Source organism: Saccharopolyspora sp. NPDC050389, assembly GCF_040655595.1.
Taxonomy (GTDB): domain Bacteria; phylum Actinomycetota; class Actinomycetes; order Mycobacteriales; family Pseudonocardiaceae; genus Saccharopolyspora.
In genome coordinates this window covers 1-54,204 of sequence record NZ_JBFAKG010000059.1, presented here as the reverse complement: position 1 = coordinate 54,204, position 54,204 = coordinate 1, and the positions used below count along the sequence as shown (strand labels likewise).

Genomic DNA, 54,204 nt, shown 5'->3' with positions numbered 1-54,204 from the left:
TTGCCATCGCCCACCTTGGCGACCGGCATCGGCCCACTCACGCCTCGGGTAAGCGGCCCATCCCCCTGACCACCACCAGACGAACCACCAGAACCACCACCGCTGCCCTTGCCGTCACCCACCTTGGCCTTCGGCGCTTCCACAGCCACGCCTCGGGTAAGCGGCCCATCCCCCTGACCACCACCAGACGAACCACCAGAACCACCACCGCTGCCCTTGCCATCGCCCACCTTGGCGACCGGCATCGGCCCACTCACGCCTCGGGTAAGCGGCCCATCCCCCTGACCACCACCAGACGAACCACCAGAACCGCCGTTGCCGCCACCATCGCCTTTGCCGTCACCTTCCCGGCCCCCAGAACCGCCCTTGCCGTGACTCCCCTGACCACCAGACGAACCACCGGAACCGCCGCCGTCCCCAGTCCTTTCCTCGCGCGGCGTGTGAGGCTTGACGCCCTGCCGGCCTTCGCTGGGGAGCGAACCGTAGGTCGGGAGGCCGTGGAATCCTGGCGGCGGCCCGTCCGAGTTCGGATCCTGGATCACCAGGGGATGCTGAGTGCCTTCGGTGCGAGCCGTTCCGTCCGACGCGCATTTCGGTCCGCCGAACTCGATCTTGCCGTCTTTGCCGAGAACGACTTTGCCGTCGTCGAGCAAGGGCGCCTTGTTCCGCGGACCAACCCAGCGCAGGTCGCCGTTGGGCATCACAAGCAGTCCGGCGGTTCCGTCGTCTGGATTGCCCGATCCTGGCTTGCCGGACGCGAAAACCTTGGTCGGGTCGCCCTCGTCGTGCCCGTTGTAGAGCGTCTGGACGTCGCCGTTTTTTCCGATGCGGGCCTCGTACGGGCCGTTGTCCAGCAGCGGGGCGTCCTTCGGGTCACCAACCCACTTGAGCTTCCAGTTGCCGTCGCCGTTGACCCAGGCCAGGCCCGACTCCTCAGGTGAGCCAGACGTGCCGTTCTCCGGCTGGACCGAGTGGACCGGCTTCACCAGCGTCGTCGGCTCCGCCGATGGGAGCGCATCCCCCTGACCACCAGACCGGTCGCCGAAATCCGACCGCTCATCACCGACAAACGGCTCCCGCTCGCGATAACCGGACGGCTCCGCCGATGGGAGCGCATCCCCCTGACCACCAGACCGGTCGCCGAAATCCGACCGCTCATCACCGGTGAACGGCTCCTGCTTGTGATAACCAGCCGGCTCCGCTGACGGGAGCGCGTCCCCCTGACCACCAGACCGGTCGCCGAAATCCGCCCTCTCACCAGTAAACGGCTCCTGCCTATGATGACCAGCCGGCTCTAGCCGATCCCCATGACCAGACCGATCGCCGAACTCCGACCTCTCACCAGCAAACGGCTCCCGCTCGCGATAATCGGCCCGAAAGACCTCCGGAGGGGGGTCGACGACGATTTCGCCTTTGTCCCCGAGGCTCACGTGGCCGTCTGGCGTCAGAGGAACGTCGTCTCTCGATCCGACCCACCGCAACTCACCGTTGGGCATGGCCATGAACCCGGATTCATCGGGGTGGCCGCCAATGTGCAGATCCCGGCTGTCAGCAGAGGATGGCTCATAGTACGTCGCGTTGGAAGCATCGTCGCGGTCCGCTGGGTTGTAGGACTGCTCAAGCTCGCCGGATACATTGAGATGCACTTCGTATGGGCCGTTGTCGAGAAACGGCGCATCCTTCGGGTCACCGAGCCACTTGAGTTTTTCTTCTCCGCCCTCATTGACCCAAGTCAAGCCTTCGTCGTGCGGTGTCCGGTGCGGGGTGTCATCCGGCCGGGGAACCGACCGATACGGCTCCTCCACGTCGGGATCGTGCTGCGCGACATGGTGCGCCGGCGTGCCGTCCACACTCCTTCGAAAGAACACGGGAGTCATCGCCGGCCCGGGCATCGCCGGACTCGCGTCGGGAAGGTTCTGCCCGACAAAGTGCGTCGGCGTCCCGTCCACATGCCCTGGCTGAGACAAGGGAAACTGCGGGTGCGAATTCGAATCCGGCGTGAAATGCGGGTCCGGGGTGTCATCCGGCAATTCCGCCCGGGTCGTCTCGTCCGGATCCGGCTGCTGCGGCGCGTTGGGACCGTGCTGCCCGGGAGCCAGCACCATCCCCCTGTTCGGCCCCAGACCATCCAGCCGCGAATCCGGCTGCGGTTCGCCGGTCGGCCGGTTCAGGCGATGGTTGTTGCCACGCCCCGGAAACTTGCCGCCCGCGGGGTCGTCAGTCATGGCGGAGGGTCCTTTCTGCACGCGAGTCACTGGAGGGGCGTGGAATTGATGAGGAGGATGACCGCGGGCCCACCGAAGCGGGCCCGCGGCCGAGTGGAAACAAAACTACATGGACATGATTTTGGCGCCCATGTTGTCGCCGTCCTTGAAAATATCGTGCACCTTGAACGACTTGGTCACATTGTCGTTGAAGGCTTCCGACATCTTGGCGTACTGCTGGTTCCACTCCCTCTGGAGCGGACCCCACAACTCCTCGGCCTGACCCTGCATACCTTCCGGAACCTTTCGCAGGCCCTGGTTGAGTTCCTCGATGATGACCCCGGCCGCGACGTGGCACTGCCGGAGTTGCTCGTTGAGATCCATGTAGCCGTCATGGTTGATGTCAAATCGCGACATGGCTATTCCCCTTCCTTGAACGAGATCAGCGGGCGGCGGCGTCGGCGTCGCCGCTGGCCTGCGTGTTGGTCTTGCCGGTCTCGACGACCTTCATGTTGAGGTCGTCCAGCGCCTTCACCAATTTCTCGAAGTGGCTGTTCCACTCGGAGAACCTGGTGGTCAGCATTCCACCGGAGGTGGAGTTGTTGACCAGTTTAATCTGGTCGGTCATCTGCCAGACCTTCTGCTTGACGGTCGTCATGTTGGTGACCGCTTGGTTGGCGGCATTGATACCCACCGCCAGTACGCCGGAGTCGTAGCCGTATTTAGGCGCCACGGGAACCTCTCCTATCCTTGTTGAGCACCATTGATTTTTTCGAGCACTGGCCCGGTTGGCAGCAGTGCCAGCAGATCGGCTGGAACCAGCCGAGCCGTCTCGACAGGGAGGCCAAGAGCGCTGGCCGCATCGGCGTCGACCACCGGGAACTTGGCTCCCGCTTCGGTGATGAGGTAAATACCCGCACCAGGAACATCCGGCGCCGGGCGAGTGCGCGCCAGGAAGCCGGCGCCGGGGATGACCTCCACCCGGTCAGCCACGCGGCCGTCGCGCACCACCCCCGCCGTCTGATTGCTTTGCGCATCGCCCTGCGGCGGCGGTGCCGTCACCAACCGCGCCTGCGACTGCTCCCACCGCACGCACGGCACGCGCCCCGCCAGATCCGGTGGTTTCGGCGGCTGCGACGGCAGCGCGGACTGCCACACCGGCGCGGGCAGCACGTTCTGCGTCGCCAGCTCCGAGGGCGTAATGCGCACGGCCTCTCGCGCGGGCGATGCCGGGTCGGCGCTGAGCAACGCGGACACGGTCGAGGTCACCGGGACCAGGCCGTTGCCCGCGGTCACGAAGTAGTTGTTTCCCACCGCCTCGGGCACGACGATCAGCTGCCCGACCACGGTTGGCGTCCCGTTGAAGCTGGGCCCCGCCTTGCTCCCGTCCCGTTCCACCGGCGGCGAGCCGATGTCCGGACCGGACGGCAACGTGTTGAGCCACGACGAATCCACCGCGAGAGCCTTAGCCGGGTCGAGCCCGAGCGCGCGCGGCACCCATTCGGCCGCGATCCGCAACCGCGTGCCCTGCCACGCCAGGTACATGTCACCGCCCGCGGTGACCAACAGCGCCTGGTCGTCGCGCATGCCGGAGACAGCTGATCCCGCGCCGACCGTCACCGACAGCTTGGTGCTTTCGTCGGCCCCCGCGCACACGGTCCACGGACTGTCGGACGACCCGGTGGGGATCGCGTCCGGTGCACCGAGGATCCCGATCGGCGCACCGCGCGGCACGTCCGCGAGGTCGGCCGTCTTGACCGTGACGATCTTGGGATTGCTGCCGACGAGCAACCGCGCGGACGCCTGGTTCAGCACCGGCCGCAGCCGGCCGTTGACCATCATGAACCGGTTTCCGGTGTCCTCGGCGACAATCAGCGTTCCCGGCTCTCGCCACCCGTCGTTGCCGCCACCGATGTTGGTGAACAGGTTGACCACCGCAACGATCGCGGTCACCAGGATCCCGATGACGATGCCGACGGCGAGCCCGACTCCGGTGCGCCGCAGCGGGCGCTCCGGCCCGTCCGGGTCAGTACGCAAGATCGCCGAGGACAGCCTGCCCGCGACAAAAGAATAGGCGTCCACTTGGTCTCGCCTGGTGTACATCCCTCACCTCCCAATCCCGGCACGGCCGTAGGTATGAAAATGGTTCAGAGCAGGGAAGCAACCCAGCCATAAACTCCAATCACGGAGAGAAGAATGGGCAGCACGGCCAGCGCGCAGATCCACTGGAGGATGTCGCCCCACCGGCCCCAGCGCGGAATCAAGCGCTTACCGGGCAACGTGTGCGCGGCGGCCACGGCGAGACCGGAAAGCGACAGCAGCCCGAGCAGCACGCCCATCCGGCCGACCACCGGCATGCTCGCGCTCCAGCCGAGCATCAGCACTGTCAGCCCCATCCCGGCAGGCACCAGGGCGGATACTCGATGCCAGATTCCGACGACCTCACGGGCCTGCAACAACAGCAGCACGCTGATCAGCGCCGTCAGCAGAATCGTGTCCCACTGCACGACCGACCCCAGTGCGATCAGTCCCCCGGTGCACAGCCCACCGAGCACACCGAGGATCGAGGTCAGGTGAGTGTCGGACAACGATGCGCGGTCGAGGACGCCCTCGCCCGGCAGCGGGTCGAGGCCCTCCTGGAACTCGTCCTGCGTGGTGGGTACCGGCTCCACCGACAGCCCGCCCAGCCATGCCGATATGTTCGGGGCTGCCCTGGTCAGCGCGACCGCGAGGATCGTGACGATCGCGGCCGTGGACGCGCCGTCCAAGCCGACGAGCACGGTCAGCACGCCGCCCAACGCGGTGAGCACACCACCAGCGGCCACCGCCTGGAACGCCGGCTTGGCCGTCTTCAGCGACACCCGGGCCAGCACGGCAGAGACAGCGATGGCCACCCCGGCGGACAGAACCCCCGGCCCGTCGATCCACGCCGGCGGTGCATCAGCACCGGGGAAGGCCAGCCCAGCCACGGCCGCCGCGAAGACTCCGACTCCGGCCAGGGTCACCGCCTGCCCGCCACTGTCGCGGACGTACAGCGACATGCCGGCGGCTCCGGCCAGAAGCAGCAGGCTGACCGTGGCCGCACCGATGGCGATCCCCGTCCCCGTCGCCGCGAAGGTGCAGACGAAGATGGCCAGCAGCGCGCACACCGCAGCGGTTGTCATGCTGGTGTAGTAGGTGAACGCCGGGCGCCAAGTGTCGCCGCGACCAGAAAGTCCAGTGTGGACACCATCGACCAGGTCGTCGAAGTCGGCTACCGGTAGCTGGTCGTCGCGCGGTCGCAGGTAGAGCATGTCGCCGTCGTACAGCCCGGCCTCGGCGGTGCCCTTGTCCTCGTCAAGCGGCTCCTCACCGAGCCGTTGCAGCACCCAGCCGCCATGCTCCATGCCCGAGGTGGCCAGCGTGGGATCGAGATGGCCGAGCACCGTCGGCATGAGGTCTGCTATTGCCACGTGCGCAGGAACGGCCAGTTCCACGCGCGAGGACGGGCCGATGATGATCAGCCGGCACATCTCGCTGGACCCACCCGAACCCGGGGCTGTGGTTGCCGTGCTCGTCGCCTCCATGACAAGCACACGTTTCGCCGGACGTGCCTGGTTCAGGAGAACCACGATGACCGCGCGCGACCGGGCAAGCGATGAAGCCGCCACGCGCCACGCGGCCGCCAGCAGTGCGGAGCCGGCGCTCAAAAATCTCTACGACGACCACTGCTCAAGGCTGTTGCCGTACGTCACGCGAATCACCACCGACCAGCACGACACCGCGAACTCGGCAGCGGAAACCCTGCACGAACGGGCAACCGGCCGCAGCCCAGATTCCCGCGACCGTGCTTCCAACTAGCACAAGAGCGGGAGCGGTCCGTGACCGCTCCCGCTCTTCGTGCACCAACGCACGAAATTTTCAACCGTTACATAGTCGCCGATGGTCTACTGTGGATGGTCATTCCTCTGGTGCGATGTGTGCGATGTAGTTGTAATGAGCGTTTTTCATCCTGATCGGCCCGCAGCCGCGGGCCGCAAAGGTGCACGTCGATAAGCTGTCGCATGCGCCGCAGGCGCATGGCCCACCTACGCAGCCGGCACCGCCGCGGGTTCACGGAGCCCACCCCGCTGGGGTTCCTCCCGGCGAGGACGGCCCTGACGCCGTGTATTGGACATACATCAGTCAGGGCACCCACAGCCAGGCGGGCGCTGTAACTCCCGCAGGGGGGCCGCCACCCGCACCGCCACGCAAAACGAGGATGGAAAAACCGCAATTCGTCCCGTTAGAAGACCGACCATCCGGTCAGCGTGGTGAAGTGATCGAGCGCGGCCACACCGGCCACGGAGTTGCCGCGCTTGTCCAGCCCCGGGCTCCACACCGCGATCGCGCACCGGCCCGGCACGATCGCGAGGATCCCGCCGCCGACCCCGCTCTTGCCCGGGACGCCGACCCGGTAGGCGAAATCCCCGGCGGCGTCGTAGGTCCCGCAGGTGAGCATGATCGCGTTGATCCGCTTGGCCTGCCTGCACGTGAGCAGCTGCGAACCGTCGCGGCGGACACCGTGCGCGGCGAGGAACAGCCCCGCCAGGACCAGGTCACGGCAGCTCATCTCGATCGAGCACTGCCGGACGTAGTGGTCGAGCACGGTCGCCACCGGGTTACGCATGTTGCCGTAGGACGCCATGAAATGGGTCAGGGCCAGATTGCGGTCCGCGTGGGCGGCTTCGGAGGCGGCGACCTCCTCGTCGACCCGCAGAGCCGCGTTACCGCTCTCGGCCCGCAGGAACGCGAGCAGCTCCCCGGTGGCGTCGCCGACCAGGGATATCAGCTCATCGGTGACCGTCAGCGCGCCCGCGTTGATGAAGGGGTTCCGCGGAATCCCGCGTTCGTGCTCCAACTGGACCAGCGAGTTGAAGGCGTTTCCCGACGGCTCCCGGCCAACGCGCCGCCAGAGCGCCTCATCGCTTCCGGCGAGCAGGAGCGCGAGGGTGAAGACCTTCGAGATGCTCTGCATCGAGAACGGCGTCTCCCAGTCGCCGGCCCCGTGGACGCCGCCGTCGAGATCGGCGACCGCGATGCCGAAGCGACCCGGATCGACTCGCGCGAGCGCCGGGATGTAATCCGCGACCGTCCCGGCCCCGCGCAGCGGGGCAACCTCGTCCGCGATCCGTTCGAGCAGCTGACTCAACTGCCCAGCGATCTGCTCGGCCATATCCTCATTGGACTGGCGCAGGTTCGTGCGAACGCACGCACTGGCCACATCTCGCACTAAACTCTCCTCGCGTGCCGGATGTAGCGCGCCAACACGGATCGAAGGTCACGCGAGTGTTGATCGTTGACGTCGATATCGAATCAGGAACGTACCACCAGACAATCCTTCCGCAAACCTTACCAGGCACATGATCTCAAGATCACTCTCAGGGACCGCTCCCCTGGCTCCCGCACGCACCAGGCCGGCTAACAGGGCGGATTTGAGCGGAATCCGGCGAGGACGTCAGGTGATCCGCAGCCACGCAGCCCGGCCGATCCTGCCCAATGAGCGCTATCGCGGCACGCGAATACGTCATCTGCCTGAACAGGCACACTTGCCGGAGAAGGAAGTGCACTGTCGTGACGTTTCCGTTCCGGCCCGGAAGAACGTGGTGTTTAATCCGGAGATCCCAAACGCGTCCAGGTCACAAAGGTGACCCGAGTACGCCATGCAGACCTTCTCGCCAAGGCCGCAGAAACCACGATGTCAACGATGACCTGGGATGTGCTCACAGCGATGTCACGTATCAACGAAGGAGCTTCTTCGAGCCGGGAGATCGGGTCGGCACTCCGACGATGGGGCGGGCATCTGGCCAGCATCGTGATGCCCAACATCGGGGCGTTCATCGCATGGGGCCTCGCGACCGCACTGTTCATCCCCGAGGGATGGCTGCCCAACCCGACGCTGGCCGTGATCATCCAACCGATGATCACAACGCTGCTGCCAATCCTGATCGGTTACACCGGGGGCAGGGTGGTCCACGGGCAACGCGGCGGTGTCGTCGGCGCGGTCGCCACACTTGGCCTCGCGGTCGGGGCGAATACCCCCATGCTCCTTGGCGCCATGATGATCGGCCCCGCTACAGCACTGCTGATGAAATGGTTCGATCAAGCCGTGGGCGCACGCGTGGGTCCGGCCTTCAAGATGCTCGTGGACAACTTCAGCGCGGGCATCATCGGTGGCAGCGTGGCGATTCTGGGCATGGTCGGGATCGGGCCCGCGATCAGCGGGCTGGTCAGAACGCTGGCCGACGGGGTGCAGGCGCTGATCGACCTCGGCCTGCTACCACTGGCAGCCCTGATCATCGAACCCGGCAAGGTGCTGTTCCTCAACAACGCAATCAACCACGGCGTCCTGGGCCCGCTGGGCGTCACCGCACAGGCGGAGAACGGCAAGGCGATCGAGTTCCTGTTGGAGACCAACCCCGGCCCTGGGCTCGGTATTCTGCTCGCCTGCACGTTCTTCGGATCTGCTCCGGAACGGGCCAGCGCGCCAGGCGCGTTGGCAATCCACTTCCTCGGTGGCATTCATGAGATCTACTTCCCCTACGTCCTCGCCAAGCCGCAGTTGATTCTGGCGGCCATCGCAGGCGGTGCGGCGGGGATTTTCACCTTCATCGCCACCGGAGCGGGACTGTTCGCGACTCCTTCTCCCGGAAGCATCATCGCGCTGATGGCAGTCACACCGCGGGGTGGCCACCTGAGCGTGATCACGGGTGTGGCGGTGTCGGCCGCCGTCTCGTTCGTCCTCGCAGCTTTCCTGGTGAAGGCCGGACGGAGGAAGACCACCGAATCACCCCGGACCGACTGCGTCACGCCAGCTTGAGCAACCCTTCGTACACCCGCTGCAGAGTCTCGAGGGATGGGCCTGCACCGCGATTCGACGCGCCGCCGTGGATGACGACCAGTCCGGCCTTGATGGCGTCGCCGATGAGAACGCGGGCGACGGTCAGGGGAATCCCGAGGCGGGATGAGATCTCGGCAACCGAATGCGGTGACGCGCACATCGAACGGATCTCGTCCAGATCAGGGTTGATCGACGTGCCAGCAAGCCGTTGCGAGGTTGCGGACACCAGCGTTTCCACCCGGAACTCGTATTCGGGCTCGGCGCGGCCACCGGTGCGGACGTACGGGCGCAGCGTCGCCACGCTGAGCCCCGATTCCTCGGCCTCGGCGAAAACGGTTGCTCCGGTCTGCTCCGCTGGGTCGCGTTCGGGTCGATCGGTAGCAGCGGCCTGGTCCGGTTCGCGAGTACCGGGTGCCGCGTCGATCGGCTCGGCCGGTTGGTCGTGCATTTCCTGGTCGGGCTCGGACGCATCTCCGTCGCCGGCCTCCGGCACGGCGGGCCGTGGCTGGAACTGGTGGTCGGCCCAATCCTGGTAGTTCCCCCAGCCGCCGAAGGCGAGCGGGTGAAACGAGGGGCCGGTGTTCTTCTTGTGCGAGCTCATGACAACTCCGGGATCATGAGGCTCGAATGTCGTCGAGCAGCGAATGGGAGCGCACCGGTCAGGTGGGTGCCGGAAGAGCGTTGCCCGCCAGTGGCAGTGCGGCTGCGTCGATCACCACAACATCTGATGCCGCTGAGGACGGTACGTGCGAAATCTGCCGATCACAAGCCGATCAGCCACTGCCGTGGCAGAATCGTTCCCTAGCGGGCTTTCTCGTTCGCAGCGAACAGACTGTCCGACATCAGTGAACGGATGTCAGCAGTTCTTGCCCATCCGTACTCCGCCGCGGCGACCGAACAGGCAAGAGACCATGAGCACTCGCGTTTCAGATCATGCCGGCACGCATCGCGTAGGCGACGGCATGCGGCCGGTTGCGCAAATTGAGCCTGTTGGTCATCCCGTAGATGACGTTCTTCACGGTGCGCTCCGAGTAGGCCAGCTTCTCGGCGATATCAACGGTATCCAAGCCATCGGCCAGCAATCGGACGACATCAAGCTCGCGAGGCGTCAGCCCGGAAACGCTGATTCCTCGCGGCGCCAGAACGTCCCGCTTCAGCCGAGCGAACTCGCGGAGCAGCTCTCCGATCAATTCCGGCGGCAGCACTCCACCTCCGGTCGCGGCGACCTGGATGACCTTTGTCAAGTGCTCCGCGGTGGCGGCACTGCGCGGGACCACCGCCGCCGCACCACATTCCACCGCCGCAAGCAGACCAGCCGGATCCAGCTGGTCGATCACCAGGACTGCACGACGCTCGAACTCAGCGCCCAAGGCGCGCAAGGCGGTCACGCCATCAGTCAGCCGCGCGGCGGCCAGAACGACGACGTCCACCTCGGCCAGGTCTCGATCCGGCACCACCAACACCTCGGCGCAAGAGTCGAGATGGCTTGCAAGACCAGCATGCGTGATGGCATCTGAGGCAAGCACAGCCACGCGAACTCGTTCCATCGCACACTCCCGTGGTTTCTATCTCTGCACCGAACAATCTGCCGGCGCCGACTCCACAACGTCTCTACGTATTCTCTAGATCAGCTGGGCAGAAGTAAATTCGCACACCCCGCGGTGCCGCCTCGAACCGCCCCGCGGCATAAGGCATCGAAACTGGCACCACACGATTTGGTTTATGCCGATCAGTGCATATCATTCTGCAGTAGTCGGCTCAGTTCCTCATCGAAGCTCATCCAGTGGTTCTCGCCACCGGGAGCGACGACGTCGTAGGTCTCGTTCAGGAACTCCGCCAGTTCGGCAGCGGGCGCTTCGAAGGTGGCCTGCCCGTACGGCGAGCTCAACGCGATGACGACGAGATCGTGGTTGCCGGGTTGGGGGATGATCTGCACGTCACCCTCGCCACTCGCAATGACCAGCCCGTCCGCCAGCAAGTCTCGGGCGATCAACCAGTCGACCTGACCACTCATCCCCGCGCGGAAGCTGATGTTCACCGCGTACGGCTCACGGCTGTCGTACCGCAGCTCCACCCCAACCGGCGTCCTCACGTCTGCCGGGGCCGTCAGGTCGAAAACCGCGGTAGAGCGGATCGTCTTGTGGTTCTGGCTGCTCATCATGCCTGCGCTCCTCAATGTCGGATCCTGCACGACACACAGCATGGCCGCCCTGGATCTACAGCTTCTTCACGACGTCTTCAGCTCGTCGCAAGCCACCGACGACCGCCCGCCGCAAGCCGCGGAACAGCTCAGCAGGCCAGCCCGCCGACTGCTGCCGGCGGAGTCCGGGTGGCAGTAACTCCCGGACTCCGCCGGCCAAACCGCACGCTCGGCGTGCCGTTCCGAATCAGGCGAAGGCGCACTTCACAGTCGGCGCGGCAGCGGTCCCTCCCGCATTGCAGACCAGCGTGCGACCAGCCTCGAGCGGGCCATAGGCGTTCACGACCTTGCCGTTCACGGAGAACCGCACCGTCGTGAAGCCCTCGGCCTGCCTCTCGCGGGTGGAGTTCGGCTCCACGACGGAGGAGAAGCCGTCACCATTGCCGTTCACCACGGTGTACTCCAGCGCGTAGCCGGCCGAGCTGATCCGCAGTTCCGGCACGTTCTCCGCTGGCGCGGCGGCAGCGATGCCGCCAGTGCCGGCCAGTGCTCCCGCAGCCAGCAGTCCAACGATCATTTCGCGCTTGCCAAAGGTGATGCCCATGTTCACTACCCTTCTGAGTCATTCCACTAGTTATCTAGTGGAATGACTGAAGGCTAGCAGTGGTGCGGATCGCGGACAAGGCCGGGTCTGGGAAAGCGGGACGAAAGGGCACCGACTGGATGGATCACGTTGGATCACGCCAGCAGACGCCTCACCAGGAGCAGAACGAGCCGATCGCGTCAGCAGCACGGAAGAGGGCTGCCGCAGGGGGCGAGCGAACGCGGCAACACGCAACCAATCCCCCGCCGGAGTCCCGAAAACGACGAAGCCCCGCCAACCCCCGGTTCGGCGACGGGGATCAGCGGGGCTGGCGAACGGTTCTCAGGCTCCCGCGCGCTCGCGGCCCGCGCGCAGGTAATCGGTCACGAGCGATTCCAGGTCCGGTTGCCGAGACTCCCAGCCCGGGGCGAGTACCCCGGGGGCGCGCACCAGCATCCGCTGCTGCCGCCCGGATTTCCTCGCGTGTACGACCGTCCCGATCTCCGAAGGCCCCGCATCGGCGGGCCCCACCAGTTCGCGGTGCTGCTCCAGGAGTTCGTCGACGTCGCCGTCCAATCCCACCCGTCCCCCCTGCAGCAACAGGAGGTGGTCGCATACCTCCCGCAATTCGCCGAGCAGGTGCGAGGAGATCACCACCGTCATCCCGCGGTCCGCGACGTCGGCCATCACCAACCTGATGGTCTCGTCCCGGGCAAGCGGGTCGAGGTCCGCAAGCGGTTCGTCCAGCAGCAGCAACCTCGGCAACCGGCCCAGGCAGAGCGCCAGTGCTAGCCGGGAGCGCACGCCCGGCGACAGCGATTCCACCCGGGCGCCGACGTCCAAGCCGTCGATCGCGGCCAGCGCCTCCTCGACTCGCTGCCGCGACCAGCGGCGGTCCATCTTCGCCACCGCGCGGACCATCTCCGCGACCGTGAAGTCGCCGTACAACGGGCGGCGCTGCGACAAGTAGGCCGCGTCAGGGTGGATGCGGCCGCGGACCTCGTCGCCGAACACCCGCACGGCACCCGACGACGGCTCGACCAGGCCGGCCGCCAACGCCAAGAACGTGCTCTTGCCCGCACCGTTGGCACCTACCAGCGCGACCACCTTGCCTTCGGGGAGCTCGACCGTGCAGTCCTCGATCCCCCGGCGGCCGCCGTAGCGCTTGGACAAACCGATGGTGCTCAGCGCGCTCATGATGAGTGTTCCGGTCCTCCGGTCGGGAAGTACTCGTCACGGACGGCAGCGAGCAGCGCATCGACCTCCTCGACCGTGAGCCCGCTGCTCCTGGCACGGCTCATCCAGTCCGCCAGGTCGCGTCGCATCGGGGCTTCGACCGAGGTGCGGTCGCTCGCCAGCGATCGAGTTACGAAGGTACCGACCCCGCGCCGAGCCTCCACCAGGCCGTCCCGCTCCAGCTCTCGATACGCCTTCAACACGGTATTCGGATTGACCGCCGTGGCCTCCACCACCTCGCGCGCAGTGGGCAACCGGTCACCGGGCCCCAGCAGGCCCAACCGCATGGCCTGCGTGACCTGCTGGACGATCTGCATGTACGTGGAGACCCCGGAGCGACGGTCGATCCGGAACTCGATCATATCGCCCAGCATAAGGGGCGGCCGTCGCCGAAGGCGCGCGCTCCACGCAGCGTCATCAATGCTGTTTGCGCAGCGCCCACGCGGTTCCTCCCAACAGCAGGACCGCAACCACGCCGAGGACGCCGAACTCGATCAGCTGCAGTATCGGGACGTACGAGGCCGGGACCACCTCGGCATACTGGCCGACCACCCCGTGCTGCGCAAAGCACTGAGCCGGGTCGAAGGTCGAGACTGGAACATCGCCCCGCGAACCGCACACGGCGGCGTTGAAACCGCCTTTCGGTATGGTCTGCCCGTCGGCACCCAGGTAACCCACCTGGACCACCTTGTCCATACCGGACTCGGGACCACTCATCGGGTCGGCCGAGGTCCGCAGCTGCGACGGCAGCAGAGCCGGTCCCGCCAATCCGACGGCACCGCGCACCGCCACCAGCCCGGCCAGGGTGCTGATCATCGCCGGCAACGACCGCCCCAGCACCGTCCCCAGCAGCGCGCCCACCGCGTAGCCGAAAAGCAGGTGGACGGCCGGCATCCACCCCGTGCTCTCGAAGTTCAGGAACGAGAACGGGCCGTTCACCAGCGGCCCCATCAGCCCGGCATCCGCGACCCAGGAACTCACCAGCAACTGCAGGACCACCAGTACGACCAGCGAGGGCACCACCAGCATCACCAGCTTGGCCGCCATCCAGCCGACCCGGCTCACCGATTGCGCGAACACCAGCACGTGGGTGCCGTGCTCGATCTCGCGGGCGAACAGCGGCGCCCCGCTGAACACCCCCAGCAGCACCGGGAGGACCACGATCACGAGTTGGCCGACTCTGAGCAGATCGAACCACTCGTCGCGGAAATCACTCACTCCGGTCGCGCAGCCCGCGCCTTGGACCCCCACCGCGAGGCACCGCTCCAGCCCCTGCGCCTGAATCTGCTGCGACATGCTCGTATGCAGCACCAGGACCGCGACCACGCCGAGCAGCAATACCGCTGCCATCAGCAACAACTGCGCGCGGTGCTGCCGCCACGCCACCCAGGTCATGCTGCTACCTCCACGTTGTCCCTGCGCATGTATGCGAGCGCGACGTCTTCCTTAAAAAGACTTTCACTAGTTATATAGTTCTTTGCGGAAGAAGTCCAGCCCAGGAGAAGCAAGGCCCCTAAACACCGCGCCGCCTGGCGGCGAGAAGATCGCGGAGAGCACCGGATGCTGGACGGGTTCTGACGGGTCGCCTCGGTGCCTCTGTGCCGAATCACTATTGCTGCGGTCGCATGGAAATTGTGACGCCGTGTATTGGGCATACATAAGTCAGGGCACCCACAGTCCAGGGAGCCTCTGTAACTCCCGCAGGGGGGCCGCCACCCGCACCGCCACGCAGAACGAGGATGGAAAACCTCAATAGGGTAGAAACGGATCTACCCGTGTGGGCGTGAACGCATTCCCTTCCAGATCTGCTGTCAGAAATCCTCGATTCCTCGCTGCACGGTCCGTGAGCGCTGCTCCGCGCCGTAGTGCTTGGCGCCGGTCTCCCCAAGGTCCCGACCCACCGCGGTCCTTCAGCGGGCGGCAGGGAGGGGCTGGAGGGTTCCCGTGGCGTCGAAGTCCCAGTCGTGCGGCTCGCCGAGCGTGACCATGTCCGGGTGGTCAGCGACCTCCTGGGCGTAGGCCTCGGAGACCTCGATGCGGGGCATCGACAGGGTGTTTCGGATGCGCACCACCTTCGCCGGTCGTTCCACGGGGCCGCGGGACATGTGCAGGGCGGCAACGATGGCGTCCCGGTCGTTGGCCAGGGCCATCGGGATCCGGGCGCTGTCGGGCAGGCCTGCGGTCAGCGAGTTGGTGTAGAACGAGCCGAACTCGATCTGGTCCACGCAGCGCTGAGTGGTCACGTCCGCCAAGCCCAGGCCACAGGCGTTGCCGTTGGTGTGCTCGGTCAGGCCCAGCACCACCAGCCGCTTGATCGGCACCGCCTTGAACTTGTCCGCGTTGACCTGGGCGCGGCCGGTGATGTTGGGGTCCATCCCGGTGCCGCTGATGTCCTTGCCGATCTCGTCGACGACCAGCACGTCGATGTCGGACATCAACAGCCTCGGCATCAGCTGCTTGGCTTCGACCAGCAGTTCCGCCTCGCGTTCCAGCAGTTTCGCGGTCGGGACCAACTCGATGCGGGCGACGTGCTCGTAGGCGTTCTCCACCACGGCCATCCCGAACTCGATCGGGACCACGCCGAGCATCGCCTCGGCCACCGCCGGGATGAGCGTGTCGAACGCAGCCATGCCGTGGGCGTGCAGGGTTGTCGCGCCGCGGTGCTTGCCCAGGCCGATGGCGAGCATCTTCGCCAGACCGCTCTCGTGCGTGCCCCGGAAGTCGGTGTGCGGCTTGACCCGGCCGAGCACGATGACGCTGTCGGCCTTGGCGGCCTCGGCGTCGAAGTGCACCGGGGTGCCGTCGTCCAGCTCGGCGACCACGACCGTCTCCATGGACGAGACGATCGGGGCGCCGATGCTCTCCTCGGTGATCCCGTACTCGGCCAGCACCTGCCGCTGGCCCTCCGCGGTGCCGCCACCGTGGCTGCCCATCGTGGGCACCACGAACGGCTTGGCGCCACAGCCGATCAACGCGTCCACCAGGGTGGCGACGATGCGATCGATCCGCGCCACTCCGCGGCTACCCGCGGTGATGGCGATCCGCTTGCCGCTGACCGGCTGGTTGCGGTCGTGCTCGGCGACCTGGCAGCGGATCGCGGCTTCGAGGTCCTCGACCGCGTCGGCGGCGAACCGCTGCTCGATCGGGATCATCCTGGGGAGTTCGATGTCGGCTCCGGCCAACCGGACCTTCTCGACGTTGAACATGCGTCCCATCCTTACTAATCAGTCACGGCCCGCATCGTGTTCTTAGAACCCGCCGGTGGTTGCGCTGCTTGGGCGGGTGCAAGCGGTTGGCGCCGCTTCACAAGGCGTGGACGGCATTCGCCGACAGACTCACAGTCACCCGGTGATTCCTCTTCCTGGCAAGTCAGCCCGGCCAACCGGCCATATCCGGGCGATCCACTTAATTGATCAGGCATTCCCTTGGCCGGCATCACTCGGATCACCTCACCTGCACCCTGCAACGCATCGCCGCCGACCGCACCAGAATCCCGCCCACAGGGCTGCCGGGACCAGCCCGGACCGACTTCGACGATCTCGCCTGCCCGAATGGACACGTATCGGGTGTCCATAAGGGCACGGTCATAACTGAACGGTATCGCCCTTGTCGGCAAAAGAGTCAGAATTCGCCACGAAATTTGTGATCAACAACATTTGGTCCGGTTGGCGGCAGAATTAATACCCAGACGCAACACCCAGGGTAGACCGATTTCCGCAGGCCGAAAACGGAGCATGTGACCGGACGCGGAGGCCGAGGAGCACCTAAAAACAATTCTCTGGATGCCGCCAGACCTTCCTGGCGGTCCCGTTGCTTGCACGCGAATCGGCGATCAATGGCACCCATTTTCTCTGAACAATACTTGCGCGAAGCGGCGTGATCCGCAACGAAAGAAGAACACCATGCTCTGGAACGACATATTCGTCAGCGGCACCGGCCGGTACCTGCCGCCCCGCGCCAGCGCCACCGACCTCGTTGGTGACGGCACGATCGACCGCCAAGCACTCGAGATGTCCGACTTCGAGTCCTTTACCGCCTCGCACGGGTTCACCGCTGCAGAGATGGCCGCGAGCGCAGCGACCGACGCCCTCCGCCGCTCCGGGCACCAGGGTGCCGACATCGCCACGGTGATCCACGCCGCCTTCGATGACCAGGAGCACTACGCGCCCGCCTGTTACGTACAGCGGGTTGTGGGTGCCTCCCGGGCGCTTGCGGTCGAGACGGGCGCGGGCAGCTGCGGTGGCGCTGCGGGACTCGTGCTGGCCGCCTCGCACCTCGCCGCCGATCCCTCCGCCACCTCCGCGCTGGTGACGGCGGCGGGCCGGTTCGTCGCGCCGCGCTGGCCGAGGTGGCTGCCCGGGCTGGGGCACTTCCTGTCCGATGGCGCCGCTGCCGCCGTGCTGAGCCGGGGAGCCGGGCGGGCCCGGCTGGTCGCCACCTCCTGCACTGCGGTGCCCGAACTCGAAGACCTGGCCACGCCCACCGTCCCCGCGGAAGACGGAAGCCGCATGATGACACAGGCGGAGACTGTCGGCGTCCTGCCCCACGTCGGCACTCTCCAGACAGCCGCCCGCACCGCGGTCGAGCAGGTCCTCCAGGAAGCCGGCGTGTCGCTCGACAAGGTTTCCCGGTTCGCGGTCACCGGATTGGGGTTGGCGCAGCTGACCGTTCTCCTCCTCGAGCCCCTGGGCATACCCAGCGACCGGACCAGTTGGCCGCTGCACCGGACACTGGGCCATGTCGGCCCGTGCGACCAGCTCCTCGGCCTGGACCACTTCCTCCGGGAAGAGCCCCTCGAGCCTTCGGACACCGTCCTCGTGATCGGGATCGGTGCCGGCTTCCGCTTCATCTGCGCGCTCCTGGAGATCACGGAATGACGGACGTCTTCGCCGACGAACGGGGACACGTGATGCTGGAACCGGATCTCACCGAACTGGTCGACTTCGCCCGCCGCAATTCTCCCTATTACCGGGACCTGTACGCCGGTGTTGCCGCCGACGGACCGATCCGGGCGGAGGACTTGCCGATCGTCGACCACATCGGCTTCTGGAAGGCCAACACGGTGCAGGACAACCGGGTGCTGACGGCTGGCCACAATGACGGTGTCGTGTTCAAAACCGGTGGGACAACGAACAGCCCCAAACTGACCGTGTACACCAGGGCGGAACTGCACGCCATGGCCCGGCTGCAGGGCGACGGGTACGCGGCGGCGGGACTGAGGACCGGTGACCGGGTTGCCAACCTCTTTTACGCCGGGGAGTTGTACGCCAGTTTCCTGTTCAACGTCCTGTGCCTGCAGGAGACGTGCGTCCCCGTGGTGCACCTGCCGATCGCGGGAAGCCCGTCGCCTGAGGTCATGGCGGACCTGATCATCGAGCAGGAGGCGACCGTGCTGCTGGCCACGCCCACCACGGTAAGCCAGGTCGCGTCGCGGCTGACCGCGCGAGGTGACTCGGCGCCCGCGGTCCACCTCTTCCTCTTCGGTGGGGAGGCGTTCTACGAGGATCAGCGCCGACTGATCACCGACGCGTTCCCCAACGCCGTTGTCCGCTCGCTGGGGTACGCGTCCGTGGACGCGGGGGTGCTGGCCGCGCCCGTCCAGGACGAGCCGGACGCGCGCGTGCATCGCGTCCACCGGCTCCACAAACTGGTGGAGATCGTCGACGACGAAACCGGTGATCCGATCAGGGAACCAGGCCGCCCCGGCAGGCTGCCCGCCACGGACCTCGTCCGGCGGCTGATGCCGCTCATCCGGTATCCGGTCGGTGACCGCGCCGCGTGGGTTGACTACAACGATCGCCGGTTCCGCGTGCTGGGCCGTTCTGACGACGGAGCCAGGGTCGGTCCGGTCACCGTCTACCTGGAGGACCTGCGTGTGGTGATCGAGGAACTGGCCGGCGATCAGCCCATCGCGGGATTCCAGGCGGTGCAACGTCGACGGGACTCCAAGGACGAACTCGTGCTGCGGATCGGTGGACAGGTCGACGATCCGCAGCCGCTTGCCGAGGCGATATCCGCGCGGTTCGACGAGTTGCGCCCGATGTTCGGCGAACACGTGCGCGCCGGGCTGATCAACCCTCTGGTGGTCGAGTTCGTCCCGGCCGACATGATCAAGGTGAACCGCCGCAGCGGCAAGATCGTCCGGCTGCTCGACGAGCGCGTGGCTCCATAGGACGAGGCCCTGGACGGGCAGTTTCCTGCTCCTCGGCGAAGAAAAACTCGCCACGGTGAAAATGAATAAGACAAGGAAAAAAATGGCCAGGACGACCCTCTTCGACTGCGGCGAGGACCAGTACTACCTTCCCGACCTCAAGACACGGATTCCCCTGCGGCAGCACTCAGACGTTGCGCGCACCCTGGGCGAGACTAGGGCATGGATCAAAGGGTTCCCGGAAATCCGGAATTGGGCCCCTTTCTGTGCGCCGCGAGGGGATATCGACTTGTGGCTGGCGCAGGGCTTCGCAGATGTGTGGATTTCTCACCAATTCACGCGCGGAAACGTAGATACATTCAGAATCATCTGTGACCTGGGCGGCTGGATGGTGATGACCGACGATGTTCACAGCGCGCCAGGGCCGTTCCGGGACGCCGATGAGGCCACGCGTAATCGGGCATTGGACCGGGCCATTGAAATCCTGAACGGAGACGGGCAGGAGTTCGACAGGAACCAGCCATCGTCCGACACAGCCGATGTGCTTGTCCTGGGACGCTGCCTGTCAGACGTCTGGTACCGCCTGTGCCGTTTGGCACCGCCCTCGATCCGCGCGCGCATCGCCCGTGCACTGCAAGGGACCATGGAATCTTGGAAGGCCGAGGCGTCTGACAGGGGCAGCGGCAGATGTCTGACTCTGGATGAGTTTCTCGAGCGCAGGGATGTCTACGTAGGGATCGACGTCGACTTCCCCGTCCTTGAGTTCATGCTGGGAATAGATCTCCACAGTGAACTCGAAGCCCACGCCGATGCCTTCTCCAAAATATGGCGAATCCTTCGCCGATATACCTCCCTCGTGAATGACTTGTACTCCTTCCGGAAGGAGTACATGGCAGGCAAGGATCTCACCAACTCCATCGCGGCGCAGTGCAACATGGGGCATGTGGGGATCAGTGACGCGGTCCGCAAGGTAGTGGGTCTGGCGGAATCGGCAGAAGAAGAGTTCATCGCCTGCCGCGAACAGTTCATCGCAACACATCCGGAGCTCACGAGTGGCCTGCTGCGCTACCTGGAGTGCCTGGGAGACATCGCGTCCGGAACCGCTTTCTATACGCGATGCTCCCCGCGGTACCACGGCGTTGACCACGACTGGTCAGAGATCGGTGGTGGCCTGGTCACCATTGACACGGAACGCACGATCATCCATCCGTGGGTGGAAGAGGCCACCCGATGAACACCGAGCATGTACTGCGTTACCCGTTCGAGCCACCCCCCGCGCTCGCAGTCCCACCCCAGTACGCGTCGCTGCGATCCACGCAGCCCGTGGTCGAGGTGCAGATGCCTTACGGAGGAAGGGGATGGCTGGTCACCCGCTATGAGGACGCGAAACTGGTCTTCTGTGATCCCCGGTTCAGTCGTGCGGCCGCCGCAGGCAAAGACGTACCCCGCATGCGACCGCGGCCTGCCAAAGAGACCTCGATCATGGCTATGGACCCGCCCGAGCACACTCGGCTGAGGCGACTGATCGCCCCCAGTCTCACCAAGCGACGTACCGAGCAACTCCGCCCGTATACGAAGAAAATCGCTCAAGAACTCGTAGCCGCCATGGTGGCCAACGGCCCGCCCTGCGACATCGTCGCAGACTTCGCTGTCCCCCTCCCCATCAACGTCCTGCTGAAACTACTCGGTGTCACCACCGAAGACACCCACCGCCTGGTAGCCGCTGCCGACGTGGTGATGACCAGCACCTCCCATACAGCCGAGGACGTAACCCGGGCGCGTCAGGACCTGGCTCAAGTCATCAATCAGCACATCGCCGCCCGCCGCGAAAACCCAACCGACGATCTCCTGGGCACGCTCGTCAGCGCGCACGAAGCCGGCGAGCGGCTCACCGACGCCGAGCTACTCGACATCACAACGGCCCTCCTGGTCGTGGGCTGGGAGACGACGACGTGCCAGATCGCCAACTTCGTCTACCTCCTCATTACCTACCCCGAGCACATGCACTGGCTTTTGGCACACCCAGAAGCCACCCCGAAAGCGGTCGAAGAACTACTGCGATACACCCCCCTCAATAACGGAGCCGATTTCGCCCGCGTCGCCACGGAAGACGTCTCGCTGGGCGGCGTGCTCATCCGCAAGGGCGACGCCGTGCTGGTCTCCATTCCGTCGGCCAACCGCGACGAAGCGGTTTTCGCCGCCCCGGAGACCCTCAAGCTCACGAGGCCAGACAACCACCATCTCGCGTTTGGCCACGGGCCACACCATTGCGTCGGTGCCAACCTGGCACGCATGGAAATCCAGGTCGCTCTCAAAACGCTCATCGAGGGCATACCGGGCCTCCAAAAGGCAGTCCCGGATCAAGAAGTGACCTGGCGCTCCGGATCGATCCTACGCGCCCCCACCTCACTACCCGTCACCTGGTAACACCACGCCCACTCTCAAGGAGCCCATATAGCACGCTGTGGCGTCATCTCCCCTATCCCATGCTGCCATGACGGAGTGAACAACCGATGCTGCAACACCCATCCGACAAGCCTCCACAATCCGAGCACAGAAACCTTTTTCCTGCAGGGTTCCCCCAGGGCCTCACACAACTCCGTGACCTCCACCAGTTGCTGTCCGAAATACGCAGCACAGGCGCTGTGAACCGGATCTCCGACAGCACCTGGTTTGTAGCCCGGTATCGAGAAACCGTACAGGCCCTCACAGACACTCGGCTCAGCAGCGACCCCTCCAAGGGCAGGTGCCCAGCCGACCCCGACCTACAGCAGCACATTTCGCGCGCCGCGTTCCCCCAGAGTCTGTTCACAACGGATCCGCCCAAGCACACTCGCCTGCGCAAGAGCGTCGCCCGCTACTTGACCCACCGCCAAGCCGAACTCATGCGCCCGTTCATCGACCACACAACGCGCTCACTGATCAGCACCGTCACGAAGCGCGGGGTGGTCGATGCCGTAGCGGAGATCGCGGAACCGATCTCCGCCTTGACTATCGGCAAACTTCTCGGCGTGCCCAAGGCCGATCTAGACAAGATCGTGCGTTGGTCCCATGATCTCTGGACCGAGCAACTGGACGATAACGCGCGCTGCGTCAGCGCCAATGGCCATAAAGCGCTGCGCGAATACACCGCCTGGCTCCTGCAGAACCCCGAACAAGCAACGACCGACGGACTAATCGGCAAACTCCTGGCCGCCGATACCAACCGACTACACGCGACCGAGATCCTGACCATGGTGATGCTGCTTCTTGTTGCAGGCCTTGATACCAGCATCAGCCTGATCTCCAGCACCCTCCTGCATCTTCTGTGTCACGCAGACCGCCGCCGACTCCTCTACCAATCTCCGGGCACGATACCCACAGCGATAGAGGAAATACTGCGCTACGAGGGCCCGGCCCTGGCCCCCGTCCACCGTGTGGCAACCGAAGAACTCACCTTGGGAGACAACACCATCAAAGAGGGCGATCAAGTCTTTCTGTGCCTGGCCAGCGCCAACCGGGACGAGCGACGCTTCACACAACCCGACACTGTCCTTATAGACAGACACCCCAACCACCACCTCGGGTTCGGCCATGGAATCCACCGGTGTCCCGGCGCCCCGCTCGCCACATTGTTGACACAGACCGTCGTGACTGCGCTGCTACACGCACCGATCAACATCGAACTTGCAGTCCACCCCCGCGAGTTGCAATGGCGTCAGGGGAAAGTGCGCTGCCTCAGGAGCCTCCCGGTGCGCTTCAAGAGCGCGACCCACAGCGGGTAGCGGACTCCGTCCGTAACTGCCTGCTGTCGTACCGATCTTGGGACAATTTGCAGAAACTGATGCCACACCCCTCGGCCTGGCGAACCTGACGATCCTCGTCCTCGGCGCGCTCGGATAACCGAAGCCACCGCAGCTCAAGCCACCCCCATCCTATTCAACTACCGCCGCAACCCGCTGCCGTTCCACGGGAAGGCGACCGCGGAAGCGCACCGGGACAACCGTCTGTGGGACTCCGTGCGCTGGTTCGGCAGGACCCACTTCCCCAGCGACTATCTCCCGGTCATGTCCGACCGGCTGGCCAACGGCGGTACCTGGCCGCAGATTTCCTACTGCGTGATGGGTCTCGGTGCGCTCGGCAGCAGGGTGATGCTCAACTTGCTGATGAACCGACGGGTGAAACCCGTCGTGACGGTGGACCTCCATGCCGCGGCCATGCCGAGAGCCGCGGCGTTGGCACACCGGGTGCGCATGCCGTTGGAACTCGCCCGAACTCTGTGGACCGTTCACCAGGTGACGCGAAAAGGCGGTTCTAGGCCCGTGCGGAGCGGGCAACGGGAGCGCGAACTGCCCCCGGAACTCGCCGCTGTCCTGGACGGCGCCCGTCTCGCTCCCTCCACGTACAACTCCCAGCCGTGGCGTTTCGAAATCGTCGACCACCACACCGTCCGGCTCGCGCGCAACGGGGAACGCTGGCCGGCAGTGCATCCGGACGAGCTGGGCTGGGCCGAGAACCTCGGATGCGCGCTGGGAGCTCTTTCTTATCTCTCGCACGGCGAGTGGGAGGCGCACGACGGTGCGCTCACGGACCAGAGCTGGTTCGCAGGCCGATTCCGCCTCGATCGCCTGCGTGATGACTTCTTGACCCGCCAGGGTGTTCTGGGGGCACGTTCGACGCACCGAGGCGACATGCTGTCGACCCCGATCGACTGCACGACCCTGAAGCAGGTCGAAAAACTGTGTGCCGACCGAAATGTCGAGCTGGAGACGATGAGCAGCTCGGAAGCCCGAAGCAGGCGCCTCGGCCGGACCGAACGCGATAAGTCCACGTTGATCTGCAACGTGGACGAACTGTGGGCGTGGGTGCGCAAGCGGGCCGATGCCGAGTTCGGCCTCAGTTCGTTCGGCACACCTCACGACCTGCTCGGAATCTCCGGTGTCGCCGGACGTCTTGCATCGGCTCTGGCGGGGCCGGCGATACCGGACGTGGTCAGACGCCGCGTGCTGGCCGGGGTCGTCGAGCACAGACGTGCCCGACAGCTGCGCAATTGCGGCGCGCTACTCGTGCTGCGCGGCCCACGTCAGAGCGTAGCTGACCGCATCAACGCGGGTGAGACGTTGATGCGACTGTGGCTTGCCCTGGTTGAGCAGGGATACGCGGCTCAACCGTTGCTGGGAGAATTCGGCGGACTCGGGATCCCTTCGACCAAAGACACCTCCGGCGACAGTGCCGTGCTGGCGGTCCTGCGTGTCGGCAAGGGAACCAGACCACCGACCACGAGAGTGGCGCGCTGTCCGCTGGCGACGTCGGTGAAGTGGGTCGAATAGCAAACTCACGCTGAACTCAGGCCCCGGTAGTCCGCGAATCAGCGACTCAACCTCGGCCGAGGTCTGCCACGGGTGCCCATGCGGCCGGTGCGAACGATCCGACAACCCGGCCAGCCCCGATTCCCGGTACCGGCGCAGCCAGGAATGCACCGATTTCCGCGACACCCCATACCGCTGGGCCACTTCGGTCACCGGATTTCCTGCCAGAACTTCCATCAGGAGAAGCCTCGGCTGGCCACGTCGATCACCAGGTCCCGGACGGCGCGCAAAGCGGGGTTGTCGTCGTTCGCCCGCCAGGCTGCGACGAGTTCGACCGGCTCGCCGTCGATCCCGACCACCGGGCGCAGCGCGACGCCGCCCAGCCCGAGCGCCTCGGCTGCTTGTGGTACGAGCGCCAAGCCGAGCCCGGCCCGCACCAGGGCCAGGATCGTGTGCACCTGGGTTAGGTGGTGAACGTACCGGGGCGCGATTCCTGCGCTGCGGAACACGCCGACCAGCACCTCGTGGAAGTAGCGGGCCTCGGTCGGCGAGTACATGACGAACGGTTGGCCGTCGAGGTCGCGCACGTGCAGCACCCGGCCCGGCGCGGCCAGCGGATGTCCGGCCGGGATCGCGGCCAGCAGGGCCTCGCGGTGCAGCGGGAGGTGCTCCAGCTCCCGACCGGAGACCGGCGGACGGACCAGGCCCAGGTCGAGCTCCCCGGACCGCAGCTCCTCCAGCTGTATTCCGGACACTCGCTCGCGCAGCACCAGGTCGACGCCCGGCAGTCGGGTGCGAATGGCGCCGACGACGGCGTCGAGCACCGAGTGCGCCGACGACGCCGTGAAACCCAGCGCCACCGTCCCGATCTCGCCCGCGGGTACCCGACGCACCGACAGCGCCGCCTGCTCGGACAGCCCGAGGATGCGCCGGGCGTCGCCCAGGAACGCCCGGCCGGCCGCGGTGAGCCGGACGGCCCGGCCGGTCCGGTCGAACAGCTCGACGTCCAGCTCGCGCTCCAACAGCTGGATCCGCCGGGACAGCGGAGGCTGGGTCATCGACAGTCGTTCCGCCGCGCGGCCGTAGTGCAGTGTCTCGGCGACGGCGACGAAGCTCTCCAGCTGGCTCAGCGTAAACACGGATTCATTATAGGTATCAGTTAATGCTGAAACAGTGTTGGACGTGCATCGTTTTGGTTCTTACGGTGGAGCCCAATCGCCGTCGCGCAGGAATGCAATTCCCCCCAGGAGGAAACGCTGATGTCCGTCTTCACCCCGACCGAGCTTGCCGAGCGCCTCGGCTCCGGGCTGCTGTCGTTCCCGGTCACCCACTTCACCCGGGACCTGGCGTTCGACGAGCCCGCCTACCGGGAGAACATCATCCGCCTCGGCAAGTACGAGGTCGCCGGCCTGTTCGCCGCTGGCGGGACGGGGGAGTTCTTCTCCCTGACCCCGAAGGAGGTCGGCAACGTCGTCCGGGCGGCCGTCGGAAGCGCGCCGGAGGGCACCCCGATCCTTGCTCCGGCCGGGCACGGCACCGCGCAGGCGGTCGAGATGGCCCGCGACGCCGAGGCGGCCGGCGCCGACGGCCTGCTGCTGTTCCCGCCCTACCTCACCGAGGCCTCCGCCGACGGCCTCGCCGCTCATGTGCGCGCGGTCTGCGAATCCACGTCGCTGGGCGTGGTGCTCTATAGCCGGGCGAACGCTGTGTACACATCGGAGACGGTGGCCGCGCTTGCTGACGCCTGCCCGAACTTGGTCGGGTTCAAGGACGGTGTCGGTGACCTGGAGGCGATCACCCGGATTCACTCGCGTCTCGGCGACCGTTTGGTGTACATCGGTGGGCTGCCGACGGCGGAGACGTTCGCGCTGCCGTACCTGGAGTTGGGTGTCACGACCTACAGCTCGGCGATCTTCAACTTCCTGCCCGAGTTCGCCCTGACCTTCTACCGCGCGGTGCGGGCAGGAGACCGAACGAAGGTGCGTCGACTGCTCGACGACGTCGTGCTGCCCTATACCGCGATTCGTGACCGCAAGGCGGGCTACGCGGTCAGCATCGTCAAGGCCGGCATGAATCTCGTCGGGCACCCGGCAGGTCCGGTCCGGCCTCCGCTGACTGACCTGGATGACGCCGAAAACGCACTGTTGGTCGACGTCGTCGAAACCTCGCGCACCGCCACCATCTGAGCGCAGCGATGAAGCTGAAGGAGACACTCGTGTCCGCTCCCCCACAGACCTGCCCGACCGGCGCCATGATGATCGGAGCCGAACCCGTCATCGGCACGGGCGAGGAAGTCCGGTCCGCCGATCCCCGTACTGGCGCGGCTCTCGGCCCCGCCTACCCGGCGGCGTCGGTCGAGCAGGTCGAGCGAGCCTGCGCGCTAGCAGCGCAGGCGTTTCCGGTGTTTCGGGCGACCACCGCCCAGCGACGTGCCGAGTTCCTCGAGTGCATCGCCGATCTGCTCGACGAGCGCCGGGAGGCACTGGTCGAGCGCGCTCACCTCGAGACCGCGCTGCCCCGTCCGCGGCTCACCGGCGAAGTCGGTCGCACCAGCGGTCAGCTGCGCCTGTTCGCCGCGGAGCTGCGGGCCGGGACCTGGCAGGGCGCCCGGATCGATCCGGCACGGCCCGGCCGCGCCCCGCTGCCACGCCCCGATATCCGGCAGCGCCGGATCGCGCTCGGCCCGGTCGCGGTGTTCGGCGCGAGCAATTTTCCGTTGGCCTTCTCCACCGCTGGGGGCGACACGGCGTCGGCGCTGGCCGCGGGGTGCCCGGTCGTTGTCAAGGCGCATCCGGCACATCTGGGTACCGCAGAGCTGGCGGCACGGGCGATCGCCGACGCAGCGGCCGAGACGGGGATGCCCGAGGGCGTGTTCTCCCAGCTCGTCGGCAGCGGGACCGAAATCGGTGCCCGGCTCGTCAGCGATCCGCGGATTCGTGCCGTGGGCTTCACCGGGTCCCGCAGCGGCGGGCTTGCGATCGCGGCCGCAGCTGCGGCGCGGCCAGTGCCGATCCCGGTGTACGCCGAGATGAGCAGCATCAATCCGGTGCTGCTGCTACCCGCAGCGCTCGGATCCCGCGGCGCCGAACTGGGCGACGCGTTCGCCGGATCCCTGACGCTCGGCGCCGGGCAGTTCTGCACCAACCCTGGCTTGGTGCTTGCCGTCGACGGACCGGGCCTCGACGCGTTCACCAGGGCCGCGGCCGACGCCGTAGCCACCAACGCCGGAGCCACCATGCTCACCACCGGTATCGCCGACCACTACGCCACCGCCGGTGACGCCCTTACCGCCCGGGACGGCGTCGATGAGCTCGCACGCGGCAGCCGACCCGGCGATGCGGCCGGGGGCTGCGCCAGGCTGCTGACCGTAGCTGGCGCCCGTTTCGTCGCCGATCCGGAGCTGCAGGCCGAGGTTTTCGGTGCGACGTCGCTGCTCGTTCGATGCGCGGACACCACCGAGTTGACCGCAGCCGTATGCGCGCTGGAAGGTCAGCTCACCGCCACCGTGCACGCAGATGAGGCCGATCATCCACTCGCCGCGAAGCTGCTACCGCTCTTGGAGGAGCGGGCCGGTCGCATCCTGTTCGATGGCTGGCCCACCGGAGTCGAGGTGGGACACGCGATGGTGCACGGCGGCCCGTTCCCGGCCACGACAGACCCGCGCAGCACCTCGGTCGGGACGCTCGCGATCGAGCGCTTCCTGCGACCCATCGCCTATCAGGACGTTCCGGCGGGTCTGTTGCCGGCCGAGGTTCGCGACGACAATCCGGTTGGCGTGTGGCGCCGACTCGACGGTGAACCCGGCCGAGACGCGCTCGCCGCCGACAGCGCCGACTGACCAGCGTCGACCATGCGTGAGGGGTTACCCCCGGCCAGATCCGGCCCTCGCCGACCATTCCCGCGACCGCCCGGTCGCAACCCTTCCAATGTTGTGAGGACCTAATGACACCGCGATCGTTCACGTCGTCACTGCCACCTCTCCCCGCCACGGGCCCCCACTGGCGTCCACATCCGCAGTCGGAAGTCGTCGATGCTCGTCCCGCGGCGCTGTCCGCGCACGGCACGCCTTTCGATGGGAGCTCCCGCCATGGCCACTCCTGAAATCCGTTCGGACCGCATGCGCCAGTCCTCACCCGAGGCCACGCTCGGTGGACAGGCAGCACCCCGGCCGAGAAGACCCAGCCGTGACTCGATCGCGGCCGGTGTGAAGGCAGTCGCGGGAATCTTCGGGCTCTTCGCCGTCTGGCAGCTGCTGGTGATCATCTTCAATCCGCCGGAATACCTGCTCGTCGGGCCGATCTCGGCCTTCGCCGAGCTGATCGAACGGCCCGGGTACTTCGCGAGCAACACCTTCGTCACGCTGCAGGAGGCGCTTGCCGGTTTTGCGCTCGGCACCGCGCTTGGGGTTCTGTGCGGCGCGGCGCTGCACTACTCGACGACCGTGCGCAGTTTCCTCTACCCCGCGCTCATCGCGATCGACACCATCCCCAAGGTCGCGCTCGCACCGCTGTTCATCGTGTGGTTCGGGTTCGGCTTCGAGTCCAAGGCGTTCGTCGCGATGGCCATCGCGTTCTTCCCGCTGGTGATCAACACCTATGACGGCCTGAGCTCGGTACCCCACGAACTGCAGGAGCTGGCGCGGATCAACAGGGCGTCGCAGTGGAAGAAGATGACGAAGATCGAGTTCATCTACGCGATCCCATCGATCTTCTCCGGAGCGAAGATCTCCATCTCGCTCGCGGTGGGTGGCGCGGTCGTCGGTGAGTTCATCGCCGGCTCGAAGGGGTTGGGGTATGTCATCCTCCTCGCCAACAGCCAGGTCGACCTCCCGTCGATGTTCGCGGCCTTCATCGTGCTCGCCGCCATCGCCCTGGCGTTGTTCTTCATCGTCGACTTCGCGGGACGAAAGCTGGTCCCGTGGAAGAACCACGCGAAGTGACCGCGGGGATCGGAGACTCGAATGCGGAACTCCACTCGTAAGATCGCGGCGATCGTCGGGGCGGTGCTGCTCGTGGCCCTGTCGGGCTGCACGAGCGGCAGCGGAAAGAACTCGATGACCCTCATGCTCGACGTGGCGTACCTGCCAAAGCACGCTCCGTTCATCTCGGCTGTCGAGCGGGGCTTCTTCAAAGCGGAAGGCATCGACCTCACGGTCATGCCGGGGTCGGGTTCGACCAACACCGTCACCTCCGTCGACACCGGCAAGGTCGACGCCGGCTGGGCGGACTTCGGCGCCACGGTCACGAGCCAGGGCAGGGGCGCCGAAGTCAAACAGGTCAACCTCCTGCAGGCCAGGTCCGCCTATGCGGTCGTCGCCCTCGCCGGCACCGGAATCAACGGATGGGCCGATCTCCCGGGCAAGACAGTCGCCACCGAGGGCGCGGGTGCGATGACCGCGATGTGGCCGTACGCGATGAGCAAGCTGGGACTCAAGGAAGGCGATGTCAACGTCGTCCACGCCTCGAGCGGATCGAAGATCCCCGGACTGCTGGCCGGTCAGTGGGACGCCAACCTCGCCCTGTACGTCTCTGACGAGCCCGCCATCGACGCGCTCGACCGGCAGGCCGTGGTGCTGAAGTGGTCCGACCTCGGCATCGACCTCTACGGCAACGGGATCGTCGTCTCCGACGAGAAGCTCAGAACCGATCCCGAGCAGGTGCGGCGGTTCAACCGGGCGATGCAGAAGGGCTTCCTGTGGGCGTGCCAGCACCCGGCCGAGGCCGCGCAGGACTTCCAGAAAGAGGTCTCGGGCTACGAAACCAAGACCATCACCCTCGCCATCGGCGAGCAATGCGCCCTCAACTGGGGCACCGGCGAGTCGGCGAACCAATTCGGCGTCATGGACGACACCGGCGCCCAGAAAATGATCGACGTCGCCCGCCAGTTCCTCGGCCTGAACCCGGCGAGCAACCTCACCCCAGTCGACGTGTACAGCAACGCCTACCTCGAGCCGCTGCACCACAACGAGACCATCCAGGCGCCGTGACGGCCGGACGGAGAGTCACATGAACAACGAGTACGCCATCTCGGTCAACAACGTGGGGAAGACCTACCGATCCCGGGACGGCCAGCACAACACGGTGCTCAAAGGGCTGGACTTCCACGTGAAGCCGGGACAGTTCGTCTCGATCGTCGGCCAGTCGGGAAGCGGGAAAACCACGCTGCTCAAGACGATCTCCGGCCTGCAGGAGCCCACCGAGGGCGAAATCCTGGTCAAGGGGCGGCCGATCCACGACGGGATCGAGGACATCGCGATGGTGTTCCAGAGCCCCGTGCTCCTGCCGTGGCGCAACAACATCGACAACGTGCTCCTGCCGCTGGAGTTCCGCGGCACCCGCACCGACGAGTCACGCCGCTACGCCCAGGAACTGCTCGAAATGGTCGGGCTGGGCGGCAAAACCGAGCACTACTCCTACGAGCTCAGCGGCGGGATGCAGCAGCGGGTGGCCATCTGCCGTGCGCTGGTCTCCCACCCTGAGCTGCTGCTCATGGACGAGCCCTTCGGTGCACTCGACGCCATGACCCGCGACTCGATGAACTTCGAGATCCAGCGCATCTGGCAGACCACGGGGTGCAGCGTCCTGTTCGTGACACACAGCATCTCCGAGGCGGTCTGGCTCGGGGACCGAGTGGTCGTCGTCGGCGGCCGCCCCGGCCGGATCGTCGCCGACATCGCGATCGACCTCCCTCGGCCCCGGGGCAAAGAGCACCGGTACTCCGCAGCCTTCTCCGACTACACAACGGAAATCGAATCCCACATCGGAGTCATGACCGGAATCAGCTGACCGCCGCCAGCCCGGCCTCCGACCCGAAATCGACATCAGGGAATACCAATGCTGAGCCTCACCGCAGACGCCTCGCAGGTCGAACGAACCTACGGTCTCAATGCACGCAAGAGCTTGCTGTTCTCCGCGATCCGCCTCGACTCCTACCCGCTCGTCGCACCACTGATCGCACAGACCGACAACGGCCAGTACCTGCTCGTGCGCCAACAAGAGCAGGGCAACGCCCTCTCAGCCGGAGTCCCGAAGGACCAGATCAAGTTCTACGCACCCTGGGTCACGATCGACCCCCGAATCGTCGCCGACACCCCCGCCTCGGCGTCGCTGACCAGCCTGGTGCGGGAACTCGCCGACGGCGCTGCGGTGAGCCTCGCGGCCGACGTCGTCTACAGCCACTACCGCACGCTCTCCGGCTCCGTCGAACTCGTCGTCTCCGACCAGGACCCCACCCCGGTCACCGCATACGAACTCGACCTCGAGGAGGTCCTGACGAGGTTCGCGGCCTGGCGCGAGACGGGCGTCCACACCGCGCGGCGGCTGATCGAGGACGTCGCACACCTTTCGGGCCTGGCGGAGGAGTTCACCGCCGGCGAGGACAGCCGGTTCTCGGCGCTGAAGACGCTCGTCGCCGACCGCTCCCTCGACGCGCTGCTCCTCGCTGCACCGCCCAACTTCACCGAGGCGACCGGGTTCGCGCAGCCGGACGGAACAGTCGCCCTGTGGCTTGCCGGTTCGGACAGGCTGGTCGTGCTGGCACCCGACGGAGCCTCCGGGGTCTCCGCGTCTCCCGTCGGCCGGTTCCCGTCCATCGGCGCCGCCGTCCAAGCGCTGGCCCGCGGCATGCGGACCGGCGTCGAGGACGAGTGGATCAGCGTCGGTCTTGCCCGCGAGCTCGAGCGCGAGGGAGCGGAACTGATTCCGGTCTCGACAGACCTCGGCCACTGGCGGGACGTCCGCGACCACGAGGACCTCGCGTTCCAGGTCGTCGCCGCCCGGGCGAGCGTGTTCGCCATTGAGGAGGCCCTGGCCTGGGCGGAGAAGGGCCTCAACGCCGGCCGCTCGTTCTCCGAACTCGACATCAACGCCGTGTACCTCGACAAGATCGCCGAATTCCGCACGGTGAACGAGATCCCCTTCGGCATCGAGCCCTACTTCACCAACCTGCACTCGTCCAACCGGATGCTCTTCCCCGGCCCGCCCGTCGACTACCCGATCAACGACGAGACGACCTGCATCCAGCTCGACGCCGGGGTGCGCATCGTCGTCGACGGGGTCACCGTCGCCACCTCCGACATGGCCCGCTCCCTGCCCCGCACCGCGGCGGCGAAGGAGGCGTACCGCTTCTTCTTCGACGTGGTGCGCGAGGGCATCATCGGGCAGCTCAAGCCCGGCGTGGTGTGCGAGGACGTGCACGAGGGAACCTTGCGCTACCTGGCACCCCACCTGGACCGGATGATCGCGATCGGGATGCTCGGAACGGACGTCGACTTCAACGGCGAATACCGCAAGCGCAACGTCGGCCACCTCATGGGCAAGCAGGAGTCGTTCGCCAACGAACTCCGGCCTGGCTACAAGCACGTCCTTGAAGTCGGCTCGTATGGTGCCGCCGAAATCCCGTGGCGCTACGAGAACGCGGCAATCGGCACCGAGGACCTCTGGTACATCGGACGCGACCGGACCTACATCGTGAGCAAACGATGACGCCCGAACAGCCAGATCGTGCGTGCGGAGCGGGTGCAACGCGAGGCCGAGACGCGCGATCCAACCCGCATCGCTTGCCCGGCATATCGAATTGGGATGCAACATGACTGACGTGCAAGAGCGTCTCAAAGCTCTGTCCATCGAGCTCCCTGTGCTCGGTGCGCCCCGCTACGCGTATGAGGCGACCGTACGATGCGGCGATCTCCTCTATGTGTCCGGTCAAATCTCACGGACCGCCTCGGGCGAGATCCTGCAAGGCTGTCTGGGAGACGATGCGACCGTGGCTGACGGAGTGACCGCCGCGAGAACCTCCGCGCTCAATCTACTGGCGCGCATACATGACGCAGTCGGCCTCGGCAACGTACAGCAGGTACTGAAGCTCAATGCCTGGGCCACGAGTTCACGAGACTTCGTGGACCAGCCGACGGTGATCGATGGGGCTTCGCAGCTGTTGCTCGACGTTCTGGGCGACGCGGGTCGCCACGCCCGAACCGCCCTGCCGGCCCACGTGCTCCCCCAAGGCGCGCTCGTGGAACTCGACGCCACGATCGCCCTTCGCGGCTAGACCGTAAGAGGTGAGCGTCTCGACGTCTTAGTTGACGAGTGATCGCACACGAATCAGTGCTGGTCAGCACCCAATATGTTGCTCACCGCGAAAAGTCCGGGTTACCACGTGCGAGCTCAACTGGCACGCTTACATTCAAAAGTATTCAACTTGCGCCTTTGGGCAACATTCACGGGTCGCGCACGCCCTATCGCCTCGGATGACCTGGTCACGACTTGATGCCGCTGCTTAGGCTCACAGGCACTGCGTCGAATCTCCCCTTTTCGACGTCACCTCCGTCTCGATGCGAATGGAGCTCGATGATGATGATTCGAAAGCTGGCCGCGGCCGCCCTGCTCACCCTGGGGGTCGCCGCCGCCACCCAGGGCGTGGCGTCCGCAGCCACGTGGGTCCCGGCCGGGGTCTACCCGTCGAGCAGTGCCTGCGCCAGCGCGGGCAACGCGGGCTTCCCGCAGGGCCGCTGGGTCGGCTGGCGCTGCGAGAACCTGCACGACGGCCAGTACCAGCTGTGGGTGCAGCCGAAGTACTGATCCGATGCGTGGTGCGGGGGCGCGTCCGTTGTGGACGCGCCCCCGTTTCGCTGCGGTTTCCAGGGTTCTGAAGGAATCCCGCGGGGAACGCAACGCATGGTGCTGCCATGAGATCAGCGCGTTTTCTCCGCACGGCCGCGATGCTGCCCGTCGTGGTCATGCCGCCACTGGCCGCCGTGGGCCTCGCGGTGGCGAGGAGCCATCTGCAGGCCCACCCAGCCTCACGTTCCCAACGAGGAACCGCCGCACCACGGGATGCCGCACATTCGTTCGCGTCCCGCTGCGCGACACCCATACGAGGTCTTCGACAGCCCAGAGACTTCGTGGGACGTCTCACCAGGACACAATCCCGGCGTCGTCGAACAGCCCTCCGGTCGGGCCGTCGTCCGGCAGCGTGGCGAGCCGAATGGCGATCTTGGCGCCTTCTGCGGGCGTGCTGGTTCCGTGGAAGCCGTTGAGATCGGTCGCGACGTAGCCGGGGCAGGCGTTGTTGATTTTGATGTTGGTGCCGCTCAGCTCCTTGGCGTACTGGATGGTGACCGCGTTGAGGAACGTCTTCGACGGTGAGTAGGCCCCGCTGACCCCGCCGAGGTCGACGCCCGGCGTGGTCTGCAAGGTCAGGGAAGCGACGTGGCTGGACTGGTTCACGATCCGCGGGCGCTCGGAACGACGCAGGAGCGGCAGCATCGCGTTGATGACCCGGACGACGCCGATCACGTTGGTCTCCACCACCGCCCGCATGCTCTCCGGCGTGACGGTCGAGGGCTCCTCCGGCCATGCCCCAGCGATACCGGCGTTGTTGACCAGCACGTCGAGCCGCCCAGCGCGCTCCTCGATCAGTGCGGCGGCGGCCGAAACGCTCGCGTCGTCGGTCACGTCGAGAAGCACACCGAACGCGTCGACGCCGGCCGCGCGGAGCTTCGCCACGGCATCCTCCCGGCGCTGCTCGTCCCGTGCCCCGATTCCGACGCTCCAGCCCAGCGCGCCGAGCCCGGCCGCGATCTCGTATCCGATTCCCTTGTTCGCGCCGGTGACCAGCGCAATCGTCTGTTCGCTCATGCCTTTGATCGTGGCCGGGCACTGGCGGGGAACCAACACCGTCTGAGTCATGCGACGATACCCAGCTGATATGGATCGGGCGGTAGCCTGAACGGGTGGAGACGCGGGAGTTGCGGTACTTCGTTGCGGTCGCCGAGGAGTTGCACTTCGGCCGGGCCGCCCAGCGCCTGGGCATCGCCCAGCCTCCGCTGTCGCGGACGATCACTCAGCTTGAGCGACGGCTCGGAATCGCGTTGCTGGAACGCACCAGCCGCAAAGTCTCGCTCACCGAAGCCGGATCAGTGCTGCTGGCCGAAGGCCGGGCGATCCTCGGCGCGCTGGCCGCAGCCGAGCGGCGCACCCAGCGTGCCGCGACGAGTAAGCCCTCGCTCGTCCTGGCCACCAAGGCCGGCGCCTCCGGCGAACTGCTGGCAAAGTTGCTCGACGCGTACGCCGCCGAACCGGGTGCCGTCGCCGTCGACCTGCTGCTCCGCGAATCCCAGCCCCAGCAAACGCTGCATGACGGCCAGGCCGACGTGGCGCTGTTGCATCAACCCTTCGACTCGACGGCCGAACTCGACACCGAAATTCTGAACACCGAGGGACAGGTCGCCATTCTTCCCACCTCGCATCCGCTCGCTGGCAGATCCCACGTCCGGATGGCGGATGTCAGTTCACTGCCGGACCTCCCGCTTGCCCGCTGGCCCGGCCCCGACGGCGCCTATCCCGAGGGCCCCGGCGCGGAAGTACGCAACCAAACGCAGCTCTTCCAGCTGATCGCGCTCGGCCGCACCACCGTGGTCATGCCCGAATCCTGCCGCGCCAACCTGCTCGAAGACCTGGCCGCCGTGCCGGTTCTAGACGCGCCGACCGTGACGACAGTCATCGCCTGGCCTCCACACAGCCGCTCCCGAGCACTCGCCGGTCTAGTCCGCGTAGCCACACGCCTCTGAGCCTTCGCCCCCGCAGCCCCGTCCCTCCGTTCGTGGAGTTCCTGTTGTGGCACCGCAATCGCCCGCGGGGTCAGCCCGCGGTTGTGCACTCAAGCCGTGCCAGTGAGGACCTGCTCCAAGTAGGGGTTGATCAGGATGCCGTCCGGATCAAGAGATCGGCGGATCCGTTGTACGTCATGCCAGCGTGGATAGCGGGGTGCGAGGCTGCGCGCGGTCTGGGAATGCAGCTTCGCCCAGTGCGGGCGACCATCAAAGTCGCCGAGAACCCTTTCGGCGCAATGAAATATCTTGTCGTGCGGGCTGTGCGCATCGGTCGCCAAGTTGACGTAACCGGTTGGGCGCCCGTAAGCCGGACTGAGCGGGATGTCATTTCCGGGCGCTACCCGTATCTCCAGGGGCAGCGAAACCACCTCGCCGGCCGACGGCAGTGCTCGACGCAATTCTTGCAACGCCTGCCCTAACGCCTCGAGTGGCACGGCGTACTCCATCGCCACCACCCGGACGCGTTGTGGAAACGTGAAAACCCGATGGCTCACGTCGACGAACGACCGAAGCGGGCGGCGCATCAGGACTTTGGAAGCAAATGGCACGAGCGCGGCATTGCGCCGGTGGGTCCGGAGCACGCCATGCAGCCCGACATGTCCCGCCAGATAGTGATCTCGCCAGGCCTGCCACCGCGACGGGGGCCTGCGCGGCGCCGTCGTGCGCGACATGGCCCGGATGTGTACCGAGTCGCTCCACATCGGCCAGAAGAAGATCGGGTGATCAACGTTCGCGATGAGTTCGGGCAGGTGCCCGATCAGCCGGGCGAAGGGCTCCGTTCTCTCCTCAAGGCCGAGCGAAAATGCCGGTACGCAACGAAATGTGATCGTGGAGATAACCCCCAGTGCGCCCAAGCCCAGACGAGCGGCCGAGAACACGTCTGGTTCGGACGTCGCCGAGCACTCCACGAGTTCCCCGTGTCCTGTGATGAGCCGCATACTCGCGATCTGACTCGACAGGCAGCCATACCGGGTGCCCGAACCGTGCGTCCCCGTCGAGACCAGGCCGGCCGCGGTTTGAACGTTGATGGTCCCCATGTTCTCGAGCGCGAGTCCGTACCGGTCCAACTCGGCGTTGATGCGCCAGAGCGGTGCGCCGGCTTGGACCGTGACCGTCATGCCGACGGGGTCCACCGCGATGACATCGGCGTACTCGTGCAGATCAACGAGGGTGCTATCCGTGCTGACCAGCGGCGCGAAGGAGTGCCCGGATCCGGCGAGGCGCAGCGGCTGACCGGTGGCACATGCGTCTCGCACGTACTGGGCCAACTCGTCCTCACTACGCGGACTGACGCGACGGGCCGGAGTGCATCGGGCGGACCCAGCCCAGTTTGTCCACATCGATCGGGCGTCGGAGCGCTCCGCGATGCCAGTCATGGCAGGAACCTGTGCGAGGCGTAGCCGACCTGCTTGTAAATCCAACTGTAAGTCTCGGCCATTCCCTCCCGCAGCGAGACTGATGGTGCCCAGCCGAGCTGTTCGCGGATCAGCGTGTTGTCGCTGTTTCGTCCCCGCACACCTTGGGCAGCGGAAAGGTTGTAGCGCCGTTTCAGTGAGCTGCCAGCGATTTCCTGGACCAGATCGACGAGTTCGTTGATGGTGACGAGCTCGTCGCTACCCAGGTTGAGCGGCTGGTCGCAGTCGCTGCGCATGATGCGGCGAATGCCCTCGACGCAGTCGTCTATGTAGGTGAAACTCCTGGACTGCTCCCCGTCGCCCCAGATCTCGATCTTGTCGTCGTTGTTGATGACCGCAGCGGCAACTTTCCGGCAGATCGCGGCCGGGGCTTTCTCGCGTCCGCCGTCCCACGTTCCGTGCGGGCCGTAGATGTTGTGGAAGCGAGCTACCCGGGTGCGCAGGCCGAAGTCCTCAGCGAAGTGCCGGCACATGCGCTCGTCGAAGAGCTTCTCCCACCCGTAACCGTCTTCGGGCATCGCCGGATAAGCCATCTCTTCCCGCAATGGTTCGAGATCCGGGGCGACCTGGTGGGCAGCGGCGTAGACGCAGGCGGAGGAGGAGAAGAAGAATCGGTCCACGCCGGCATCGCGGCTGGCCATGAGCAGGTGCGTGTTGATCAGCACGGACAACATGCAGCGCGCCTTGTTGCCTTCGATGAAGCCGATGCCGCCCATATCGGCGGCTAGGTTGTAAACCTCGTCCATCCCGTCGACCGCCGCATGTGCCGCGTCGAGAAGCGATAAGTCGGCCACGACGTTTTCCGCGTCGGGATGCACCTGGAACCACTCGTCAACCGGTTTGCAGTCGACCACTCGTACGCGGTAGCCCTCGCTCAGCAGTCGAGCGGCCAAGTGCCCGCCGATGAAACCTCCCCCGCCAGCTACGAGGGCTGAACTCCTGTGATCACTCATGGCAACCAACTCCCTGGTCAGGATGAACATGTGTAATCGATCTGGACAAGGGCGACTGCTTCGACAGTTCGACCGGCCATCCGCAGGCCTGCCTGGCGAGTTTCGCTGGGCCGTCAGGGCACGAGAACCTCCTCGAAGCGGGTGGCTATAGGTTCGATCGCAAAAGCGCGGCGGGCGTACTGCTGTCCCGCCTCACCCATGCGCTGACGACGCGCGGAGTCAGCGAGCAGGGCGAACGCTGCCGCCACGTACTCATCCGGGTCATCTGGGTTGACTACGAGCCCCGCTCCGGTTTCCTCCAGCAGCTGCGCGGCACGATTCGTCGAAGGAATGGCAGCGAGCACCGGGCGCCCGGCGCAAAGGTAGGCCAGCACCTTCGAGGGAACCGACATCTGACCCGCTTCTGTGCTGAGCCCAGCGAGCAGCACGTCAGCTGCTGCGAACATGGACGGGACCCGGTCGTAGGGCTGGAAGTCGTACAGCCGCAGCCGACGTATTCCCAGTTGGCGCGCCCTTTCCAAGGCAAGGCGGCCAGTTCCCTCGCTGACGACGTACAAGACGCCGCTGTTCCGGGCGTCGCAGGCCTTCGCCAGCCGCACCAGCAGGTCTGCGCCGTGGCGATCGTCCAGCGTGCCGGAGTAGAGGAAGATGTGCTCTCCGGAGCTGCGGTCGGACCTCGCCGGTGCCCAGTCGTCGCTGTCGCATTCCATTTCTGAAAGCGGCGCCCAGTTCTCGATCACCGTGATGTTCTCCGACGGCACCCCGCACTGGCGAACGAAAACCGCGAACTGCTCTGCGATGGCGACAACCGCATCGCTGCTCAGCAAAGTGGCTTTCTCGCACCGTGCGGTGCGTTCCCACTCGTCGTGGTGGCCGGTCTCGCCGCTGGGTGCACGCGCGGAGTAGACATCCTGCAACCAGTACACGAACCGGATCCCCCGCTCAGCGCAGGTTTGCTGGATGTGCCGCTGAACCGGGACCGGGCTATTCCCCGAAATCACCACGTGGGGCGCGAAGTCTCTGATGAGTCCGCCGACGTCCTGCCCGTACGCGCCGGGACCCGAACCGCGGTGTCCTCGCCGAGGCATGCCGGTGATCGACAGGCGGTCGGAATCCGTTTCGCCGACCCGCAACTTCCCTTGTCCGACTGCGATCGTCGAGCAGTACACGTGGCGGACACAATGCCCTCGCCGGGCCAGTTCGCGGCTGAGTTCGGCTTGGAAGGGATGTCCCAGGTAATCGTGCACAACTATGCGTGCGGCGCGTTGACTGGTGATGATGACCTCCGGATGCCGTGCGGCCCAGGAGCGCTGCGGTCGGCGTCCTCACTTCCTACTCGGGAGCAGCGCATTGAGCCCAGTGGGTCAGGCAAAAAGTGCACGATTCTTTGCCCTTTTCCACCGGATCTCTGTCGTGCCCGACTCGCGCCGTGTTGTCTGTCTCCCCGACAGGGTCGGCCAGTGTGATGTCACGGTCAGCACCGAGGCTCGTGAGCGGATCGAGGCGCGGTGCGCGTTCGCCATCCCACGAAAATGCACGCCTGAGGACTCGGACAGCCATGATCGACGCCCGCCACCGGAATACCGCATTCCTGGTTGCCGGCTGCTTCTTCATGGAGAACCTGGACGGCACGATCGTCACCACGGCCGCCCCGAGCATCGGCGAGTCGCTCGGTGTCCCACCGACCGCAGTCGGCCTGGTGATGACGGCCTATCTGCTCACCCTCTCCGTGCTGATCCCGCTGAGCGCCTGGCTGACCAGCAGATTGGGTGTCCGGCCGGTATTCCTGGCCGCCATAGCGATCTTCACCCTGGCCTCGCTCGGTTGTGCGGCGAGCGGCAGCCTTCCGGTGCTGGTGGCCATGCGGGTGGTGCAGGGCGTCGGCGGCGCGATGATGGTGCCGGTCGGGCGAATGGTGGTGCTGTCCAGGACGGATAAATCGGACCTGTTGCGGGTGATGGCCTACATCGTGTGGCCCGGTCTGCTGGCACCGGTCGTCGCACCGCTGGCCGGCGCACTGATCACCACGTATGCGTCCTGGCAGTGGCTGTTCCTGATCAACGTGCCACTAGGTGTGTTCGCCTTTGCCGTGGCCTGGAAGCTGATCGGGGAAGCCGACAGCGGCACCGCCCGGAGGCCGCTGGACTGGCTCGGCCTGCTGCTCACCTGCGGCGGGCTCGGCGGGATCACTTATGCCGCGCACCTGATTTCGGACACGGACGCGGGCTGGCCGGTGACCGCCACTCTGACCGCGCTGTGCCTCGCCGTGCTCGCCGTTGCAGGCTGGCACCTGCTGCGCACCCCGAGCCCGTTGGTCACCCTGCACACGCTGCGCGTGCCGACCTTCCGGCTCTCCCAGTCCAGTGGGTTCCTGTTCTGGATCGTGGTCGGAGCCGCACCGTTCTTGTTTTCGCTGATGTGCCAGGAGGTGTTCGACTACAGCGCGACCAGCTCGGGCGCATTGGTGCTGTTCATCTTCGTCGGTAATCTGGCGATCAAACCGGCGACCACTCCGCTGCTCAACCGCTTCGGCTTCCGGCCGGTGCTGCTCGCCGCCACGATCACCCTCGCTCTGTGCATGACCGGTCTCGGTTTCACCACCTCGTCCACCCCGTGGCCGATGCTCGCCGGGCTGGCCCTGCTGTCCGGGGTCGCCCGCTCGGTAGGGCTGACCGCTTACGCCACGATCGGGCTCAGCGATGTCCCGCCCGAGCAGATGCGCGATGCCAACACGCTGGCCGCCACCACGCAGCAGCTGTCTACCGGGCTGGCTATCGCGGTGGCCACGGTGACCCTGCGGCTCGGCGAGCCCTTGGGTGAGCTGCTGTTCGGTGCCCGCGGCGGAGCCGCCTACACCGTGGCCTTCACCCTGCTCGGGCTGACCGCGCTGATCGCCACCGCCGGGGCGTTACGCCTCCACCCGCATGCTGGCAACGCCGTGCGCACAATCCGTCCACCGCGCCCTGCAGGTGTCGGCTGACGCAAGGATTCCCCAATTCCAGGCAAAATCGGGAACCCCTACCGCCGGACGAGGCGGCGGCACGCAGAACGAGGATGGAAAAACTCAATATTAGTCCTGTTGGACAAAAATCGACCAGGGGCTTGATCCACGCGGCAGGTGTCATTCAGTCTCGGTGCCTGATCCGCGTTTTCGACAGGGAGGTACTGCAGTGGCAGCGAGGCTCAGCGTACGACAGTCGGGCATCGCCCGGATCGCGACCACAGAAGACCTCTCCATCCTTGCCTGCACGAGGGTGGTTGCAGCGGCCGGTCCAATCCGGACCGAGGTTCACCTGTGATCACCACGTCCGACGGTGTCCGCCTTGAGGCTGTGTGGCATCAGGGCGGTGCGGATGCTGTGGTACTGGCACACGGAATCACCGCCGACCTCGGAGAGCAAGGACTGTTCCCGATTCTGGCGGATCGGCTTGCGACTGCGGGGTTCTCGGTGCTGCGGTTCTCTTTCCGTGGGCACGGCCGCAGCGAGGGCAGGCCACGCGACATGACGATCGCGGGAGAGCGGTTGGATTTGCGGGCGGCCGTGGAGTCGACGGGGCGCCCGGTGTCGGTGGTGGCGTCGAGCTTCGGCGCGGTGAGCACCACGCTCTCCTTGGGCGAATTGCCCATCGACTCGGTGGTGCTGTGGCAGCCGGTGCTCGATCTACGTCGGACTTTCCTGCAACCGGAGCTGCCGCGCGGGCGGCAGCTCTACGGCGACTCGACCTCCTTGCAGCAGCAGGGTTTCCTCGACATCGAGGGACGGTTCGAACTGGGCGCGCGGCTCTTCGAAGAGTTCGCGGAGCTCGACCCGCGAGCTGCATTTCTCGCGAGCGACATACCGGCGCTCGTCGTGCATGGCGATGCGGATGAGCACGTCTCCTACGAGGTGGCCCATGAAGTGGCAGCCCGGCGGCTGCGCACGGACTGGCACCGCGTTCAAGGCGGCGGACATGGCTTCCGGGACATGGGGAGCGAAGTCATCGACGTGACAGTGTCGTGGCTTCTCGGCCAGGCTGCCCACTAAAACAGCATTCCGCGAGTTGCACGGGGAAGCCGCCGACGCCAAGCGCTGCTGGAGTTCGTCAAGGACGACTCGTCCTTGAGACTCCGCCACGACGCGGTGACTCTGCTCGACTGGTTGGGCTGAGACATCCACGACGAATGGCCACTTCGGACGTTGCCCGCCATGCGGGCTGCAGTCAACCGCGGGCCATGGCGATAACGCCGGACAACCGCTCCCCGGCCTCGTAGATCATGTACGGCACTCCCCTGTCCGTCCCGAAGGCCGGCGCGGCCGCGCGTCCGTTTTCCGGTGCTGCGGAACGCGAATCGTAGAAGACACCAAGGTGGTCGCGCCGGTCGAAGTCGTTGCCGACCTCCGTGATGAGGATGTTGCCGCCGCTCTCCTTGTCGCTGTTGTAGACGACGTACGTGCTGCCGTTCTTGTGCAGCAAGTGCGGGCCGCCGACGTTGATCGCGCCGACCTTGGCGTGGTCGATCAGCGGCTCGCGGTCGAAGGTCCAGTTGCGGCCCTCGGGCGACCAGCCCCAGCAGATGTCGCGGTGGTTGGCGGTGGTGTTGCGCATGAAGACCATCACGTAGCGGGCACCCCGGGAGGGCAGGTGGTGGCGGAAGACCCTGGCGTAGGAGGTCTCGGTGGTGCCCGCGGGCATCATCGAGGTGGTCAGCACGGCTTTGTCATAGGTGAAGTGGATGCCGTCTTTCGAGCGTGCGAGGCGAGTCGTGTTGTTGTCGCCGTGGAAGTACAGCCACATCTCCCGGGCCTCGCGGTGCCACAGCACGTGCGGGGACGAGACGTGCTTGACGCTGTAGTGCGGCTGCCACTCGTTGGCGACGATCGGGTTGTGCGGGTACTCGGTGAACGGGCCTTCCAGCGAATCGGCGTAGGCCAGGCAGATGCCACCAGGGGCGTCGTGTGGGGCGTAGTAGAGGTAGTAGCTGCCGATCCGGTTGCTCAGCCGGTCGTGGACGCCGCGGACGCAGGGGAAGATGATTTCGCCGGTGGGGTTGTACTTGAGCTGCTCCGGCTTGAGAAGGGTACGCACGTAGCGGTAGTCGGGGAAGGCACCAGGGGCGGCGGATGCGGGCAGGGCGCCGCCAACTGCGAGTAGGGCGCCGCCCGCCGTCGCGGTGCGCAGGAAACTACGACGGTCCAGTTCCATGAAGGAGACTCCATTTCGGACGGTGGGTTAGAGGTAGGTGGCGGCGGTGACGCACAAGCCGCCGAGCGCGACGCACCACACGTAGGGCAGGGTGCGCAGCATCACCCGCTGCGGGCTGACGCCGGAGTACTGCGCCGCCCACACCGTTTGGGTGCTCGTCGGGTCGGAAACGCCGAAAACCTGATTGTACGAGGCGGTCAGGCCCAGCACGGCGACCGCCGGGTAGATGCCCGCCGCGATCAGCACACCCGCGATCCCGGCGCCGAGGCCGAAGACGTTGAGCGGCCCCCGGTACAGGCACAGCGGCACCAGCAGTGTGAAGACCAGCACGAAGACGACCGGGTGCCCCGGGGCGACGGCCCCGACCAGCGGGTTGAGCGCGTCGATCGCGCCGGGCAGTTTGACCGCCGCAAGCAGGATGCCGATGGCGACGAACAGCACGATGGGTGGAGCAGCGACCTCGAAGGCGGCATAGAGCGTGCGCAGCATCCGCTGGTTCATCTCGGCTGGCCTTGTCGTCGTGATCAGCGCGTAGAGCACACCAGCGAGCATCGACGGGATGATCGCGAGGTCGAAGCCGAGCGCCAGGACCAGCGGGATGGCAGGGGCGAGTAGCGCGTACCAGGGCGCGTCGCCCATGCGGCGGGCGCGCCCGCGCCCACGGCGCTCCGGCCGGGCCACGCCCGAGGTCAGCGACCAGGAGTGCTCCACCCCCTTGCGCCGGGTCTCCACGAGCACGAACAGAACTGCGAATAGCAGGGCGAAGGGGAACAGCTTGACCATGAAGCCGCGCACGGTGTCGATCGGCAGTTCCAGGGCGGTGGAGAAGAACTGCCAGACTGGCAGCTCGAACGGCACGCCGACGGCGATCCCCATGAGGATGGTCCCGGCCGCGGTCGTCTTGGGCACCCCTACGGCGATCATCGCGGGGATGCCGACGATGCCCGCCATCATCGCGGCGGGAGCCGAGCCGGTGACCGTACCGACGAGCGCGGAGACGGCCAGCACTCCGAGCGCGACGATGGTCGGGTGGTCGCCGCCGAACTCGACGATCTTGCGGACGAGCGTCGCGGCAATGCCGGTTTCCTCCATGAGCTTGCCCAGCCACGAGCCGATCAGCACGGCGAGCATGGTGGAGGCCAGCGCCACCGAGCCCTTCTGGAACACGGTGTCGATGATGCTGCCCTCGCCGGTGAACGGGGCGCCCGCGGCGATCGCGATGCCCACCCCGAGCAGGACGAGAGCGAAAGCGGTGGGCAGCTTGCGGGCGAGCATCAGCCCTACGCCGGCAAGCATGAGCACAAGGATGACGACTCCCATTGGGCCTCAGTCCTCTCCGAGGGCCAGGACCGCGCCGGTCAGCGCGGCGGTGAGCAGGATCGGGGTCCGGCCCAGACCGACGGCGGCGCCGGCGTACCCGTGCGCGGCGACCTCATCGGCACCCGCGACGTGGCCGAGGATGCGGAAGCGGCCGAGGCGCAGGGAGATGTGCCCCAGGCGGTGGCGAAGCGCTCGGCGGACTGCAGTGTCGTGCAGGCGCGCGTGCGCCTCTTCGTGGGCCAGCGCGGTCGCGCGCAACGAGCCGGGCGGAAACCACGCCTGCCAACCGAGGAACACGACCAGTTCCTCGCCGAGGGCGAGCGCGTCGACGTAAAGCTCCACAGTGGACACTGGCCGGGACCGGTAGCGGGCCATCAGCCGACGGTCCAGCCCGCCGTCGCGCTCGATCACCCTCGGCGGGTCGTCGAGCCCGGCGCCGGAGCGGGCGAGTTCGGCACCGAACCCGGTGGACACCTCCGCCCAGCGGGCCAGCATTGCCGAGTCGCGCGCCTCGTGGGTGGGAGTGCCGGCCAGCAGCCGGGCGGCGAGTTCGGCGTCGGTGAGCGCTGCCAGCCGCTCGCACTCCGCGGCCAGCGAATCCCGGCGTGCGGCGGACAGATCGGCCAGGTGCGAGCCGCGGGGCGCGGTTCGGGCGGTCATGAGCGTACCTCCAGCACCGCCACCACCGGCTCGTCAGCCGTGCGCGAGCGCAGCTCGCTGCGGGCCAGGGCCAGCAGCGGCCCCGCCTCGAGCACGCCGGAGAGATCGGCGATCCGCGAGCCGAGCAGCAGACGCAGCGACGGCGCTCGGACACCGCCATCCCCGTAGGTCGTGGTCTCGCGGATCAGCTCCGCCAGCAGCTCCGGCGCCTGCCCCACGGTAGTCGTGGCAACACGGGCGTTGGCGGCGTGCAGGCGCACGACGCCGTCGGCGTCGAGGACGCGCACTGGGTGGTGCGGTTTGCGGAAGCGGCGACGTTGCAAGGTTCCGTAGACGGTGTGGGCGTCGGTGGCGGCAAGCACCTCGACCTTCTGCGGATCAGCCTTGAGGCTGGCCGCGGCGACGGAGAGGAGTTCGCTGTCGTCGGCGCGGCGGGCGCGGTCCTGAGTGCGCAGTTCGGTGGCGCCGGTGGCGATGGCCCGCACGGTGCTGGTCTGCGGGTCGACGGTCACTTCCACTTCGACCGCGCCGGGTGCGGCCCCCTGCGCGACGACGGCCGCTTCGGCTTCGTTGCGCACGCCGAGGATGTGTTCCTGGGTGGCGCCGGGGATGATCCGTTCGATCTGCTCCCGGACCAGCGCGAGAGCCACACCGACCGGGCTGATCACTTCGTTGTGCTTGGCGATCCGGCCGGTCAGCCCGGTGCTGGCAGCCAGGTGCGGGGTGACGGCGGCCGCGCCCCCTCCCCCACCGACGAGGACGGCGGTGTCGCGGTCGAGGCGGTAGTCGCGGACCACCGCGTCCACGACGGTTTGAACCTGCTTTACCCCCGCATCCAGGACCCGCATCGCGGCACCCGCCACGTCGGTGTCCAGTGCCTCGGCAAGCGGTGCCAACGCAGTGTGAGCCACCTCCGGTTCGCACGCGGCGAAGTCGCCTTCTGGGACCCGGCCCAGCGCGTTGGCCGCGCAGGTCATGGTGATGGCGAAGCGGCCGCCCGCGGTTTCGAGGACCACGTAGTCGCCCGGGTCGCCGTCCAACGGGCTGATGGCGACGAGCTTCGCGTCCCGCAAATCCTCTGGAGTCGCATAGCAGGCGTACGGCAACCCGGCGATGTGGGCGCTGCGCGGCCCGACCGCGCGCACCCCGCCACCGGCGAGCCGCACCATCGAGCCGCCGCCGACACCGACGGTGCGGACGTCCAATGCGGACAGGTACGAGGATTTGCCCAGGATGGTGGCGTGCCGGACCGCGACTTTGCCGCGGCGGATGACGCTGATGTCGGTGGAGGTGCCACCCGTTTCCAGGAACACGCCATCGCTGACCCGCTCCTGCATCAGAGCACCAGCCACTCCGGCGGCGGGGCCCGAGAGCACGGTCAGCAGCGGACGCCGCCGCATCTCCTCCAGCGACATCACCCCGCCATCGCAACGCATCACCATCAGCGGAGCGGTCATACCGGACGCGGCGATGCTCGAGTCGACCAGGTCCGCGGTGGCCAGCATCTTCGGCAGGATGGCCGCGTTGACCACAGCGGTGCGGGTGCGCTTGCGCAGCCCGTACAGCGACGTGATCTCGTTCGCGGCGGTCATGGGCAGCCCGTAGGAGCCCGCGACCGCCAGCACCGCCTGTTCGCCGTCGGGCAGGTCGACGCTGAACGGCTCGGTGGCGACCAGCACTTCGGCTCCGGCGGCGGTGACCTGCTCGACGGCGGCGCGGACCCCCGCGGGATCGTCGGGATCCCGGACGTGCGCGTAGTGCAACGGCAGCCGTTTACCCGGGGTGAGTTCGAGGTTTCCGAGGGCGGCGAGGCGCTTGGTGGAGACCGCGCCCGGGCCGGTGCCGATGCCGAGCAGCCCGACCGGGGCCACATCGCCCTCGAGCAGGGCGTTAGTCGCCTGAGTGGTGCCGTGCGCGAGAAAAGCGACGTCCTCGGGGACGCAGCCGACGTCTTCGAGCAGCCGATTCAGCGCCGCCACGATGCCGTGCGCGACGCCGTCGGGATGGTGGTGGGTGGTGGGGACCTTGACCTGGGCGACGAGCGCCAGCGTGGCCGAGTCGACCGCCACGGCGTCGGTGAAGGTTCCACCCACATCGATGCCGACGCGGATGCGGTGCCGGGTCATAGGGACACCTCCTTGTGTCGTACGCAGGTCGAGCGAATGACGCGGGTGGGGTGCTTCCGGGCGAAAAGAACTGTCCCGACCGGTCTTTTCAGTAGCCGCGGACGTCGGGCCAGTGACGCTGGACACCTGCCCTGTCGAGCACGCGGGCGAACTCCTCGAACCTCTTCTCCTCCTCCTGCACCTGGTGCGGCCGCACGCCCTCGTCCAGGCAGTGCGCGGCGAGCGCGCCCGCGACCTCGCCGACGTTCCACTCCACGGGGTGCAGGCGGTAGCAGCCGTTGGTGATGTGGGTGGTGCCGATGTTCTTGCCAGCAGGCAACAAATTGCGGATGCGGCGCGGCAGCAACGCACCCAGCGGAATCTCGAACGGCACCGACCCGATGTCGATGTAGTTGTCGCCGCCGGTGGACGGGTGCAGGTCGATGCGGTAGCCACCGATACCGACGGAGTCGGCGTGGCGGGTGCCGCCGTAGGGGCCGACCAGCTCGATGGCGACGTCGCGCTCGGTAACGGTGGTGACGGCCTTGATCCGGCGGGATTCGCGGATGTAGGCGGCCTTGGCCAGACCGTCTGCGGTGCCGGTGACGTCGGGCCGGAGCTTCAGGCCGGGGAAACCCGTTCCCCCGTCTGGACGCGGCGCCTCGGTCTGCAACCAGTACAGGACGGAAAGGGACAACTGGCGGGCGTCGGCGAGCGCCTGCCGGGCGGTCTCCTCGCCGGCCCCGAGCAGCGGCTTGAGCCAGTAGTCGTTGAGCGGCCAGTTGACCAGGGTGATGTCGGAGTCGAAGGCCCCGGGCCGGTGCAAGTTGCGGGCGAGGATACGCCGGAATGCCCAGAGCTCCTTGTCGCCCGCGTCCGCGCTCTGGTCGGCGTCGACGTCGAGCGGATCATCGTCCGGGTTCGGCTGGAACGTGCGCGGCACGGCTTCGAGGGTGCGCGGGTCCGGGGCGAGGAAGCCGATCAGCGGACCGGGCCAGAAGTCCGGCCGGTAGGAGCGCCAGAATTCGTAGTTGGCGGGCCGGTCGATGGTGTGGTCCTCGCCGTCATAGTGCGAGAGCGCGAAGCAGACGGTGATGCCCTGCTGGTTGAGGGGATCGGCGATCTCGGGGGCGTGCGGCTCGGCGTGTTCGCTGCGCGCCTCGGCGCCGATCGCGTGCTCGACACCGGCCAGCTCCAGCAGATCGCCTGTCTCGGTGGCGTCGATGATGTACGGTGCCGCGATGGTCTGGCGGGTGCCGTCACGGACGTCCTCGACGGTGACTGCCCGGACCACATCGCCTTCGGTCTCGGCGGCGACGGGCCGGTGCTCGGTGAGCACGGTCAGCCGCCCGGCGGCGCGGTGCGGCGCGAGCATCGCCTCGATCACGGCGAGCGCGACACGCGGCTCGTGGCAGAGCTTGCTGACCCGCCCGGCGCCGGGGTTGAGGCGCACCAGGTCTCTGGCCTGCGCCCGCAGCGGGTACCACTGGCGGTAGTGGGCGCGGATGCCCTCGCGCAGCGCCCGGTAGGAGGCGGTGACGCCGAACTGCTCGACCCACGGGTGTTCGTCGGGCGGCACGGCCTGGGCGGTGAGCTGGCCACCGACCCAGTCGGTCTCCTCGGTCAGAACGGCAGTCCGCCCTGCCCGGCAGGCGGCCAGGGCGGCAGCCACACCGCCGAGTCCGCCGCCCACGATCAGGACTTCGGTCTCCGCAGGGGTAGCGATGGGAGTGGGCATGTAGTGCTGCCTCCTCGGGCACGTGTGATGTGTCGGATGTGGTTGCGGCTCAAGGCCGCACGGTCGCCCGGCCGGCCGTGCGACCCGGGCGGAAGGTGCAGGCCACCCGGGGCTCGGCGGCCTCCTCGCCGGCTAGCAGCGCGGTGGCCATCCGAACCGCGGCCGATCCGAGCTCAGCGCGGGGAACGTCGAAGCCGGTGGGCTGCGGTCGTCCGGCGAGGTCGGCCGGAGGAGAACCGAGCAGTGCCAGGGAGACCTCGCCCGGCACGTCGAGCCCGGCGCCCTCGACGGCCGCGAGCAATTGCCGCCACGCGGCGCCCGTGTCCGTCTCCTCGGCGACGAACGCGGTGACTCCCTCGGCAATCCGGGCTCGCGCCCAGGTCGGCGTGATGTCGGCACCGGGCCGGGCGGTGCGCACGACCGCGCCGGCCGAACCGCCCAGCTCGGCGAGCGCCATGCGGAATCCGCGCTCGCGATCGGCGGAGGCTGGAGCGTCATCGTCCTCGCGGACCAGCACGATCCGCCGGTGCCCGAGACCGGCCAGGTGGCGCACGACCTCGACGCTGGCGCTGACGTAGTCGACACCCACCCAAGCCAGGCCCTCGAGCTCGTCACGGCGTCCGATGTGCACGGCCGGGTAGTCGTCCTCCACCAAGCGGCGCAGTTCGCCTTCCGGGATGTGCCGACCGAGAAACAGGCAACCGTCGGCCATCCGCACCCGTTGCAGCACGCCGGGCGCGACGGCTTGCGCGGCTCCCGAACTGGAGCCGGTGAACAGCACCAGGTCGTAGCCGCGGGCTACTGCCTCCCGCTCGACGCCGACCAAGATCGGGTAGTACGAGTGCTCGACGTCGACCGGGAAGGTCGCGGTGAAGCTGAAGACGCCGAGCAGGTTGTTACGAGCCCTGGCCATCCGCCGGGCTGCCGGGTCGGGCACGTAACCGAGTTCGCGGGCGGCGGCGAGCACCCGGGCCCGGGTGTCCTTGTGCAGCGCGATGCCCTGCTTGTTGCCGCCGAGCACCAACGACACCGTCGTCTGCGACACCCCGGCCAGTCGGGCGACCTCCGCCTGCCTCGGCCTTCCCCTGCGCCCTGGTGTGGATGCCTTTTCCGCCATGGTTGCTCCCGAGTAATACGCATTAGCCGTTGACTGCGTCGAACGATCTGGCTGTGAATGCGGATTAGCGAGCACATTGCGCCAAGTTTCCGGCACCGTCAAGAGCTGTCGACGGCTAATATCCAGCTAATTTCGGGAATTCCGGTGGGCGGCGGTCCGATGCGGTCAGGTGGTCGCGGGCTGAGCAGCTGGAGCTGGACGTGCGCGGACCCGCGGACGCGGGACATCCTCAACCGCCGCAAGCGATCGGCGTTGGGGCTGATCAGGTTGCAAGGCACGGCCTTGAGTTCCACCACAGCCACACCCCGGCGTGTTCTGTGCACGGCGGATTCAGCGTGCGGACGCGCGGCCGATACGGATGGCATAGGTATGCGAGGGCACTGACCGTTGCCCATGGGGGCGATGCTATTCGGAATCTCGCGTTGGTGCAGCAAGGTTCGTGGCATTAGGACTACGGTGATTCGTCCCCGATTCGATGAGGTGTCTGCCGATGCGTCCCCCGCTTCCGCTGCCCATCGGCGACGGTGAGTCCCATGTGCCCGGGATCCTGCTGGTGCGCACCGCCAGCGACGACGACGTCTGGGAAGACGTGCTCTGGCGCATGGGCGAGCTACCTGGCATGCACCGGTCCGGTGAAGGAGGTGCAGCCGATGCGGTGGCGCGGGAGTCGATTCCCCGGCGCCTGATCGTGGCGGAGGATCCCGCGTGGCGGGGCGCCACGTCCGCGGATGTCTCCGCGGCCCTGGAGCGGCCCGGGATCTGGGCGCCCGACCTGGGCACCGCGTCCTGGTGATCCCTCTGAGAGACCAGGTCGGGTTCGCCTTCCGGGTGCACCCCGAGGTCGTGGGGATCATGGTGGTCAACCTGGCGCTGGGCAACCAGGACATCGACGACTGGCGGAGACGAAGCGACTGGCGGAACGACGAAGCGTAGGCCGCCGAAGGAGGGCCGTGCCACCGGGACGTCGGTTGGTGAGCGGTGAGACCGCCTCTTCGGGGCGGGACGCGGCGGGCTGTGCTCGGGCAGATACAGCCGACTCCACCAGGGACTCCGACGTGGTGCACGCCCTGGTGCACCACGGTGGCGAAGGGGCCAGGTCGGCGATGCCGCTGCGGGGTTACCCACGGACCGGGTCGGATCAGCTTGCCGCGATGAGCCGGATGAGTTGTTGCCGGGCGGTCGGGGTCCGCCCGGCAACAACTGACCTATCCGCGTGTCATGCCGCCGGCAGGGGCGGAACGCCCGGCTCTCCGGCGGGCACGCAGTCGATGGGGTCGCCGGCCGGAACACCCGGCTCACCGGCGGGGTCGCCGGCGGGGATGCCGGCAGTGGGCAGCGTCGGTGCCGGCACGCCGTCCGGCGTGCAGGTGATGGGCAGGGTCGGCGCGGGGCTCTCAGTAGCGCCTTCGGCGAGAGCGGCTGCGGACGTGGTGACGAGACCGGCAACGGCCAGGCCGGCCAGCGTGAGTGACTGCACGATTCGAATTGCCTTCATCTGAAAATCTCCGAATGTGTTGCGGTTTATTCCGAATGTCCATCGGAACGAGGACCAGAGTGTCCGATCTGGCGTCAGTGGAGCGTCAGGCAGCGCCTTATCTTTTCTTTAGAGCGGAAAGTGCAGACCGTGTTGCCCGTATGTACTTTTCGCTCGCCGAGGGCGCGCGCGGTGGGATATAGAAGCACTATGCGCGTGCTGGTGGCCGAGGACGAGAAAATGATGGCGGACGCGGTGGGTGAGGGTTTGCGGGATAGCGGGCTCGCCGTGGACGTCGTCTATGACGGTGCCGCCGCGCTTGATCGATGCGTCAGCACCGACTACGACGTCGTTGTACTCGACCGCGGACTACCACTGGTGCACGGCGACGAAGTATGCCGCTCGCTCATCGCGGAGCGTCGCGAGACACGAATCCTGCTGCTCACCGCTGCGTCCGCGGTCGCCGACCGAGTCGCCGGACTCGAACTGGGTGCGGATGACTATCTGCCCAAACCGTTCGCCTTCACCGAACTCGTCGCCAGGGTGCGCTCGCTGGGACGGCGAAGCAGGCCGGCTGTACCGCCGATACTGCAACGCGCAGGCATCGCCTTGGACCCGGCAAGGCACCGGGTCACGCGTCACGAGCACCCGGTTTCCCTGAGCAAGAAGGAATTCACCGTCCTCGAAGAGTTGCTACGTGCGGATGGCGCGGTCGTTTCGGCTGAGAAACTGTTGGAAACGGCATGGGACGAGAACATCGATCCCTTTACCAACGTCGTGCGCGTAACCATGGCAACACTGCGGCGCAAGCTGGGCGACCCGTCACCTGTCGAGACCGTTTCCGGTGTTGGGTACCGGATCCCGTGAAACGCTGGCCGCTGCGGGTCAAGCTGACCCTCGCGTACGTGATGCTGACAGCGGTCACGGGCGCGATACTGCTCGGCCTGATCCTGCTGATGACGCAGCCGGTAATCCCGGTGGGTACCGTGAGCGAACCCCCGGTTCCTGCCTCGTCGCCATCGGATGTCGCCCCTGAGCTTCCGGTGACGCCGGCTGACCCAGGAGACCCGGAACTCGTCGACGCTGGAGACCCGGAACTCGTCGACGTTGCAGGCACCGTGACCTATTCGTCCGTACTCGAAAGCGGTGTCGTCGCCCTGGTGGTCGTCATGGCGGTGGCCGCTGTCCTCGGGTGGTTGACGGCCCGGCGTGCGCTGCGCCCGATCCGGTCCATCACGAGCGCAGCTCAACGGGCCGCTGACCAGGAGTTGAGCACCCGCATCTGGCTATCCGGGCCCAACGACGAGATCAAGGAACTCGCCGATGCCTTCGACCACATGCTGGCGCGGCTGGAACGATCGTTCGCCAGCCAGCGCAGATTCCTCGCGAACGCCGCTCACGAGCTGAAAACCCCCGTAGCGGCGCAGCGAGCGGTCACCGAGGTGGCGATGACCCGATCTGACGCCGGAATCGGGACCAAGGAATTGGGCCGCAAACTCCTCGCCAGCCTGGACCATCAACAGCGCGTACTCACCGGCCTGTTCGCGTTGGCCCAGAACGCTGAAACCGTCGAGAGGAAAGACACTGTCAACCTGGCCAGCCTCACCGACGACATCCTGCACGAGCGAATCGCCCGTAACGACGAACAGATCAAGCCCACCTCGGAACTCGACGTGGCCAAGGTCCGTGGTGACGCCGCCCTGCTCGAGCAACTGATCCGCAACCTCATCGACAACGCTTTCGTCCACAATGAACCCTGCGGCTGGGTATCAGTACGCACCATCGGCACGACGACCGAATCCGTCCTAGAAATCGCGAACGGCGGCAACCACATCGACACCACCAAGGCCGGCCAGTTGTTCGAACCGTTCAGGCGGTTGTGCTTCAACAGGGCAGACCCACCCCCGGGCAGCGGCCTCGGCCTCTCGGTAGTGCGAGCGATCGCCGAAGCACATGGCGGTTCCGTCACTGCTCGGCCACGTGACGAGGGCGGGCTCGTGGTCCGGGTTTGCTTGCCGGCTGCATGACACATCTGCGCGATGGAGGACCCAGTTGTCGCGGGCGGGTGAATCCTGGCTCTGGCACGGTTTCCGTGATGGACCCGGGCGTTGCCCGCTGGCCACATAGTTGATCATGTACTCGGTGTGCTGATCTTGGAGTGCTCGGG

Annotated in this window: 48 protein-coding genes and 2 pseudogenes; 23 read left to right on the top strand and 27 right to left on the bottom strand. The window is 66.7% G+C overall.

The features are described 5' to 3' along the window. The 5 genes and pseudogenes from AB0I53_RS32070 to eccD form a co-directional block, all read right to left on the bottom strand. Window positions 1–2,225: pseudogene (locus AB0I53_RS32070) on the bottom strand (hypothetical protein); the annotation flags it as partial. Window positions 2,226–2,330: 105 nt separating this feature from the next. After that, on the bottom strand, window positions 2,331–2,621 hold the full coding sequence (locus AB0I53_RS32065) for a hypothetical protein (RefSeq protein ID WP_358390201.1): 291 nt from the start codon (window positions 2,619–2,621) through the stop codon (window positions 2,331–2,333). A 25-nt stretch (window positions 2,622–2,646) separates the two neighbouring features. Continuing rightward, window positions 2,647–2,937 carry a hypothetical protein gene (locus tag AB0I53_RS32060; protein ID WP_358611340.1) on the bottom strand — a complete coding sequence of 97 codons (291 nt, stop codon included), beginning with the start codon at window positions 2,935–2,937 and terminating at the stop codon, window positions 2,647–2,649. 11 nt (window positions 2,938–2,948) lie between these two features. Next, window positions 2,949–4,307: a type VII secretion protein EccB gene (gene eccB / locus AB0I53_RS32055; protein ID WP_358611338.1), complete on the bottom strand. Its 1,359-nt coding sequence runs from the start codon at window positions 4,305–4,307 to the stop codon at window positions 2,949–2,951. A 44-nt stretch (window positions 4,308–4,351) separates the two neighbouring features. Then, a complete protein-coding gene (eccD, locus tag AB0I53_RS32050; protein WP_358611336.1) occupies window positions 4,352–5,656 on the bottom strand; it encodes a type VII secretion integral membrane protein EccD in 1,305 nt (434 codons plus the stop codon). A 40-nt stretch (window positions 5,657–5,696) separates the two neighbouring features. Between eccD and AB0I53_RS32045 the strand changes: the two genes are divergently transcribed. After that, the gene (locus AB0I53_RS32045; RefSeq protein WP_358611333.1) at window positions 5,697–6,044 is read left to right on the top strand and encodes a hypothetical protein; all 348 of its coding nucleotides are present in this window, start codon (window positions 5,697–5,699) and stop codon (window positions 6,042–6,044) included. A 424-nt stretch (window positions 6,045–6,468) separates the two neighbouring features. On the opposite strand, the gene AB0I53_RS32040 is transcribed toward AB0I53_RS32045, so the two are convergent. Next, a complete protein-coding gene (locus tag AB0I53_RS32040) occupies window positions 6,469–7,398 on the bottom strand; it encodes a glutaminase (RefSeq protein ID WP_358611330.1) in 930 nt (309 codons plus the stop codon). A 531-nt stretch (window positions 7,399–7,929) separates the two neighbouring features. On the opposite strand from AB0I53_RS32040, the gene AB0I53_RS32035 reads away from it, so the two are divergent. Continuing rightward, window positions 7,930–9,042 (top strand): PTS transporter subunit EIIC, encoded by a 1,113-nt coding sequence (locus AB0I53_RS32035; RefSeq protein WP_358611328.1) that lies wholly within the window; start codon window positions 7,930–7,932, stop codon window positions 9,040–9,042. On the opposite strand, the gene AB0I53_RS32030 is transcribed toward AB0I53_RS32035, so the two are convergent. From AB0I53_RS32030 to AB0I53_RS31995, 8 genes are all read right to left on the bottom strand, one after another. Next, entirely contained in the window at window positions 9,029–9,664 is a 636-nt protein-coding gene (locus AB0I53_RS32030; RefSeq protein ID WP_358611325.1) for a DUF742 domain-containing protein, read from the bottom strand. The two genes, AB0I53_RS32035 and AB0I53_RS32030, sit on opposite strands and share 14 nt — an antisense overlap. Window positions 9,665–9,989: 325 nt before the next feature. After that, a complete protein-coding gene (locus AB0I53_RS32025) occupies window positions 9,990–10,610 on the bottom strand; it encodes a response regulator transcription factor (RefSeq protein WP_358498711.1) in 621 nt (206 codons plus the stop codon). Window positions 10,611–10,792: 182 nt separating this feature from the next. After that, window positions 10,793–11,221 carry an SsgA family sporulation/cell division regulator gene (locus tag AB0I53_RS32020; protein WP_358611359.1) on the bottom strand — a complete coding sequence of 143 codons (429 nt, stop codon included), beginning with the start codon at window positions 11,219–11,221 and terminating at the stop codon, window positions 10,793–10,795. A gap of 229 nt (window positions 11,222–11,450) precedes the next feature. Next, window positions 11,451–11,807: a hypothetical protein gene (locus tag AB0I53_RS32015; protein WP_358611322.1), complete on the bottom strand. Its 357-nt coding sequence runs from the start codon at window positions 11,805–11,807 to the stop codon at window positions 11,451–11,453. Between the two features lie 321 nt (window positions 11,808–12,128). Beyond that, window positions 12,129–12,983 carry an ABC transporter ATP-binding protein gene (locus AB0I53_RS32010; RefSeq protein WP_358611319.1) on the bottom strand — a complete coding sequence of 285 codons (855 nt, stop codon included), beginning with the start codon at window positions 12,981–12,983 and terminating at the stop codon, window positions 12,129–12,131. Further along, window positions 12,980–13,384, bottom strand: coding sequence for a GntR family transcriptional regulator (locus AB0I53_RS32005; RefSeq protein ID WP_358611316.1), 405 nt, complete (start codon window positions 13,382–13,384; stop codon window positions 12,980–12,982). The genes AB0I53_RS32010 and AB0I53_RS32005 overlap by 4 nt, the downstream gene beginning before the upstream one ends. A gap of 55 nt (window positions 13,385–13,439) precedes the next feature. Then, window positions 13,440–14,417, bottom strand: coding sequence for a hypothetical protein (locus tag AB0I53_RS32000; RefSeq protein WP_358611313.1), 978 nt, complete (start codon window positions 14,415–14,417; stop codon window positions 13,440–13,442). Window positions 14,418–14,932: 515 nt separating this feature from the next. Next, window positions 14,933–16,228 carry a lactate racemase domain-containing protein gene (locus AB0I53_RS31995; RefSeq protein WP_358611310.1) on the bottom strand — a complete coding sequence of 432 codons (1,296 nt, stop codon included), beginning with the start codon at window positions 16,226–16,228 and terminating at the stop codon, window positions 14,933–14,935. Between the two features lie 696 nt (window positions 16,229–16,924). On the opposite strand from AB0I53_RS31995, the gene AB0I53_RS31990 reads away from it, so the two are divergent. From AB0I53_RS31990 to AB0I53_RS31965, 6 genes are all read left to right on the top strand, one after another. Then, complete coding sequence (locus tag AB0I53_RS31990; RefSeq protein WP_358611307.1) at window positions 16,925–17,899, top strand: 3-oxoacyl-[acyl-carrier-protein] synthase III C-terminal domain-containing protein; 975 nt, start codon at window positions 16,925–16,927, stop codon at window positions 17,897–17,899. After that, window positions 17,896–19,194: an AMP-binding protein gene (locus AB0I53_RS31985; protein ID WP_358611304.1), complete on the top strand. Its 1,299-nt coding sequence runs from the start codon at window positions 17,896–17,898 to the stop codon at window positions 19,192–19,194. The genes AB0I53_RS31990 and AB0I53_RS31985 overlap by 4 nt, the downstream gene beginning before the upstream one ends. Before the next feature lie 82 nt (window positions 19,195–19,276). Further along, window positions 19,277–20,407: a terpene synthase family protein gene (locus AB0I53_RS31980; RefSeq protein ID WP_358611301.1), complete on the top strand. Its 1,131-nt coding sequence runs from the start codon at window positions 19,277–19,279 to the stop codon at window positions 20,405–20,407. Between the two features lie 89 nt (window positions 20,408–20,496). Next, the gene (locus AB0I53_RS31975; RefSeq protein WP_358611298.1) at window positions 20,497–21,600 is read left to right on the top strand and encodes a cytochrome P450; all 1,104 of its coding nucleotides are present in this window, start codon (window positions 20,497–20,499) and stop codon (window positions 21,598–21,600) included. A 458-nt stretch (window positions 21,601–22,058) separates the two neighbouring features. After that, window positions 22,059–22,937: a cytochrome P450 gene (locus tag AB0I53_RS31970; RefSeq protein WP_358498718.1), complete on the top strand. Its 879-nt coding sequence runs from the start codon at window positions 22,059–22,061 to the stop codon at window positions 22,935–22,937. A 282-nt stretch (window positions 22,938–23,219) separates the two neighbouring features. Continuing rightward, complete coding sequence (locus tag AB0I53_RS31965) at window positions 23,220–24,482, top strand: nitroreductase family protein (protein WP_358611295.1); 1,263 nt, start codon at window positions 23,220–23,222, stop codon at window positions 24,480–24,482. A gap of 57 nt (window positions 24,483–24,539) precedes the next feature. On the opposite strand, the pseudogene AB0I53_RS31960 reads toward AB0I53_RS31965, so the two are convergent. Together AB0I53_RS31960 and AB0I53_RS31955 are read right to left on the bottom strand one after the other, a co-directional pair. After that, a pseudogene (locus AB0I53_RS31960) lies at window positions 24,540–24,698 on the bottom strand (helix-turn-helix domain-containing protein); the annotation flags it as partial. After that, window positions 24,698–25,600 (bottom strand): LysR substrate-binding domain-containing protein, encoded by a 903-nt coding sequence (locus tag AB0I53_RS31955; RefSeq protein ID WP_358611292.1) that lies wholly within the window; start codon window positions 25,598–25,600, stop codon window positions 24,698–24,700. The gene AB0I53_RS31955 and the pseudogene AB0I53_RS31960, both read right to left, overlap by 1 nt. 120 nt (window positions 25,601–25,720) lie before the next feature. On the opposite strand from AB0I53_RS31955, the gene kdgD reads away from it, so the two are divergent. The 8 genes from kdgD to AB0I53_RS31915 all read left to right on the top strand — a co-directional run bounded on the left by kdgD (window position 25,721) and on the right by AB0I53_RS31915 (window position 34,039). Beyond that, window positions 25,721–26,647, top strand: coding sequence for a 5-dehydro-4-deoxyglucarate dehydratase (gene kdgD / locus AB0I53_RS31950; RefSeq protein WP_358611289.1), 927 nt, complete (start codon window positions 25,721–25,723; stop codon window positions 26,645–26,647). A gap of 29 nt (window positions 26,648–26,676) precedes the next feature. Then, window positions 26,677–28,299: an aldehyde dehydrogenase (NADP(+)) gene (locus tag AB0I53_RS31945; RefSeq protein WP_358611286.1), complete on the top strand. Its 1,623-nt coding sequence runs from the start codon at window positions 26,677–26,679 to the stop codon at window positions 28,297–28,299. Window positions 28,300–28,548: 249 nt separating this feature from the next. Continuing rightward, a complete protein-coding gene (locus AB0I53_RS31940) occupies window positions 28,549–29,400 on the top strand; it encodes an ABC transporter permease (protein WP_358611283.1) in 852 nt (283 codons plus the stop codon). 21 nt (window positions 29,401–29,421) lie between these two features. Then, entirely contained in the window at window positions 29,422–30,447 is a 1,026-nt protein-coding gene (locus tag AB0I53_RS31935) for an ABC transporter substrate-binding protein (protein WP_358611280.1), read from the top strand. 19 nt (window positions 30,448–30,466) lie between these two features. After that, complete coding sequence (locus tag AB0I53_RS31930) at window positions 30,467–31,246, top strand: ABC transporter ATP-binding protein (RefSeq protein WP_358611277.1); 780 nt, start codon at window positions 30,467–30,469, stop codon at window positions 31,244–31,246. 48 nt (window positions 31,247–31,294) lie between these two features. Then, complete coding sequence (locus AB0I53_RS31925) at window positions 31,295–32,944, top strand: M24 family metallopeptidase (protein WP_358611274.1); 1,650 nt, start codon at window positions 31,295–31,297, stop codon at window positions 32,942–32,944. Window positions 32,945–33,047: 103 nt separating this feature from the next. Continuing rightward, complete coding sequence (locus tag AB0I53_RS31920) at window positions 33,048–33,509, top strand: RidA family protein (protein WP_358390246.1); 462 nt, start codon at window positions 33,048–33,050, stop codon at window positions 33,507–33,509. Between the two features lie 299 nt (window positions 33,510–33,808). Continuing rightward, window positions 33,809–34,039 carry a hypothetical protein gene (locus AB0I53_RS31915; protein ID WP_358611271.1) on the top strand — a complete coding sequence of 77 codons (231 nt, stop codon included), beginning with the start codon at window positions 33,809–33,811 and terminating at the stop codon, window positions 34,037–34,039. 333 nt (window positions 34,040–34,372) lie between these two features. Here the strand turns inward: AB0I53_RS31915 and AB0I53_RS31910 are convergent, their stop codons facing one another. After that, on the bottom strand, window positions 34,373–35,098 hold the full coding sequence (locus AB0I53_RS31910; RefSeq protein WP_358611268.1) for an SDR family NAD(P)-dependent oxidoreductase: 726 nt from the start codon (window positions 35,096–35,098) through the stop codon (window positions 34,373–34,375). A 95-nt stretch (window positions 35,099–35,193) separates the two neighbouring features. Here AB0I53_RS31910 and AB0I53_RS31905 point away from each other — a divergent pair, with 95 nt between their 5' ends. Then, window positions 35,194–36,030 (top strand): LysR family transcriptional regulator, encoded by an 837-nt coding sequence (locus AB0I53_RS31905; protein WP_358611265.1) that lies wholly within the window; start codon window positions 35,194–35,196, stop codon window positions 36,028–36,030. Window positions 36,031–36,119: 89 nt separating this feature from the next. Here the strand turns inward: AB0I53_RS31905 and AB0I53_RS31900 are convergent, their stop codons facing one another. The 3 genes from AB0I53_RS31900 to AB0I53_RS31890 form a co-directional block, all read right to left on the bottom strand. Then, on the bottom strand, window positions 36,120–37,412 hold the full coding sequence (locus AB0I53_RS31900; protein ID WP_358611356.1) for a D-arabinono-1,4-lactone oxidase: 1,293 nt from the start codon (window positions 37,410–37,412) through the stop codon (window positions 36,120–36,122). A 32-nt stretch (window positions 37,413–37,444) separates the two neighbouring features. Then, the gene (locus tag AB0I53_RS31895; protein ID WP_358611262.1) at window positions 37,445–38,470 is read right to left on the bottom strand and encodes an NAD-dependent epimerase/dehydratase family protein; all 1,026 of its coding nucleotides are present in this window, start codon (window positions 38,468–38,470) and stop codon (window positions 37,445–37,447) included. Between the two features lie 83 nt (window positions 38,471–38,553). Beyond that, on the bottom strand, window positions 38,554–39,687 hold the full coding sequence (locus AB0I53_RS31890) for a glycosyltransferase family 4 protein (RefSeq protein WP_358611259.1): 1,134 nt from the start codon (window positions 39,685–39,687) through the stop codon (window positions 38,554–38,556). A 311-nt stretch (window positions 39,688–39,998) separates the two neighbouring features. On the opposite strand from AB0I53_RS31890, the gene AB0I53_RS31885 reads away from it, so the two are divergent. Beyond that, window positions 39,999–41,420 (top strand): MFS transporter, encoded by a 1,422-nt coding sequence (locus AB0I53_RS31885; RefSeq protein ID WP_358611256.1) that lies wholly within the window; start codon window positions 39,999–40,001, stop codon window positions 41,418–41,420. A 315-nt stretch (window positions 41,421–41,735) separates the two neighbouring features. Next, window positions 41,736–42,464: an alpha/beta fold hydrolase gene (locus AB0I53_RS31880; RefSeq protein ID WP_358611253.1), complete on the top strand. Its 729-nt coding sequence runs from the start codon at window positions 41,736–41,738 to the stop codon at window positions 42,462–42,464. Window positions 42,465–42,639: 175 nt separating this feature from the next. Here AB0I53_RS31880 and AB0I53_RS31875 read toward each other — a convergent pair whose 3' ends face one another. The 6 genes from AB0I53_RS31875 to AB0I53_RS31850 form a co-directional block, all read right to left on the bottom strand. Then, complete coding sequence (locus AB0I53_RS31875; protein WP_358611250.1) at window positions 42,640–43,623, bottom strand: twin-arginine translocation signal domain-containing protein; 984 nt, start codon at window positions 43,621–43,623, stop codon at window positions 42,640–42,642. Between the two features lie 27 nt (window positions 43,624–43,650). After that, window positions 43,651–44,919: a TRAP transporter large permease subunit gene (locus AB0I53_RS31870; RefSeq protein WP_358611247.1), complete on the bottom strand. Its 1,269-nt coding sequence runs from the start codon at window positions 44,917–44,919 to the stop codon at window positions 43,651–43,653. A 30-nt stretch (window positions 44,920–44,949) separates the two neighbouring features. Beyond that, window positions 44,950–45,603 (bottom strand): hypothetical protein, encoded by a 654-nt coding sequence (locus AB0I53_RS31865; protein WP_358498737.1) that lies wholly within the window; start codon window positions 45,601–45,603, stop codon window positions 44,950–44,952. After that, window positions 45,600–47,729: a hydantoinase/oxoprolinase family protein gene (locus AB0I53_RS31860; RefSeq protein ID WP_358611245.1), complete on the bottom strand. Its 2,130-nt coding sequence runs from the start codon at window positions 47,727–47,729 to the stop codon at window positions 45,600–45,602. The genes AB0I53_RS31865 and AB0I53_RS31860 overlap by 4 nt, the downstream gene beginning before the upstream one ends. An 88-nt stretch (window positions 47,730–47,817) precedes the next feature. Next, window positions 47,818–49,446, bottom strand: coding sequence for an FAD-dependent oxidoreductase (locus AB0I53_RS31855; RefSeq protein ID WP_358611242.1), 1,629 nt, complete (start codon window positions 49,444–49,446; stop codon window positions 47,818–47,820). A gap of 49 nt (window positions 49,447–49,495) precedes the next feature. Then, the gene (locus tag AB0I53_RS31850; protein WP_358611239.1) at window positions 49,496–50,563 is read right to left on the bottom strand and encodes a LacI family DNA-binding transcriptional regulator; all 1,068 of its coding nucleotides are present in this window, start codon (window positions 50,561–50,563) and stop codon (window positions 49,496–49,498) included. A gap of 490 nt (window positions 50,564–51,053) precedes the next feature. Here AB0I53_RS31850 and AB0I53_RS31845 point away from each other — a divergent pair, with 490 nt between their 5' ends. Both AB0I53_RS31845 and AB0I53_RS31840 read left to right on the top strand, forming a co-directional pair. Next, a complete protein-coding gene (locus tag AB0I53_RS31845) occupies window positions 51,054–51,356 on the top strand; it encodes a hypothetical protein (protein ID WP_358611236.1) in 303 nt (100 codons plus the stop codon). Continuing rightward, window positions 51,353–51,496, top strand: a complete 144-nt coding sequence (locus AB0I53_RS31840; protein ID WP_358577517.1) for a hypothetical protein — start codon at window positions 51,353–51,355, stop codon at window positions 51,494–51,496. Before AB0I53_RS31845 ends, AB0I53_RS31840 begins: the two co-directional genes overlap by 4 nt. A 283-nt stretch (window positions 51,497–51,779) precedes the next feature. On the opposite strand, the gene AB0I53_RS31835 is transcribed toward AB0I53_RS31840, so the two are convergent. Further along, window positions 51,780–52,058, bottom strand: coding sequence for a hypothetical protein (locus AB0I53_RS31835; RefSeq protein WP_358611233.1), 279 nt, complete (start codon window positions 52,056–52,058; stop codon window positions 51,780–51,782). 189 nt (window positions 52,059–52,247) lie between these two features. Between AB0I53_RS31835 and AB0I53_RS31830 the strand changes: the two genes are divergently transcribed. Further along, window positions 52,248–52,904, top strand: coding sequence for a response regulator transcription factor (locus AB0I53_RS31830; protein ID WP_358611230.1), 657 nt, complete (start codon window positions 52,248–52,250; stop codon window positions 52,902–52,904). Further along, window positions 52,901–54,064, top strand: a complete 1,164-nt coding sequence (locus tag AB0I53_RS31825; RefSeq protein ID WP_358611227.1) for a HAMP domain-containing sensor histidine kinase — start codon at window positions 52,901–52,903, stop codon at window positions 54,062–54,064. The genes AB0I53_RS31830 and AB0I53_RS31825 overlap by 4 nt, the downstream gene beginning before the upstream one ends. The last annotated feature ends 140 nt before the right edge of the window (window positions 54,065–54,204 follow it).

Excerpts from the sequence above, each read along its gene's own strand:
- AB0I53_RS32065 (WP_358390201.1), bottom strand. The coding sequence starts at position 2,621 with ATGTCGCGATTTGACATCAACCATGACGGCTACATGGATCTCAACGAG.
- eccB (WP_358611338.1), bottom strand. The coding sequence starts at position 4,307 with ATGTACACCAGGCGAGACCAAGTGGACGCCTATTCTTTTGTCGCGGGC.
- AB0I53_RS32045 (WP_358611333.1), top strand. The coding sequence starts at position 5,697 with ATGATGATCAGCCGGCACATCTCGCTGGACCCACCCGAACCCGGGGCT.
- AB0I53_RS32040 (WP_358611330.1), bottom strand. The coding sequence starts at position 7,398 with ATGGCCGAGCAGATCGCTGGGCAGTTGAGTCAGCTGCTCGAACGGATC.
- AB0I53_RS32035 (WP_358611328.1), top strand. The coding sequence starts at position 7,930 with ATGACCTGGGATGTGCTCACAGCGATGTCACGTATCAACGAAGGAGCT.
- AB0I53_RS32030 (WP_358611325.1), bottom strand. The coding sequence starts at position 9,664 with ATGAGCTCGCACAAGAAGAACACCGGCCCCTCGTTTCACCCGCTCGCC.
- AB0I53_RS32025 (WP_358498711.1), bottom strand. The coding sequence starts at position 10,610 with ATGGAACGAGTTCGCGTGGCTGTGCTTGCCTCAGATGCCATCACGCAT.
- AB0I53_RS32020 (WP_358611359.1), bottom strand. The coding sequence starts at position 11,221 with ATGAGCAGCCAGAACCACAAGACGATCCGCTCTACCGCGGTTTTCGAC.
- AB0I53_RS32015 (WP_358611322.1), bottom strand. The coding sequence starts at position 11,807 with ATGGGCATCACCTTTGGCAAGCGCGAAATGATCGTTGGACTGCTGGCT.
- AB0I53_RS32010 (WP_358611319.1), bottom strand. The coding sequence starts at position 12,983 with ATGAGCGCGCTGAGCACCATCGGTTTGTCCAAGCGCTACGGCGGCCGC.
- AB0I53_RS32005 (WP_358611316.1), bottom strand. The coding sequence starts at position 13,384 with ATGATCGAGTTCCGGATCGACCGTCGCTCCGGGGTCTCCACGTACATG.
- AB0I53_RS32000 (WP_358611313.1), bottom strand. The coding sequence starts at position 14,417 with ATGACCTGGGTGGCGTGGCGGCAGCACCGCGCGCAGTTGTTGCTGATG.
- AB0I53_RS31995 (WP_358611310.1), bottom strand. The coding sequence starts at position 16,228 with ATGTTCAACGTCGAGAAGGTCCGGTTGGCCGGAGCCGACATCGAACTC.
- AB0I53_RS31990 (WP_358611307.1), top strand. The coding sequence starts at position 16,925 with ATGCTCTGGAACGACATATTCGTCAGCGGCACCGGCCGGTACCTGCCG.
- AB0I53_RS31985 (WP_358611304.1), top strand. The coding sequence starts at position 17,896 with ATGACGGACGTCTTCGCCGACGAACGGGGACACGTGATGCTGGAACCG.
- AB0I53_RS31980 (WP_358611301.1), top strand. The coding sequence starts at position 19,277 with ATGGCCAGGACGACCCTCTTCGACTGCGGCGAGGACCAGTACTACCTT.
- AB0I53_RS31970 (WP_358498718.1), top strand. The coding sequence starts at position 22,059 with ATGCGCCCGTTCATCGACCACACAACGCGCTCACTGATCAGCACCGTC.
- AB0I53_RS31965 (WP_358611295.1), top strand. The coding sequence starts at position 23,220 with ATGTCCGACCGGCTGGCCAACGGCGGTACCTGGCCGCAGATTTCCTAC.
- kdgD (WP_358611289.1), top strand. The coding sequence starts at position 25,721 with ATGTCCGTCTTCACCCCGACCGAGCTTGCCGAGCGCCTCGGCTCCGGG.
- AB0I53_RS31940 (WP_358611283.1), top strand. The coding sequence starts at position 28,549 with ATGGCCACTCCTGAAATCCGTTCGGACCGCATGCGCCAGTCCTCACCC.
- AB0I53_RS31935 (WP_358611280.1), top strand. The coding sequence starts at position 29,422 with ATGCGGAACTCCACTCGTAAGATCGCGGCGATCGTCGGGGCGGTGCTG.
- AB0I53_RS31930 (WP_358611277.1), top strand. The coding sequence starts at position 30,467 with ATGAACAACGAGTACGCCATCTCGGTCAACAACGTGGGGAAGACCTAC.
- AB0I53_RS31925 (WP_358611274.1), top strand. The coding sequence starts at position 31,295 with ATGCTGAGCCTCACCGCAGACGCCTCGCAGGTCGAACGAACCTACGGT.
- AB0I53_RS31920 (WP_358390246.1), top strand. The coding sequence starts at position 33,048 with ATGACTGACGTGCAAGAGCGTCTCAAAGCTCTGTCCATCGAGCTCCCT.
- AB0I53_RS31915 (WP_358611271.1), top strand. The coding sequence starts at position 33,809 with ATGATGATGATTCGAAAGCTGGCCGCGGCCGCCCTGCTCACCCTGGGG.
- AB0I53_RS31910 (WP_358611268.1), bottom strand. The coding sequence starts at position 35,098 with ATGAGCGAACAGACGATTGCGCTGGTCACCGGCGCGAACAAGGGAATC.
- AB0I53_RS31900 (WP_358611356.1), bottom strand. The coding sequence starts at position 37,412 with ATGTGGACAAACTGGGCTGGGTCCGCCCGATGCACTCCGGCCCGTCGC.
- AB0I53_RS31895 (WP_358611262.1), bottom strand. The coding sequence starts at position 38,470 with ATGTTCATCCTGACCAGGGAGTTGGTTGCCATGAGTGATCACAGGAGT.
- AB0I53_RS31885 (WP_358611256.1), top strand. The coding sequence starts at position 39,999 with ATGATCGACGCCCGCCACCGGAATACCGCATTCCTGGTTGCCGGCTGC.
- AB0I53_RS31875 (WP_358611250.1), bottom strand. The coding sequence starts at position 43,623 with ATGGAACTGGACCGTCGTAGTTTCCTGCGCACCGCGACGGCGGGCGGC.
- AB0I53_RS31870 (WP_358611247.1), bottom strand. The coding sequence starts at position 44,919 with ATGCTTGCCGGCGTAGGGCTGATGCTCGCCCGCAAGCTGCCCACCGCT.
- AB0I53_RS31865 (WP_358498737.1), bottom strand. The coding sequence starts at position 45,603 with ATGACCGCCCGAACCGCGCCCCGCGGCTCGCACCTGGCCGATCTGTCC.
- AB0I53_RS31860 (WP_358611245.1), bottom strand. The coding sequence starts at position 47,729 with ATGACCCGGCACCGCATCCGCGTCGGCATCGATGTGGGTGGAACCTTC.
- AB0I53_RS31855 (WP_358611242.1), bottom strand. The coding sequence starts at position 49,446 with ATGCCCACTCCCATCGCTACCCCTGCGGAGACCGAAGTCCTGATCGTG.
- AB0I53_RS31850 (WP_358611239.1), bottom strand. The coding sequence starts at position 50,563 with ATGGCGGAAAAGGCATCCACACCAGGGCGCAGGGGAAGGCCGAGGCAG.
- AB0I53_RS31845 (WP_358611236.1), top strand. The coding sequence starts at position 51,054 with ATGCGTCCCCCGCTTCCGCTGCCCATCGGCGACGGTGAGTCCCATGTG.
- AB0I53_RS31835 (WP_358611233.1), bottom strand. The coding sequence starts at position 52,058 with ATGAAGGCAATTCGAATCGTGCAGTCACTCACGCTGGCCGGCCTGGCC.
- AB0I53_RS31830 (WP_358611230.1), top strand. The coding sequence starts at position 52,248 with ATGCGCGTGCTGGTGGCCGAGGACGAGAAAATGATGGCGGACGCGGTG.